We start from the raw sequence: 57,127 nt of genomic DNA, 5'->3' as shown, positions 1-57,127 counted from the left end.
TGCTCGGCCCCGGCGAACTCACCTACGTCGCCCAGCCCGTCACCCTCGCCGCGGCCGACGGCTACCGCATCGACCACTTCGGCAAGGACTGGAACCCGCCGCCGATGCGGGCGCCCACCGTGCTCCTGGTGATCATGACGTGTGTGGCGCTGCTGACGCCGGTGATGGTCTTCATCGGCACCTCCGTACGGTTCGGCAACGAGCGCCGGGAACGCCGGCTGGCCGCGATCCGGCTGGTCGGCGCCGATGTCCGCACCACCCGCCGGATCGCCGCCGGTGAGGTGCTGTTCGGTTCGCTGCTGGGGCTGGTGGCGGGCGGGGCGCTGTTCCTCGCCGGCCGGCAGCTCGCCCCGGTGGTCACGCTGTGGGACGTCAACGTCTTCCCCTCGGACGTGGCGCCCGGTCCGCTCGCCGCGGCGCTGATCGCCGTGCTGGTGCCGGCGGCGGCGGTCCTGGTGACGCTGTTCGCCCAGCGCGGCGTCACCGTCGAGCCGCTGGGCGTCGTCCGCCACCGCCCGCCGGTGCGCCGCCGGCTGTGGTGGCGGGTGGCGCTGCCGGCCGTGGGCGCCCTGGTGCTGGTGCCGCTGAGCCGGGAACGGCCGTGGACCGACACCCCGTTGCACACCCTCGGCCTCGCGACCGGGGCGATGCTGCTGTTGTTGGGGGTCACCACGCTGCTGCCCTGGCTGGTGCAGGCGGTGGTCGGCCGGCTGCACCGCGGCCCGGTCTCCTGGCAACTCGCCATCCGCCGCCTCCAGTTGAGCAGCGGCTCGGCCACCCGCGCGGTCAGCGGGATCACCGTCGCGGTGGCCGGCGCCATCGCGATCCACATGCTGATGACCGGGATGCAGGCCAGCTACACCCGGGCGTACGCGGAGTCCGGCAAGGAGCCGCGGATCAGCCTGTGGGCCAACTCTAAGGACTGGCCGCAGACCCAGCGGGCGCTCACCGCGCTGCGCGCCACCCCGGGGGTGACCGCGGCCCGCGGCACGGTCGACGCCCTGGTCGGCCCGCTGCCCCACCCGCCCGGGCGCCCGGAGGACGCCGCCCGCACGACGGTCACCGTCGGCAGCTGCGCCGAACTGCGCAGCCTGGCCCGTCTGGACTCCTGCCACGACGGCTCCGTGTTCGTCACCACCACCCGCCGCGAGGGCGCCGTCGCGCCCGGTGCGACCCTCGACCTGAACCCGCCGAGGGACGCGTACGAGGCGGTGCGGCCGCACCCCTGGACGGTCCCCCGCACCGCCCGCACGGTCCCGCTGCTCGCGCACCGGCCCAGCCCCGACCGTGTCGTCTACGACCTGCTGGTCACCCCGTCCGCGCTCGACGTGGGCAGGCTCAACGGCCCCACCACGGAGCTCAAGGTCGTCTTCGACCGCGGCACCCCGGACGCGGTGGAGCACATCCGCAACACCGCCGCCCGCATCGACCCGACGATGAACGAGGTCTCCGCGGTCGACAATCCGCATGACGCGCAGTACGCCAGCGTCCTCGACGGGCTGTTCGCGGGCGCCGTCGTGACGCTGCTGCTGATCGGCTCGGGCCTGATCATCTCCACCGTCGAGCAGCTCCACGAGCGCCGCCGGCTGCTGTCCACCCTCGATGCCCACGGCACCCGCCGGGCCACCCTGGGCTGGTCGGTGCTGTGGCAGACCGCCGTCCCGGTCGTCCTCGGGCTGGGCCTGGCGCTGGGCACCGGGCTGGCGCTGGGCGCGCTGGTGCTGACGATGATCGACAGCGCGGTGACGGTGAACTGGCCGGTGGTGGCCGCGATCACCGGCATCGGCGGCGCGGTGATCCTCTTCGTGACGGCGCTGAGCCTGCCACCGCTGTGGCGGATGATGCGCCCCGACGGGCTGCGGACGGAGTGAGCCCCGCGATGTCCGGCCGGTCCCGTCCGGCGCCCGACCGGGGCCACACCGCCCGCCGTTGGTGTGCCGACCTCGCCATGGGCGCCCGGTTCGCCGTCACCGGCGGCCGCGAGGGCTGGATCCGTACGGCCCTGACCGCGCTCGGCGTCGGCCTGGGCGTCGCCGTACTGCTGCTGGCGGCCTCCGTCCCGCACCTGCTGAACGGCGCGCAGGAGCGGCACCGGGCGCGGTCCGTCGTCCCCGCCGCGCAAGGGGCCGGCCCCTCGGACCGGTCGCTGCTGACCGCCCCGGCCGACACCGCCTTCCGCGATCGGCCGGTGCAGGGCCGGATCGTCATGGCCGAAGGACCGCATGCGCCGGTCCCGCCGGGCCTGTCGCGGCTGCCGGGCCCCGGTGAACTGGCCGTCTCCCCCGCCCTCGGGGACCTGCTCCGCTCGCCCGCGGGCAGGCTGCTCAAGGACCGCTTCCCGCATCTGCGGATCACCGCCACGATCCGCGACGAGGGCCTCACCCACCCCGGCGAACTCGTCTTCTACGAGGGCAGCGACGCCCTGCGGCGGCCCGACTTCGGGGTCGAGCGGATCACCGCGTTCGGCGACCGGGGGGAGCCGTTCCGGCCCGGTGCGCCGACGGTGCTGCTCCTGCTGGTGAGCTGTGTCGCGCTGCTCGTCCCCGTCGCCGTGTTCCTCGCGACCGCGGTGCGGTTCGGCGGGGAGCGCCGCGACCGGCGGCTGGCCGCGCTGCGGCTGGTGGGCGCCGACCGGGCCACGACCCGGCGGATCGCCGCGGGCGAGGCGCTGGCCGGTGCGCTGTTCGGGCTGCTCACCGGCGCCGCCGTCTTCCTGGCCGGCCGGGTCCCGCTCGCCGGGATCTCCCTCTTCGACCTCGGCGTCTTCCCCTCCGACGTGGTCCCCGACGCGCGGGTGACCGCCCTCGTGGTGCCGGCCGTGCTGCTGTGCGCGGTCGGCAGCGCGCTGTTCACCATGCGGCGGGTCACCGTGGAGCCGCTGGGCGTCACCCGCACCGCCCGCCCGCCGCGCCGCCGGCTGTGGTGGCGGCTGCTGCTGCCGGCCGCCGGGGTGGCGCTGCTGCTGCCGCGGGCGATCGGCGGGCCGGGCTCCGGCGATGCCGCGAGCGTCCGGTTGATCCTCGGCACGGCGCTGTTGCTGCTGGGGGTGGCGGCCGTGCTGCCCTGGCTGCTGGACGCCGTGGTGGCCCGGCCGGCCGCCACGGGAGGCGGCAGCCAGTCGTGGCATCTTGCGGTGCGGCGGCTCCAGTTGAGCAGCACCGCGGCCGCCCGCTCGGTCAGCGGGATCACCGTGGCGGTGGCCGGTGCGATCGCCGTGCAGATGCTGCTGACCGGCTCCTTGAGCCTGCCCGACGCGGGGCAGACCACCACCGCCGCCTGGACCGAGGTGGACGCCTACGACGGCGCGGTGCCCACCGCCCGTGCCGGGCAGATGTCCTCCCTGCTGCGCGCCGCCCCGGGCGTCCGTACGGCGCACGCACTGGTCGCCGGCCATGCCGCCCCCGCCCGCCGGCAACCGGCCCCCGACCCTGCGGCCGCCGGCGAGGGCGAGGCCCCCCAGCCGTACCCGGTGACCGTCGCCGACTGCGCCACCCTGCGCCAACTGGCCCCGGTCGGCGCCTGTTCCGCCGGGGACGTCTTCCTCGCCGCGGGCCCGGACGGCGCCGCCCCCCGCCCCGGCGAACGGCTGGTGCTCGACCCGGTCGGCAGCCGCGGCGACCACCGGGTGCCCGCCCGCTGGACCGTCCCGCGCACCGCCCGCCGCACCACGGCCTGGCCCGAGCGCCCGGTGCCCGGCCGCGACGGCCGCGGTCTGCTCGCCACCCCCGAGGCGCTGCCCCCCGCGCTGCTGGCACACGCCGACCTCACCTGCCTGCTGCGGCTCGATCCGCACACCCCCGACGCGATCGAATACGTCCGCAACACGGCCGCCCGGATCACCCCGCGGGCCGTCGTGTTCCGCTCCGGCCCGCCCGGCCCCGACGAGGCCGCCGGCCTGGTCAGCCGTGGCCTGACCGCCTGCGCCACCGCCGTGCTGCTGCTGATCGGCTGCGGGCTGCTGCTCACCGTCCTGGAGCAACTCCGCGAACGCGCCCGCCTGTTGTCCGCCCTGGACGCCCTCGGCACCCCGCGCGCCCTGCTGGCCCGCTCGGTGCTGTGGCAGACGGCCGTTCCGGTGGTCACGGGCCTGCCCCTGGCGGTCGGCTGGGGGCTGGCCCTCGGCACGCTACTGGTCCGCATCGCCGGCCGGCCGCCGCGGCCCGACTGGTGGAGCATCCTCGCCCTCACCGGCACCGCGGCCGCCGTCGTCCTGGGCGTCACCGCGCTCTGTCTGCCGTTGCTGTGGCGCCTGATGCGCCCGGATGGGCTGCGTACGGAGTGAAACTGCGAGATCATTTCGCCACCGCAGTGCCAACCAACTGCCCCAGGGGGACACTTCATGCGCAGGCTCGTCTACTGCATCGCGTCCACACTCGACGGCTTCATCGCCGGGCCCGACGGTGCGGACCCCACCGGCCCGGACGGCTTCTGGCAGGTCCCCGAGGACTACCTGGGGCACCTGGCCGCCGAGCTCCCGGAGATCCTGCCCGTCCACGCCCGGTCGGCGCTCGGCATCGCCGCGGACAACATCCGCTTCGACACCGTCCTGGAGGGCCGGCGCACCTATGAGATCGGCCTCAAGGCCGGCCTCACCGACGCCTACCCTCATCTGCGGCACCTCGTCTTCTCCCGGACCATGACGCAGAGCCCCGACCCGGCGGTGGAGCTGGTGGCCACCGACCCGGTGGCGACGGTCCGGGAACTCAAGGCCACGCCCGGCAAGGACATCTGGCTGCTGGGCGGCAGCGAACTCGCCGGTGCGCTCTACCCGGAGATCGACCAGCTGCTCCTCAAGCTGAGCCCGCTCACCCTGGGCCACGGCATCCCGCTCTTCTCCCCCGGCACCACCTTCGACCCGCGTACCTGGGAGCTGACCGAGCACACCCTCCTGCAGAGCGGCGCGGCCTTCCTGACGTACACCCGTCCCGCGGCGGCGTGAGGAGCGGGGCGCTCAGTCCCCGGCTATCCGCACCGGCAGGCCGCGCAGCGCGCCCCGCAGCGCGCCGGCGAACTCCTCGAACTCCTCCTGGCGTGCCGCGCCGGTCCGCATGGCCAGCGCGATGGTCCGCGACGGCGCCGGGTCCGCGAAGTACCCGGTGGTGAGCTGGTCGTTGCGGCCGGTCTCGACCCGGAGCGCGGTGCGCGGCAGCAGGGTCACCCCGAGGCCGCCGGCCACCAGCTGCACCAGGGTGGACAGGCCCGCCGCACTGGTCGTCACGGGGGTGTTCTCGTCCCGTCCGGCCTCCCGGCAGATGTCCAGGGCCTGATCGCGCAGACAGTGGCCCTCGTCGAGCAGCAGCAGATCCAGCTCCTGGAGGGCCTGGCGCGGGATGTCGCCGCGGCCGCCGAGCCAGTGCTCCTTGGGGGCCACCAGGACGAAGTCCTCGTCGAACAGGGGGAGTTCGGTGACCTGGGGCACCCCGAGGGGCACGGCGAGCAGCAGCAGGTCGAGCCGGCCCTGGGCCAGGCCCTCCAGGAGGGAGGCGGTCTGCTCCTCGTGCACCTGGAGGTCCAGCGCGGGATAGGTGTCATGGACCAGCCGCAGCACGGCCGGCAGCAGATACGGGGCGACGGTCGGGATGACGCCGAGCCGCAGCACCCCCGTGAACGGCGCGCGGGCCGCCTCCGCCTCCTCCAGCAGATCCCCGACGGCCTCCAGGACCGTACGGGCCCGCGCGGCCACCCGCTCCCCCGCGGGCGACAACAGCACCTTGCGCGTCGTACGCTCCAGCAGCTGCACGCCGAGGGTCTCCTCCAGCGCGGAGACCGCCCCGGACAGCGCGGGCTGGCTCATCCCGATCTCGGCCGCCGCCTCGCGGAAATGCAGATGCTCGGCCACCGCCGCGAACGCCCGCAGCTGGGCCAGGCTGGGCTGGCGGGGCCGGCCGCCCTGACTCGCCGGTGACGCCACTGATAACCACCTCCGATCAACATCAACCAGTCTAGCTATTTCACTGATCAATGCCTCCTGTGGCACTGTGAGACCCGTCCAAGCCTCAAGGAAAGCCCCCAAAAGGGACTTTCTGCGCAACAAGGAGAGTACGTGCTCACTGTCGGTGACAAGTTCCCCGAGTTCGACCTGACCGCCTGCGTCTCGCTGGAGAAGGGCCAGGAGTTCGAGCAGATCAACCACAAGACCTACGAGGGCAAGTGGAAGATCGTCTTTGCGTGGCCCAAGGACTTCACCTTCGTGTGCCCCACCGAGATCGCCGCGTTCGGCAAGCTGAACGACGAGTTCGCCGACCGTGACGCCCAGGTCCTCGGCTTCTCCGGCGACTCCGAGTTCGTGCACCACGCCTGGCGCAAGGACCACCCGGACCTGACCGACCTGCCCTTCCCGATGCTCGCCGACTCCAAGCACGAGCTCATGCGCGACCTGGGCATCGAGGGCGAGGACGGCTTCGCGCAGCGCGCCGTCTTCATCGTCGACCAGAACAACGAGATCCAGTTCACCATGGTGACCGCCGGCTCCGTGGGCCGTAACCCCAAGGAGGTCCTGCGGGTCCTCGACGCCCTGCAGACCGACGAGCTGTGCCCCTGCAACTGGTCCAAGGGCGAGGACACCCTCGACCCGGTCGCGCTGCTCTCGGGCGAGTGACTCTCCACCAGCGAACTGGAGGCTGATCTGACATGGCTCTCGACGAGCTGAAGTCCGCCGTACCGGACTACGCCAAGGACCTCAAGCTGAACCTCGGTTCGGTCATCGGCAACAGCGACCTGCCGCAGCAGCAGCTGTGGGGCACCGTCCTGGCCTGCGCGATCGCCTCGCGCTCGCCGAAGGTGCTGCGCGAGCTGGAGCCGGAGGCCAAGGCCAACCTCTCCGCCGAGGCGTACACCGCCGCCAAGTCGGCGGCCGCCATCATGGCGATGAACAACGTCTTCTACCGGACCCGGCACCTGCTGTCGGACCCGGAGTACGGCACCCTGCGGGCCGGGCTGCGGATGAACGTCATCGGCAACCCGGGCGTGGACAAGGTCGACTTCGAGCTGTGGTCGCTGGCCGTCTCGGCCATCAACGGCTGCGGCATGTGCCTGGACTCGCACGAGCAGGTGCTGCGCAAGGCCGGTGTGGACCGCGAGACGATCCAGGAGGCCGTGAAGATCGCGTCCGTCCTGCAGGCCGTCGGCGCCACCCTGGACGCCGAGGCCGCGCTCGCCGAGTAACTCCGCCGCGCGCGACACACGCAGCACAGAACCCCGCAGACGTCAGGTCTGCGGGGTTCTGTGCTGCGCGCGCGGCGGGCTACTCCCGCCCCTCCGGGGACGGTTGCGGCGCCGGGGGCGGGGTCGGTGCGAGGGCGAGCGCGGTGGCACCGCGCGGGGCCACCGACATCCGCAGCGCCTGCTCCCTGGAGTAGGAACGGAGGTAGCCGACCGCCGTATTGGTGACCGCCACCAGCGGGACGGCGACGACCGCACCGCCGATACCCGCGATCAGCCCGCCCGCGGCGACCGAGAGGATCACCGCGAGCGGATGGACCCGCACCGCCCGGCCCAGGATGAACGGCTGGAGGACATGGCCCTCGATCTGCTGCACGGCCAGCACGACCGCCAGCACCATCAGCGCCGTGAACACCCCGTTGGCCACCAGGGCGATCACACACGCCAGCGCCCCCGACACCACCGCACCGACCAGCGGGATGAAGGCGAACAGGAAGATGAAGACGGCGAGCGGAACGGCCAGCGGCACATTGAGGAAATACAGCCCGATGCCGATGAAAATGGCGTCGATCAGGGCGACCACGACCGTGCCGCGCACGTAGGCGGTCAGCGTCCGCCAGGCCCGCGGCCCGGCGCCCGCCACGCCCTCCCGTGCCGCGCTCGGGACCAGCTTGAGCAGCCAGTTCCAGATCCGGCGGCCGTCGTAGAGCAGGAAGAGCGTGGTGAACATCGCCAGCAGGATGCCGGTGAAGACCTCCAGGACGACGGTGACGCCCTCCAGGCCGACCGAGGTGATCGCCTCGGTGTTGGCGCCGATCGCGTCCTGGAGGTTCTTGGCGATGTGGTTGATCTGAGACTCGGTCACATGGAACGGGCTCTTCAGCAGCCAGCCCTTGAGCTCGGTGATGCCCTCCTGGATGCGGCTGGACACCGAGTCGATGTTGTCCTGGACCTGCCAGACCACGAACCATCCGACCAGGCCCATCACGACGAACCCGCCGATGAAGGTCAGCGCGGTGGCCGGCCCGCGCGGCAGCCCGCGCCGGCGCAGCCACCCCACCGTGGGCTGCAGCAGTGCGGTGATCAGCGTCGCCGCGATGAAGGCCAGCACGACCAGTTCGATGGTGGTGATGACCCGGGCGAGCACCCAGAGCGTGGCGGCCAGCACCAGCAGCCGCCAGCCCGCCTCGGCGGCGACCCGTACGCCCCACGGCACCGCGTCGACCGGATCGGGGCGCGCCGCGACGGCCGGGGCATAGGCGGGCGGCGGGGGAACCGTATCCGGCGGTGCGGGCCGGTCGGCGGACGGCGCGAGCTCGGCCGCGGGGTGCGGCACCCCGTCCGTCGCTTCCGGCAGCTGGGTACGGGGAACGGTGAGCGTGCCCAGCGCGCCCTCGCGCGCCGGACCTCCGTCTGCCGGACCGTCGGCCGCGGGGGCGTCCGCGTGCCCGGCACGCCTCAGCTCTTCCGGGTCGTCGGCCTCCCCCGAGGAGTCCGACAAGCTCCCTCCAGGGGGGACCCCCATCGCGGCTTCGGCGAGCCGGCGCTGCTGCTCCAGCCGCTGCGAGAGCCGCGTCAGACCGGCGCCGAGGCCACCGACCCACTGAGGCAATCTGGACATGTGCCTTCCTCTTCCCCTCCCGCACGCCACAACTTGACGGGCACGACGTTACCCGCGCCGGACGCACGAAACCCCCGACGCTGCCGCGTTCGGGGGTTTCGGAGGTGCGAAGGTAGGCCGGCCGGTCTAGTACCAGCTGTTGGCCTGCCAGAACGACCAGGCGCCACAGGGGCTGCCGTAGCGGTCGTTCATGTAGTTCAGGCCCCACTTGATCTGGGTGGCCGGGTTCGTCTGCCAGTCGGAGCCGGCCGACGACATCTTGGAGCCGGGCAGCGCCTGGACCAGACCGTAGGCGCCCGAGCCGGCGTTGGTGGCCTTGTAGTTCCAGCCGGACTCGTGGTCCACGATGTTGCTGAAGCACTGGAACTGGTCGCCGGCCATCATCTGGCGCGCGATGGCCTGCGTCTCGGCAATGGTGTACGAGCTCTTGCCGACCAGGTCGCCCAGGTCCCCGCGGGAGGAGGAGCGGGACGCGGCCAGCTCCTTCTTCTTGCGGGCGTCGGCGTCCTTCTTGGCCTTCGCCTCGTCCGCGGCGTCCTTCTTGCTCTTCGCGGTCTCAGCGGCTGCCTTGCGAGCCGACTCCTGCGCAGACTTGAGGGCTGCCGCATCCGCCTGGGTGGACTGGTCGTCCGCCTGCTGCGTCAGGGAAGCCGTCTGCACCTGTGCCTGAGCGCCTGCGGGGATGTCGGCGATCGTCGCGTCGGCAGCGGTCGCCTCGGTGTTGCCGACCGAGGGCGCCTCGTTGCCTGCAGCGACGCCGACCACGGCGCCGACGGTGGTGACCGCGGTGGCGGATGCCACGGCGAATCCCCGGACCGAGATCCGGCTCACACGTTTTCCTTCCAGCATCGCCCGCATAGGTGACCTCGCGGACGCAATCGTGCCCCTGGCGCTGGTCTCCCCTTGTTCCGGACCCGGTTGAGCGGGTGGGACCGGCTGGTCACGGGAGGCACTGGCCCGGTACGTCCCCCTCGGGGTCCGCGTGGTGCTCGGGCGGCATACGGCGACGCGCTATGAAGTTCGATCGTTCTACACCGCTGGGGGTGTTGGGTGCCGTATGCGGGGCCTGACAGGACCCAGACTCTGCCCGAACGGCACGCCGGGAATCAATTCCCCGCTGGGTGTGAAAGCTCACACCTCGTTTACCGTCAAGTATTTTCGGATAACCGCGCACAGCACGGCGCCGCCCGGCTAAGCTCCTTCGCTTTGCCGGGCGGCGCCGTGTCCACAACGGGTCAGATCCTGCCGTCCTCCAGCATTTCGGTCACCAGCGCCGCGATCGGCGAGCGCTCCGAGCGGTTCAGCGTGACGTGGGCGAACAGCGGATGCCCCTTCAGCTTCTCCACCACGGCCACCACGCCGTCGTACCGCCCGACCCGGAGGTTGTCGCGCTGGGCGACGTCATGGGTCAGCACCACCCGGGAGTTGGCGCCGATACGGGACAGAACCGTCAAAAGGACGTTCCGTTCCAGTGACTGGGCCTCGTCCACGATGACGAACGCGTCGTGCAGCGACCGCCCCCGGATGTGGGTCAGCGGCAGCACCTCCAACATGCCGCGCCCCACCACCTCTTCGATGACGTCCTTGGTGGTCACCGCGGACAGCGTGTCGAAGACGGCCTGGGCCCAGGGGCTCATCTTCTCCGCTTCGCTGCCCGGCAGATAGCCCAGCTCCTGCCCGCCGACGGCGTACAGCGGGCGGAACACCATCACCTTGCGGTGCTGCCGGCGCTCCAATACGGCCTCCAGGCCCGCACACAGCGCCAGCGCCGACTTGCCCGTACCGGCCCGCCCGCCCATCGAGACGATCCCGACGTCCGGGTCGAGCAGCAGGTCCAGCGCGATCCGCTGCTCGGCACTGCGGCCGTGGATGCCGAAGGCCTCCCGGTCGCCCCGCACCAGCCGGATCCCGCCGTCGGAGGTGACCCGCCCGAGCGCCTTGCCGCGCTCGGACTGCAGCACAAGTCCGGTATGCACCGGCAGTTCGGACACTTCCGGCACCTGGGCGGTCTCGGCGGCGAACAGCTCGTCGACCTGTTCCGCGGAGAGGGTCAGTTCGGCCATCCCCGTCCAGCCGGAGTCGGTGATCGCCAGCTCGGCGCGGTACTCCTCGGCCAGCAGCCCGACCGAGGACGCCTTGATGCGCAGCGGCAGATCCTTGGAGACGACCGTGACGTCGTACCCCTCGGCCTGGAGATTGCGCGCCACCGCGAGGATCCGCGAGTCGTTGTCGCCGAGCCGGAAGCCCGCGGGCAGGATCCCCGGGTCGGAGTGGTTCAGCTCGACCCGGAGCGTCCCGCCCAGGTCCCCGATGGGGATGGGCGCGTCCAGCCTCCCGAACTGCACCCGGTACTCGTCCAGCAGACGCAGCGCCTGCCGCGCGAAGTAGCCGAGCTCCGGATGGTGTCTCTTGGCTTCCAGTTCCGTGACAACGACGACCGGCAGCACGACCTCGTGCTCGTCGAAGCGGGACATGGCGCCTGGATCCGCCAGCAGGACACTGGTGTCGAGGACGTAGGTGCGCCGGTCGTTGTCACGGCGCTGTTTGCTGTTCACCACGGTGGGACGAACCCCCTCGGATGAGGTCGGGGTGCGACGGCGTCGCGGGGCGGTGTGCTCCTGGGGCGACCGCGCCGCCAGCTACCGCTGGGCGGCGTCCCCAGGACCCCCGGCCATCTCGTGACCGGACCGGGCTCGGACCACCTTGCGCGGGCCGAGCGCCGGCCCTCCGCGTCGACCGTGCGGTGCGCACGGACCTCCGTGATGTGCAAAGGGCCTCCCGGGCGGACGACTCCATGCCGTCCACTGAGATGCGGCGCCCGATGGCTTGTTCCGGACGCCGACCTGGAAGGGATATTCCCTCGAACGCCCGCAGCCATGCCACGGCATATGACGCACGGCCGGTGAACCTTTGGTGACACCTGCCCACCGGGGTGGCCGGCGCACGAATGCGGCCACGTCAGGGGAATGCCATGTCAGAAGGGGCCCCGCCGGGGGTTCGTGGGACCGGCGGGGCGGGGGACGTCCTACGGATATAGCGGGACGTAAGGGTCATACGGGACGAAAGTGAGAGAGGACTCGAACGGCCCAGTCCGCGCTCCCGTCAGCCAGGTACCGGAACGGCGCACCCAGGGCCTCCCGGCCCTGCCCCATCGGACCGGCCCTAGAAGCCGTAGCGCCGGTGCCGGGCCGCGTAGTCGCGCAGCGCGCGCAGGAAGTCGACCTTCCGGAACGCCGGCCAGAAGACTTCGCAGAAGTAGTACTCCGAATGGGCGCTCTGCCACAGCATGAAGCCCGACAGCCGCTGCTCACCGCTGGTGCGGATGACCAGGTCCGGGTCGGGCTGGCCGCGGGTGTAGAGGTGCTCGGAGATCAGGTCGATGTCGACGATCTCGGCGAGCTGCTCGAAGGAGGTACCGCGCGCGGCGTGTTCCAGCAGCAGTGAGCGCACCGCGTCGGCGATCTCCTGCCGGCCGCCGTAGCCGACCGCGACGTTCACCAGCACGCCCTTGTTGTCGGCGGTGGCCTGCTCGGACTCCTTGAGCACCCGCTGGGTGGCGGTGGGCAGCAGATCGCGGTTGCCGACGTGGTGCACCCGCCAGCGGCCGTCGGCGGCCAGCCCGCGGACGGTGTTCTCGATGATGCCCAGCAGCGGCTTCAGCTCGGCCTCGGGCCGGTCGAGATTGTCCGTCGACAGCAGCCAGAGCGTGACGACCTCGACATCGGTCTCCTCGCACCAGCCGAGCAGCTCACTGATCTTGTCCGCGCCCGCCTGGTGGCCCTGCTCGGTGGTCCGGCCGTCGGCCCGCGCCCAGCGCCGGTTGCCGTCCAGAATGACGCCGATGTGCTTGGGCACCTGGGTGTGATCCAGGCGACCCTCCACCCTGCGCGCATACAACCGATAGACCAGTTTGCGCAGTGCGGGCGGATAAGGGATGCGCATCCCGGAAGATCGCAGCATGTGTGGTCCAACCCCTCCGTACCAATGGCGGTCACCCCCGTCGCCTCAAGGGAGCAACTTTACTTCTCGGCTGTCTCGGCAGCCCAATCAGGTGGTCACAAGTACGTGATAGGGAGATGAGCATGACTGGCACCAACTATCACGCGGCGGAATCCCGCTACGACTCGATGAACTACCGTCGAACGGGTCGCAGCGGACTCAAACTCCCCGCTATCTCCCTTGGACTCTGGCACAACTTCGGTGACGACCGCACCCTGAGCTCCCAGCGCGCCATCCTGCGCCGCGCCTTCGACCTGGGCGTCACCCACTTCGATCTGGCCAACAACTACGGTCCGCCGCCCGGGTCCGCGGAGCTGAACTTCGGGAAGATCTTCGCGCAGGACTTCCGCCGCTACCGCGACGAGATGATTCTCTCGACGAAGGCCGGATATCTGATGCATCCGGGTCCCTACGGCGAATGGGGTTCGCGGAAATATCTCCTCTCGTCGCTGGATGCGTCGCTGCGGCGGATGGGCGTCGATTACGTCGATATCTTCTACTCGCACCGCTTCGATCCCGACACTCCGCTGGAAGAGACGATGGGTGCGCTGGCGTCCGCCGTCCAGCAGGGCAAGGCGCTCTATGCCGGTATCTCCTCGTACAACGCCGAGCAGACCCGTGAGGCGGCCGGAATCCTGCGCTCCATGGGCGTACCGCCGCTGATCCACCAGCCCTCGTACTCGATGATCAACCGCTGGACCGAGGACGACCTGCTGCTGGACACCCTCGAAGCCGAGGGCATGGGCTGCATCTCCTTTGCGCCACTGGCGCAGGGCCTGCTGACGGACACCTATCTGCACGGCATCCCCGAGGGCTCGCGCGCCTCCCAGGGCAAGTCCCTGGACCCGGGCCTGCTCTCCGACGACGTGGTCCGCCGGCTCCGCGGCCTGAACGACATCGCCGCCCGCCGCGGCCAGTCGCTGGCCCAGCTCGCCCTGGGCTGGGTGCTGCGCGACGAGCGGATGACCTCCGCGCTGATCGGTGCCAGCAGCGTCGCCCAGCTGGAGGCCAATATCGCGGCCCTGGACGCGCCGCGGATCACGGACGCCGAGCTGGCCGAGATCGACGAGTTCGCCAGGACGACGGACGGCGTGAACATCTGGGCCCGGCGCTAGCGCCCCCCCTCGGCCCGTGCACCACGGGCTCCGCGCGCCGCCTGTCGGCTGCGGCCTGCCCGGGCAACAAAAAGCGGGCCGGTCCGTGGGGGGGATACGGACCGGCCCGAGGGGGGGCTTCCACCATAACCCCGCGGGCGGGGTGCTGTGTGCACCGGCGCGCGCCGCGGCGTGGCTCGCGGGTGTGCGGGCGTACGGACCCGATCCTCCCGTGCGCGGGTGCCGGCGGCGCCCCGGCGCGGGTGCGGCGCGGTCAGGCGGCGGTCGCGGCGGCCCCCAGAAGCAGTCCGCAGAACGCCCCGAAGATCATGAAAGGTCCGAGCGGCATGGCCGTGTCCCGCGCGCCGCGCCGGAAGAGCAGCAGCCCGGCGCCGTAGAGCGCCCCGCTCAGCACCCCGGCCGCACCGCCGGCGACCAGGGTGCGCCAGCCGTACCACCCAAGGGCGACGCCCAGCCCGACCGCCAGCTTGACGTCCCCCAGCCCGATCCCCCGGGGATTGACGGCATAGAGCAGGAGGTAGCAGGCGCCGAGCAGCAGACCGCCCAGCAGCGCCCGCCGCCAGGCCCCGGTCTCTCCCGTGAGCCGGGCCGCGAGCCCCAGCGCCCCCGCGGCCACCACGGCCAGCGGCATTGTCAGCACGTCCGGGAGGCGCCGCACCCGCCGGTCGACGGCGGTCAGCAGCACCGCGAGCGGCGCCATCAGCAGCCAGGCGACGAGTTCCGGCCGTGGTCCGGTGGCCGCCGCCAGGGCCGCACACGCCAGCGCGGTGACCGTCGCCGTCGGCAGCACGCCCGGCCCGTACGCCCCGCAGTCCCGGCAGTGCCCGCGCCCCAGCCAGCCCCGGGCCGGCCCCGTGATCGCGTGCCCTTCGGGACAGACCGCCCGCCACTCCTCCTCGGGCTCGACGGCCATCCGGTGGGCCGGCCGCGGGAGGAGCAGCCCGGCCGCGGCCCCGTAGGCGGCGGCGAGAACGATCAACATCAGTGCCACGGGCCGACCTTAGATCTTTTCGGGCCGGGCCCCGGGGCGCAGGACCTGATAGAACGCTGTGCATGGCGCGCTGGAAGAACGGTCCGGGAATGCTGGTGGGCGCACAGGGGGGCATTCCGGTGGAGATCGCGGCCTCCTACCGCGCCCGTGCCCGCGGTCTGCTGGGCCGCGACGGCATCGAGGGGGCGCTGCTGCTGACCCCGGCGAGCGGGGTGCACACCTTCCGGATGCGGTTTGCGATCGATGTCGCCTATCTGAGCCGGGACTTCACCGTGCTGGCCGTCCGCACCATGCGCCCGGGCCGGCTGGGCCGCCCCCGGCTCCGTGCCCGGCACGTCCTGGAGGCGGAGGCCGGTGCGATGGCGCGCTGGGGCCTGCGGCCCGGACTCCGGCTCGGCGTCGAGCCCGCCGGCTGAGCGCACCGGCGCGGACACCGCCGCCGGCCGCCGCCGTGCACCGGCGGCCCGGAGCCCAGGGCTTGTCCGGCCCTGACCCATCGGGCCGGCCCCCGTCATGACGCGCGCGGGAAGCTGACCTCGACCCGGCGGTTCTTCTTGCGGCCTTCCTCGGTGGTGTTGTCGGCGATGGGGTACTGCTCGCCGTAGCCGCGGATCTGGAAGCCGACGGACGGGCCGAGGTCCTTGGCCAACTCCTCCTGCACCGCCGTGGCACGCCGCTTGGACAGCACCAGGCCGTGGCTCGCCGAGCCGAGATTGTCGGTGAAGCCGAACACCCGCAGGCTGGTGGCGTGTTGCTTCTTGATCTCCGCGGCGATGGTTTCGATCCGGGACACCGCGTCCGAGGACAGGTCGGCGCTGTCCTTGTCGAAGAGGACCTCGGCCTGCAGCGCGAAGGTCACGTTGTCGTTGGTGTCCTGGCGGCGCTCGGAGCCGTCGTCGCTCTCGACGATGGACTTGATGTTGAGGACCTTGGACGGGGCGAGCTTGGCGCCCTGGACCATCCGCAGATCGGGGTCGGTGGGGTCGATGTGCACGGGCGGGGCGGAGTCCTCGGTCACGCCCGGCGGGTCGGCCTGGGCGGCGGGCGCGGTCAGCGGCGTGACCAGCAGCAGCGCGACGGCGGCTGCGGTGACGGCGCCGCGCGGCGCTCGGCGGCGTCGGGGCATCTGGGTCGCGGTCATCGGTGCCCGCTCAGTCCGTGATCTGCACACTGGCGGGCGGCATGGTCGGCAGCTGGAAGTCGACCTCGGTGACCTTGGCGGGAGGCGCCGGGAACTGCGCGAAGATCGGGCGGCTGGCGCCCGGCATCAGACCGCTGAGGCCGGTGGTGCACAGGCATTCGCCATTGGTGTCGCGCAGCACCAGATACCGTTTCTTGCCCGCCTTGTCGACGAGGGTGGCCCCGGAGATCGAGGAGCGGGAGCGCAGCTCGGTCTCGTTGGAGCGCCAGTTGATGGCGTTGAAGGGGCGGTTGCCGTGATTGGCGACCGTGCCGTTGACGGTGACGAAGCCGCCGGAGTCCCGGACCACGGAGTGCAGCGTGACCACCACGCCGTCCGGCCCCTTCATCTCACCGATCACCTTGTCGGAGTCGGCGGCCGGGCTGCCGGGGCCGCCGTCCTTGGGGGCGGAGCTGCGGGCCGGCGGCTTGTCGCCGTCCGTCGCCTTCGCACCGCCGCCGTCGTCGCCACCACCGCAGCCGGCCACGACGAGAGCCAGGCCGACAGCGGCGGCCAAGACGACCGCTCCTCTGGCGGCCTTCGTGGTGCGCCGAATGCTCATGGATGCGATTCCTTTGATCGTCGTCTGGTCGTTTCGTGGCTCGGTGGTGACGTGCGGGTGCGGGCCGGTCAATGGGCGAGGCGTACGGAGAAGAGGTCGGCGGCTTCCGGGAGGTCCTTGAGGTGGTCGGGGTCGAGGGTCCAGCGCTTGCCGTCGCAGAGCAGCTCGACGGGGGCGTGCCCGGGGCCGCCCTTGCCCTTGCCGCCCTTGTCGTCCGTGCCCCCTTCGCCGTCCGTGCCGCCTCCGCCTCCCGGACCGCCGCCGTCGTCCGCGGGCGTGGCGAGGGTGCAGCGGGGGCCGACGACGGACGTCGCCTTGGACTCCGCATGGGTGCTGCGGGTCATCGGAATGACCGAATTCCCCACGGCCTTGCGGGTGGTGACCGTGACGGCGAACGAGGTGGGCCAGGAGTCCGGGACACAGCCGGGGCCGGAGAGATCGGCGCCGTTGCGTCCGGCGAACCAGTCCGCGCTGTCGCAGGCGGCCGGGGACGGGGCGCCGCGCCCGTTCAGCAGGTCCTTCCAGGCGGCCGGGTCGGTCGCGTAACTCCCGTCGCGGAGGCCGTCGAGCAGACTCTTGGTCAGCAGGTCACGGTATTTCTGACCGGCGGCGAGCGCGGCCGCGTCGGCGGCGGTCTGCGCACCGTTACGGCTGGCCGCCGCCTGTCCGACGGCGAAGAAGGCGAGCGCGAGAAAGAGCAGGCCCCCGACCACGACGATGTAGACGGGAAAGGCCTGCCCGGCGTCGCGCCGGCCGCGGCGGGTGAGGGGAGCCGTCACGGCGGTGGCGCCGGCGCGGCTTAAATGCCGACGACGTCGGAAATCTTGTTGGCGATGGCGTTCGCGATCTGGCTGCCGAAGTCCGTGGTCGACAGGACCAGGACGATCGCGACCACCACCGCGATGATGCCGAGGTACTCGATCGAGGTCTGTCCCCGGTCGTTCCCCAAAAACCGCTTCGCCATCGTGTTCCCCTCCATGGGCGGCCGGACCGCTCTGGTCCGGCTGGTCTGCCCCCGTGGTGCCGGCGCGTTCGGGCACGCGCGTGACACCAGAAAAGTACGCCGGAACCGCGTTCCCGGAACAGGGCTTCCGTACCCCGTCCTCGCTCGGGGATGCGGCGGGCGGATCCAACGGCACATTTTGGCCACTCGATTGCACCCCGTCCACCCCCGTTCCCCCTCCGGGACACCGCCCGTTGCCCTGCCCATGTGGGCTGCCCATGTGGACCGTACGGCCCGATCGCACCATAGTGCGCGCGCAACCGTAAGCCCACCCACTGTGACACAACTCGTTGCTGGTGCGAAGGAGTTGAGGAGAAGCGAGGCGGGAACCACACTCATCCGGCCGGGCGCGGGGCCGGGCGGCGGCCCAGCCGCCCCGGAGTGCGCCCCGGCGCAGCACGGCGCACACCAGCGGCGCGGCGAGTCGGGCGGCCGGCGCCGCCCACGCGGAGATGTGCATCCGCAAGGACGGCCCGATGGAGCGGCGGGCGCCGAAGGCCTCACGGCAGAGGAGGGCCGCGCCGAGGAGCGCCGACGGGGCCCGGGCCCCGGTCCGGCCCGCGGTCACTTCCCCACCAGTGAGCCGAAGTTGGTGCCCGAGCCCAGGAAGAAGCCCGCGATGAGCAGGATCATCGTGGCCGGGACCATGAAGGTGGTGACGACCATGGTGGCCTTGGGGACCGCGCGGGCGGCCCGGCGCCGGGCGTTCTGGGCGTCGGTGCGGCGCATGTCGTTGGCGATCTGGATCAGGGTGTCGACGATCGGCGAGCCCAGCTCCTCGCCCTGCTGGAGCGCGGTGACGAACTGGGCGACCTGTTCGGAGTCGTTGCGTTTGCGCAGTTCCTCGAAGGCCGCACGGCGGCTGACGCCCATGTCCATCTGGCGCAGCGTGATCCGGAGTTCATCGGCCCACGGGCCCTCGTAGCGCTCGGCGACCCGGTCCAGGGCCTGACGGAAGCTCAGGCCGGCGCTGACCACGACGGCCAGCACGTCCAGAAAGTCCGGAAGAGTGCGTTCGATGGTGTCCCGGCGCTGCCGGATCGCGGACCAGATGCCGACCTCGGTCCAGAAGAGACCGAAGAGCACCATCAGGATCCCCAGCAGCGGCTGACCGCGCAGGAACATCACCAGCGCGCCGAAGAAGCCGAGGGCCCCGTAGACGGCGCGGCGGGCCGCATAGCGGTCGACGGTCAGTCCGCCCGGATTGCCCGCCAGATCGATCCGGCGGCGGATCCGGGCGGTGCGCCGGTCGCCCATCAGCCGCAGCACCAGGGGGGCCCAGCGCATCCCGGCGCGGTCCACCGCCGACCCGACGACCGTGGTGCGGGTGGCGCCGACCTCCAGGGACAGCGCCAGGTCGGGCGGCAGCCGGGCCTCCCGGCGGTAGAGCGCGACACCGCAGCAGACACCCACGACGGAGAGGGCGAAGGCGAGGCCCAGCAGGATTCCGATTCCCATGGCGATACCTAGACGTCGATCTTGGAGAGGCGGCGGATGAAGAAGAAGCCGAGGCCGTAGAGGGCGAAGGCCACCACGACCGCGAGCTGGCCGACGAAGGAGGAGGTCATCCGGTCGATGGCACCGGGCGCGATCCGGTTCATCAGCAGCAGGGTGCCGATGCCGAGCAGCGGCACGACGTAGGCGGTGACCACGACCTGGGAGAGCTGGGTGCGGACCTCACGGCGGGTCTCCTTGCGCTCCTCCAGGGTCGTGGTGAGGTTGCGCAGCGAGCCGACGACGGTGCCGCCGGCCCGGTTGGAGAGCACCAGGGTGGTGACCAGGACGACGAGTTCGCGGGAGGGGAGGCGTTCGGCCAGCTCGCCGAGCGCCTCGTCGATGGAGTGGCCGACGGCGAGCTTGTCGGAGACCTTGGCCAGCTCCTCGCCGGCCGGCGCCTCCAGCTCCTCGGCGGCCATGCCCAGCGCCGTACGCAGCGCCAGCCCGGCCTGGGTGGCGTTGGCGAGGATCCGGGAGAGTTCGGGCAGCTGGTTGATGAACTTCTCGATGCGCTTCTGCCGCTGCCAGTTGAGGAAGGCGAAGGCCGCCCAGACGGCGACCAGGGCGGCGATCGGGCCGAAGAAGGGGGCGAGGGTGGCCTGCGCGACCGCCCAGAGGACGGCCACCGCGGCGAGCATGGCGACGAAGAACTCGCCGGGGGTGACGTCCAGGCCGGTGGCGGCCAGCCGCAGTTCGAGGCGGCGGCCGAAGCGGGTGGCGCGCAGGGTGCGGTCGACGGACGGGAAGCGGCGGCGGCGTCCGCCCGTCGGCAGCGCCCGCTCGTCGGCGAGCCGGTCGACGACGGCCTGCCGCTGGGCGCGCCCGGCCGCGTACGTCCGGACGCCGGCGATCGCCAGCAGCCCGCACAGCAGCGTGGCCCCGATGGCGAGCAGGGCGAGGGGGTTCATGGAGGCCGCGGTCGGCCCCCCGGCGGCAGTGGTCGGGGCCCAGCCGGTCATGAGGTGGCCTTCCGGGTGGCGAGTTGGTCGTCGGTGGCCGCCACGCCGAAGGCGGGCGGGGTGGGTTCGCTCGCCATGAAGAGGCGCTCGGCGACCCGGCGCGGAAGCGGGAAGTAGCGGAACCGGCCGTGCACGATGCGGTCCGCGCCCATCGGTTCGGCGTCGAAGCGGCAGACCGACGCGATGCGGTAGTCCTCGTGGCCGCGGGAGTCGAGCAGGGCGATCTCGCTGATCCGGCGGGAGCCGTCGGCGTGCCGGGAGAGCTGGACGATGCAGTCGACGGCGCTGTTGATCTGGTCCCGCAGCGCCTCGAAGGGGATCTTGACGTCCGACATGGAGGCCAGGGTCTGCAGCCGCATCAGGGCGTCCTCGGCGCTGTTGGCGTGGACGGTGGCGAGCGAGCCGTCGTGGCCGGTGGACATCGCCTGGAGCATGTCGAGGGTCTCGCCGCCGCGCACCTCGCCGACGATGATGCGGTCGGGGCGCATCCGCAGGGAGTTGCGGACCAGGTCGCGGATGGTGATCCGGCCCTTCCCCTCCACGTTGGGCGGCCGGGACTCCAGGCGGATCACATGCGACTGCTGGAGCTGGAGTTCGGCGGCGTCCTCGACGGTGATGATCCGCTCGCCGTCGGGGATCAGGCCGGAGAGGGCGTTGAGGAGCGTGGTCTTGCCCGCGCCCGTGGCCCCGGAGACCACCACGTTGAACTTGGCCCGCACCAGCCCCGCCAGCAGCATCAGCATCTGCTCGTCGAGGGTGCCCATACCGATGAGCTCGGCGAGGGTGTAGGCGCGGGGGAAGCGGCGGATGGTGAGGGTGGCGCCGTTCAGGGCGAGCGGCGGGATGATGACATTGACGCGTTCGCCGGACGGCAGCCGGGCGTCGACCATCGGATTCGACTCGTCGACCCGGCGGTTGACGGTGGAGACGATCCGCTCGATGGTCTGCATCAGCTGCTCGTGCGAGGCGAAGCGGACGGGCAGCAGCTCGACCCGGCCGGAGCGCTCGACGTAGACCTGGTCCGGGCCGTTGACCATGATCTCGGTGATCGAGGCGTCTTCGAGGAGCGGCTCCAGCACCCCGAGGCCGAGCGCCTCGTCGACCACCCGGCGGATGAGCTGGGCGCGTTCGGCGGTGGAGAGCACCGGGCCCTCGCGGCTGATGATGTGGCCCAGTACGCGCTCCAGCCGCGAGCGGCGCTCGGCCGCGGCCAGCGAGGACATCTCGGCGAGGTCGATCTCCTCCAGCAGCTTGGCGCGGTAGAGGGCCACCATATGGCTGTCCTCGCGCGCCTCACCGGCCGGTTCGGGTGCGACGATCCGGGCTTTCAGGCTCATCGCGGGGCTGCTCCTTCGTACGTGTCCGGGGCGGCCCGAAGGCCGAGGGCGCCGGGTTCCTGCGAACGGGGCATGGTGGCGCTGCGGCGGGCGGTGCCGAAGTCGTCGATGCCGGGGATGATCGAGGGGATGGTGACCCGCACCGTCGCGCGGACCGCGCCGCCGCCGTCGCCGCCCACGGTGATCCCCGCCTTGACCCAGTCGCTCATCGCGGCCCGGCCGGCGGCCCGCGGGTCGGCCGGGTGGTCGGCCTCGTCCATCGAGGCGGTACGGGCCGCGGCGCGGGCCCCCGTACCGGCCTGCTGGACGACGAACGCCGCCAGCCCGAGCTGGACCACGGCCAGCCCGACGACCAGCAGGATCGGCAGGAAGCCGAGGAATTCGAGGGAGACCTGGCCCCGGTCGCGGCCGGGACCGCGGAGCCGGGCGGGGCCACGGAGCCGGGCTGAGCCACGGAGCCGGGCGGGCAGACGTACGGCGCTCACCTGGGGACCTCCTGCGCGGCGCCGGCCGAGCCCTCGGCCGGCCACGGGAAGCTGCCCGCGCCGGGGAAGAGCACCGGGACCGTGACGTGGACCGTCGCCTTCCACACGCCTCCCGCGGCACCGCAGGAGATGGTGGCACCGCCCCGCCAGGAGCTGGGCAGTTCGTGCGCGGCGGCGGCACGGCAGGCGCCGGCGCCGCCGCCCTCGGTTGCGGTGCCGGCCCGCGCGCCCCGGTCGGCGGAGTGGGCGGCGAGCGTATACGCGTAGCCGACCAGCACCAGCTGCCACAGCAGCGCGAGGACCAGCAGGATCAGCGGGAGCATGCCGAGGAACTCCACGGAGACCTGCCCCCGGTCGTCGCCGCCCAGCGGGCGCCGCACCGCTCAGCCCTCCTCGTACGGACCGGCCGGGTCGAACGGCCCCGTACCGCCCGTCGCCGCGGGACCGCGGCGGCCGGCGAACCGGCCGCCGGACCCCGAGCCGGACCCCGAGGCCGGCCCTGATACCGGACCCGGAACGGTCCCGGGCCCGGAAGCCGCCCCCGCCGCTATGGCCTTGCGCTTGCGCCCGGTCAGCGTCGGACGCGCCCGGTGGCTGCCGCGGCCCTGCCGGGCGGCCGGCGACTCGACCAGCGCGAGTTCGGCCGCCAGGGCGCACAGCGCCTGCTTGACCGTCGACCGGTTGTCGAGGTCCTGCATCCGGCCCGCGTCCACACAGGGCTGGAGCTCCTTGAAGGCGGCCGGTACATGGGTCCTGGCGACCTGGGTGCCGGTGGCCTTGGCGACCAGCGGCGGCTGGATCTCGGTGTTGCGGGTGAGGCGGTTGACCACGGTCGTGGTGTCCTCCGCCTTGCGGATCTGCAGCCGGTCCCACAGCCGCACCTGGCGCTTGGCGGCCCGTACGGCCACCACGTCCGGGGTGGTCACCAGCAGCGCCGTCTCGGCGAGTTCGACGGCCGCGGCATTCGCGGACTGCATCTGGGAGCCGCAGTCGACCAGCACGACCTCGTAGCGGGAGCGCAGCGCGCCGAGGATCTGCCGGGCCGCCCGGTCGTCGACCTCCTCGCCGCGCTCGCCCTCCTCGGGCGCCAGCAGCAGTCCCAGACCGGTGTGGTGGTCGTGCACCGCGTCCTGGAGGACCCGTACGGAGATGTCCTGGATGCCGGCCAGGTCGACGATCGAGCGGCGGAACTGCACGTCCAGATAGGAGGCCACATCGCCGGACTGAAGGTCCAGGTCCACCAGCGCGACGCTGCGGCCCGCGGCCCGGGCGGCCAGCGCGAGGTGCACGGCGGTGACGGTGGTGCCGACCCCGCCCTTGGCCCCGGTCACGGTCACCAGCGTGCCGGCCGGCCCGGGCGCCGCCTCCGCGCCGCCCCCCAGGTGCACCCGTACGCCGGCCGCCCACTGGGCGGCGGCCTGCACCCGGGCGGCCAGCTCCTCGTAGCCGAGCGGCAGTCCGACGACGCCGCGGGCCCCGGCGTCCATCGCCGCGGAGAACAGCGCGGGTCCGGCGTCCGCGGTGATCAGCACCACGCCGACGGCGGGAAAGCGCAGCGCCACCTCCCGGATCAGCTCCAGGGCCGGCGCCGGGCCGATCCGCTCGTGGACGACCACGACCTCGGGGAGCGCCTCGACGGCGGACGGCCCGCCGGCGGACGGTGTCCCGTCCCCCTGGGCGGCGGCCCGGGCCAGCGCGTCGAGCAGCGCGGCGGAGTCGGCGACCGCGGGCGCCGGCTCGGCGTCCGGCAGCTGGTGGAGCAGCGAGGAGACCGCTCGTGCGGCGTCCGGGTCGCCGATGGCCGAAAGGATGCGGATGGTCACCAGGGGCTCCGGGTCACTTGTCGCCGTCGAGGGTGTACGTGCGCTGGCCGGGCGGGATGGCGGTCTCACTGCCGGGGGCGAGCAGGGCCAGCCGCACATGGGTGGCGAAGGACTCGGCGTAGGCGACCCGTTGGGCGTCCCGGGTGTCGAGCGCGAAGGTGATCGGGACGGCCTCGCCGGCCTGCCGGCCCGCGGTGGTGTCGCCCGGGTCCTTGCTCTCCAGGGGCGTCAGCTTGCCGACGTCGATGACCTGGGCGCCGGCCACGATGACCTTGGAGACCGGCTTGTCCTCGGGGCGCTTGCCCTCGAAGGTGGCGTAGATGTTCACCCGCGCCCCCGGGTTGATCTTGCCGGCCACTCCGGTCGCGGCGTCGATCATGATGGCGATCTCCTGCTGCCCGGCCTGCAGCGCGGGCCGCTCGACGATCATGTCGTCCTGCAGCAGCGACCCCTTCTTCAGCGGGGTCACGGCAATCTTGCCGCTGACCTTGTCCAGGTCGGTCACGGCGGTGGGCGGCAGCCATCGCTGCGGCATCGTCACCTTTTCGAACTGCCCAGGATCCAGCGCTTTATAGGCGGCGACATCCGTCTTCAGCCGGTACGCCGTCTTCTCGGGACCGACCTTGGACTCGACGTTCTTGATCACCGACAGCACGCCGATGAACGCGCCGATCGCACAGAGAACCGACAGGAGCAGCAGGATCGCTCCGCGGCGCTGGCGTGAGTTCATGGGGGAGGAACCTCGATCGGGGACGGGGAGCAGGGGCGGGCGGCCGGCGCGTGCCGGACCGGCCGGGGCGGGGCGGGGCGGGGCCGCGGTCGGCCCGGTCGGGCTCAGCGCACGCGGGCCACCGTCCGCGGGGTACCGGGGGCGCCCGGCCGGCCGGACAGGTCCGGGTGGCCGGCGAAGGAGGCCTGGCCCGGCAGATCCCAGCGACCGGGAGCGCACGGGCCGTCGGTCGCATAGGGGTTGCCGGGTACGGGCGGACCGGACCCGTACGGGTTGCCGGGCACCGCCGGGCCACCACCCGGCGCACGCTCCGGGCCGCGGACGGCGGGGTGTTCGGGTGTGCCGGGACCGGCCGGGTGTTCCGGCGTGCCGGGGCCTGCCGGGTGTTCGGGGCCGCGGACAGGCGGGTGTTGCGGGGTGCCGGGGCCGACCGGGTGTTCCGGTGCGCCGGAGACGGCAGCCGGGCCGGCCCCCCGGGCAGCGGCCACGTCCGGGAGGGCGTGCACCTCCGGGGCGTCAGGGACGGCCGACGGCACGCCCGGGACGGCCGACGGACCCTCAGGGGTGGCCGACGGCGTGTCAGGGGTGGCCGATGGCGCCTCCGGCGCGACCTGCGGCCCGGGGCGGGACCCCGGCGCGAGGGCGGCGGCCGCGGGCGCGGCTATGGCCGCCGGCCCCTGCGCCGGGCCGCCACCTCCTGCCGCCCGTGCCCTCGACAGCGGCGCCGCGCAGAACGCACAGCGGTCACCGAGGAGTTCCCGGCCGCACCAGCCGCACTGCTCGCGCCGTACGGAGCTGACCAGCTGATGGAGGACCGACGGGTCCGGTATGGCCGCGGCGAATTCGATCAGCTTCCGGGTGCCCCACCAGTGGGCGGACTCGTCAGGCAGCCGGGCCTCGTACACCCCCTGCACCTGCCAGGCGGGGGCGAGCGTCGTGGTCACCCAGTCGCCGGTGAACTGGCCGCGGGCGAGCGCGAGCTGGGTGGGGAAGCCGGGTGCCGGCAGCCCGGGCCCGCTGCCGTGCCGGTCCAGTTGCAGCAGCCGCGGCTCGGGGTGGGCGAGCACCGCGAAGTGCACGCCGGGCAGCCAGGACTTCACATGGGAGCGCAGGTCGACCTCGATGTGGTCCAGGCCGCTGACGCTGCCGAGCAGGGCGCCGGCGTGGATGTAGTGGGTCAGCAGCCGAGCCGCGCTGGCGAGGACGCCGGGGCTGAAGTCGCCCAGCGACAGCTGCCGCAGCTGACGGGCCAGCACGGCCACCCCGAGCGGCGGGAGGCACACCGGCACGATGGCGATCCGGTCGCTCTCCAGGACGGCCCGCAGGGTGTGCAGCCGGCGGACGTGCGCGGACGGGCAGGCGGAGGAGTAGAGGGCGATGAGATGGCCGTGGTGTTCCAGCACCGCGCTGGTCTCCGTCAATGCCTCGTCCAGCGGCAGGAGATGCGGGGCCTGGAGGACGACGGCGGCGGGGGTCTGCCGGTCGGCCGCAGGCAGCGCGAGGTCAGGGCTGGTGACTGCAATCGCGGTCGGCACGTCGCTCCCCCACTCCCTCCGGCCGCCGGGGGCCCCGGGACCGCGGATCGGCACAGCTCTGCGCCATCGGCGCCATACGCTGAGCACCTTATCCACAGAGATACGTCCCAGAGAACACGTTCTGGGCTACTCGTCATGACCATCGCCATGACCGCCGCCCCACGAGGAATTCGCGCAAACCGGCTCAGTGGCAATCACGGTATCCCCCGCTCCCGACCAGCGCCTTGACAGCCGTAATGGTCTGGACCACGCCGACATCGGTCGCAGGAGCCCCTCCCCGCACTTCCGCCCCGGCAGCCTCATCTTCCCGCCGCCCGGGGGCAGTCACAGGGGGCGCACGACCGCACCGCAACCGACACACCCAGGACGAGGTCCCGGGCACCAGGGCGCCCGGGACCTCGCGTACCGCTCTCACGTACTACTGGCGTCGGCCTTCGCGGCTACCTCACCCGCGGGTGGCGGCCGGCTTCGGCAGGGCGCAGCCGGCCGCGTTCAGGTCGAGCTTGTTGCCGGCGCCGAAGCACTTCGGTATCCCGTAGGTCTCCTGCGCGTAGTTGGTGCCCTTGTGCACCGTGACATTGCCGTTCTCGTCCACCTCGCACGGGTTGTTCTCGGTGCACCTCTCGCCGTCCTCGTTGCCCGTGTTGTTGATGGCCGTGACCTTGCCCGTGGCGGTGTCGACCACCGGCGATCCGGAGGTGCCGCCGATGGTCTGGCACTGCGGGGTGTAGCGGACCGAGTCCTTCCAGGTCCAGTCGCCCTCCTTGAGGGTGGGCACGAACCCGTCGATGTTGCAGGTGTAGATCTTTTTCCAGTATCCGGAGACGACACTGATCCCGGCGCCCTTGGACGGGTGGTCGGTGGCCAGCTCCAGCGGCTTTATCCCGTACTTCTGCTCGATCTGGGCGTAGGTCGAGCCGGTCCGGTAGAGCGAGACGTCGGTGTCGGTCATCGTGGCGTACACGACCCGGTTGGCCCGGATCGTGCCGGCCCGGCCGCCCGACTTGTTCAGCAGGGTGAAGCCGCGGCTGGACGCCTGGTCGACGATGACCTCGCCCGCGCCCGGCATACCGCTTTCCAGACAGTGTCCGTTGGACATCACCAGCGCCGGGTCGTTCGGCTGTGAGCCGGGCATCCGCACGACCGAGCCGGAGCAGTTGCTCAGCGCGACGGTGCCGGCGAAGTCCACCGCCTTGGTCTTGTGTGTCGACGGAAGCGCCCGGTGCTGCGGCGCCGCCTGGGCCGTTCCGACGGTGCCCACCAGGGCTGCGGCGCCCAGCACGGCCGTGGCCAGGGTGCCGACGAGAGGTCGATTCATGTGGGGGTCCTCTCAGCTTTTGTCACCGAAGCCCGTTCAGTGGCCTCGGATTTGTCGTGCGCATTGTTGGCGCCACCGCCCCAGGTGGCAATCGATTTCCCCGGATCGATGGGAAGTTGCCGGGTTGGCGGGGGGGACGAGGACGGCGGCCCGGCCCCCACATCTGGCCGTCGCATCTGACCGCGCATCTGGCCGCCGCACACCTTGACCCGGCCATGTCAGCGCCCCACACTCACGTCGTCGCTTCGCTCACACCCCACAGGAGACCGCATGCGACCACGTATCCCCGGCGGACGCAGCACCGTCCTCGCCGCACTCCTCTCCCTCGCCCTCGCCGCCCCCGTCGCCGCCGCCCAGGCAACCGGCGCCCCGGCCGACGCACCCGCCGCCGGCACCGCGGCCCGCACCGAACTCCCGCACCAGTACGAGGTGTCCGGCCCCGCCTCGCCCGCCCAGCGCACCGCGCTCACCACGACCGGCGCCACCGTCGACGAGGTCCACGCCCGCGCCGTCGTCATCACCGCCGACCGCGCCCAGGCCGCGGCCGTCCACCAACTGGGCTATACACTCCGCCGGTTGCCCGACCCCCCGGCCACCCGGCCGGTCTCCCCCGGCACCCGGGTCAGGGACTTCCCCGCCGGGTACACGAAGTACCACACGTACGACGAGGCCACGAAGGAGATCGACGCCCTCGTCGCCAAGTACCCGGCCCTCGTCAGCAAGAAGGTCATCGGCACCTCCCAGGAGGGCCGCAACATCCTCGCCCTCAAGGTCAGCCGGAACGTCACCAAGGACGAGGCGGAGCCCGAGGTCCTCTTCACCGCGCACCAGCACGCCAGGGAACACCTCACCGTCGAGATGGCCCTGTACCTCCTGGGCGAGTTCACCTCGAAGTACGGGAGTGACCCCCGCATCACCAAGCTGCTGGACTCCCGCGAGATCTGGATCGTCCCCGACCTGAACCCGGACGGCGGCGCCTACGACATCGCCTCCGGCTCGTTCCGCAGCTGGCGCAAGAACCGCCAGCCCAACGCCGGTTCCCGCAACGTCGGCACCGACCTCAACCGCAACTGGGACTTCAAGTGGGGCTGCTGCGGCGGCTCGTCGTCCAGCACCTCCTCCGAGGTCTACCGCGGCCCGTCGGCCGCCTCCGCCCCCGAGGTGAAGGTCGTCTCCTCCTTCGTCCGCAGCCGCATCGTCGGCGGAAAGCAGCAGATCAAGGCCGCCATCGACTTCCACACCTACAGCGAACTGGTCCTGTGGCCCTTCGGCTACACCGACGACGACACCGGCCCCGGGATGACGCAGGACGACCACGACGCCTTCGCCGCCATCGGCAAGAGCATGGCCGCGAGCAACGGCTACACCCCCGAGCAGTCCAGCGACCTCTACATCACCGACGGCTCCATCGACGACTGGCTGTGGGGCGACCAGAAGATCTTTGCCTACACCTTCGAGATGTACCCGTCCTCGTTCGGCTCCGGTGGCTTCTACCCGAAGGACACGGTGATCCCCAAGGAGACCTCCCGCAACCGCGAGGCGGTCCTCAAGCTGCTGGACCTCGCCGACTGCCCGTACCGCGCGATCGGCAAGGAAGGGCAGTACTGCAAGGGGAAGTGACGCACCACTGCCGGGCCCCGGCGGGCCCTGTGGTCACAGACACCGTGGTGCCGGGTTTCAGCCCGGCACCACAGCTGTCAGGTGTCAGGTGTCAGCCGGCACGCGAGCCGCCGCCTCCCGGACAGGGAAGGCGGCGGCTTGCGGATGCTCAAGGCGTTGGACGGCGTCCCCAGGCCGAGATCAGCGGCGCGAGTGTCAGGTCGAGTGTGCCCGCGTGGATGGCGGCCAGGTGCGCGTCGATCTCGGCGTCGTCGGCCAGGCCGGCCGCGAGCAGCTCGCCGCGCACGTGCCGGATGGTCGCCGCCTCCAGCCGGTCGCAGGCCGGCCCGCCGACCGGGAAGGAGCCCGCCGCGGCAACATCCACCAAGCCGGCCTCCCGCAATGCCCGCGGCAGTGTCCGGCCGTAGCGCAGGTCCGCGCCGCGGCGCGCCAGCAGCTCCCGGACCGCGTCGCGCAGCCGGTTGGCCCGCCGCTGCGCAGGGCCGCTGTCGTCCAGGCATGCCAGTGGCTGCAGAGCGGTATCGGCGTCCTCGACCAGCAGCCAGCCGCCGGGCCGTAGCGCTGCCGCCATCGTGGCCAACGCGCGGGCCCGGTCGGGTACATGGACCAGCACGAGCCGGGCGTGCACCAGATCGAACGTCCCCGGCTCCGGGGGCGGATCGGCGGCGACGTCGTGCCGGCGCACCTCGTACCCGTCGCCTGTCTTCAGCCACGACGGGTCGATGTCCGTGACCAGCACGTGCCCGGTCGGACCGACGGCCGCCGCGAGCGCCTCCGGGATACTGGGGCCACCGGCCCCCACTTCCCAGCAGCGGGCACCGGCCCTGACCCCCAGTCGATCGAAGTGCCCGCGCGTCACACCGTCGAACAGCTCGGCCAGCCACACGAATCGCTCGCCCGCCTCGGCGCGCGCGTTGTCCAGCAGGTACCCGCTGGCGGGAGCGGACTCTCCCCCGGGCGCGGTGGTCCCGCCTGTCGGATCCGGTCGGCCACCGACGTGCGGCGGGCGGGGCGAGGAGGTCATGACTACATGGTCGACCTTCCCAGCCACCAGCGCCACGACGACGGGAGAGGGATGCCTCACACAGCCCGGCGAACCCCGCACGTCCAGCACCGTTCTGCACCGTGCTACAGCACGGTTCTGCACCGTGACGCGCCGGAAGGGGGCGTCACGGGCGAGGCCGTTCACTGCCAGCCAGTCGATGAGTCGCTGCGGCACGGGAATGCCCTCCACAGCGTCGCCATGACGCTCCGTCAGGGTCGCCGGAAGCTGGTCGCCAGCACCTTACCGAGGCGGAAGTCAGGGAACCCAGCACACATGGAACCACCTTAGCTGGTTGCGCCGCGGCATGAAGGCGCGGTAGAACCGCCTTAGCCGGTTCGCAGTAGTGCGCGGCCGGCTCACCGACGGCCAGGAGGTCCCATGCCCCGTCCGACCAGCGACGTGCAAGCCTTTGAAGCCCGCGCAACCGACGCCGACCTCGACGATCTGCGCGCGCGACTGGCCGCGGCGCGGCTACCGGAGGCCGAGACGGTCCCTCGCGCCGCGCCCGGCCCTCGCCGATGGGAACAGGGCGTTCCTCTCGCCGACCTCGTCGGTGTCGTGAACTACTGGCGCAACGAGTACAACTGGCGGTCGTTCGAAGACCGCCTTCACCGGATCGGCCAGTTCCGCACGATCATTGACGATCTGGGAATCCACTTCCTGCACCGCCGATCCGCGCGCGCAGACGCCACTCCTCTCATCTTGACGCACGGGTGGCCGGGCAGCATTGCCGAGTTCATCGATGTAGTGGACGAGCTGGCAGATCCGAAAGACGCAGACGCGCCGGCATTCCACGTCGTAATTCCATCACTACCGGGCTTTGGTTACAGCGACAGGCCGGCCACCACCGGGTGGGGAACCGAAAAGATCGCGGCCGCATGGGTGGAACTGATGGGAAGGCTCGGCTACAGCAAGTTCGTAGCCCACGGCGGCGACTGGGGAGGCAATATCACCACGGTCCTCGGCGGCAGGTTCCCGGCGCACGTGCTCGGCATCCACACCACGTTCGCGGAGGCGCCGCCCGGGTTGACAACAGACGGGCTGACGGCGATCGAGCGCAAGTGGACCGAGGAAACCCGCCATTTCTGGCGCCATCGCGCGGCGTACGCGAAGCAGCAGGCGACCCGACCGCAGACCATCGGCTACTCGCTCGTCGACTCACCGGTCGGGCTTCTTGCCTGGATCCTCGACAAGTTCGCCGAGTGGTCGGACACCGAAGACAGCCCGTTCGAGACGATTTCCAGAGACAGAATTCTTGACGACGTCACCCTGTATTGGCTGACGCGGACCGGCGCATCGGCGGCCCGCATTTACTACGAAAGCCACAACTCGCTCGATCCCGAACTTCGGGTCGACGTCCCGTCGGCAATCAGTATGTACCCCCGCGACATCGAGAAGTGTCCGCGCCCCTGGGCACAGGAGCGATACCGACAGATCGTCCGATGGAACTCCCCCGAAAACGGGGGACATTTCCCGTCGCTGGAGGTTCCCGAGTATTTCGTCAAAGATCTACAAGCGGGCCTCGCGGCAGTGCTGGCCGCTCAGCGGTGAACGCGCCCGGGTGGGGGTACTAGAGCAGATGGTCCGCCTTACCCGCCTTTATCTCGCGGATGAGGGTGCGGAGAGCTTCGCGGCTGTCGGTTATGTAGGTGTCCTCGGCGCCGGCTACGGCGATGTAGGCGTTGCCGTCTTCGTCGGTGCCGAGGCGGAAGCAGTTGTTTCCTTCGCCGCAGAACGGCTCTTCCCAGTTGATGTCTCGCATGGTGACCTTCCTAGAGTGAGCGCTCGATGTTGCGGATGACGTCTCGCGAAGTCGGGGCCGAGAGCGCCGCGTTGTCCATCCAGTCCAGGTGGGCGCGGTACTTCGCGAGCTGGGCTTCGGCGTGCGTGAATTCCGGGCCATGGGCAGAGTCCAGTTGCACCGTGTCGAGCTGAGCCACGACGCCTTCCGCGTACAGGAGAGCATGTCCAGCCCCTGGGAACGCCCCCACGTCCACCGGAAGTACCCGTACGTCGATTCCCTCGCGTTCCGACGCATGGCACAGGTGCTTGAGCTGGTGACGCATGACTTCGGCACCGCCGAACCTCATACGCAGCGCCGCTTCGTGGACGTAGGCGACATAGGTGGGTGGCTCGGACCGCTCGAAGACCTGCTGGCGCTCCATCCGGTGGGCGACTCGCAATTCGACTTCGAGTCGCGTCGGAGGCGGCAAGACAGCGGTGAAGACTGCTCGGGCGTAGTCCTCGGTCTGGAACAGCCCCGGAACGTGGACTGTCTGCGTCGTGCTGATACGCGCGGCATGCCATTCCAGCTCCGCGATGTCCAGCAGCCCGGCGGCGAGCGTGCCCCGGTACCGCTCCCACCAGCCGCGCTCCCGGATCGCGGCCATGTCGACGAGAGCTTCGACGTACGACGCGTCCGGACAGGCGTAGTTGCAGGCCAAGGTCCGCACGCGGTCAGGGGAGACCGGCCTGACGCCGCTCTCCATGTTGGAAACCCGCGTGCGATCGATGCCCAACAACCCGGCGGCGTACTCGGTCGTAGCACCTGCGGCGAGACGCATCTTGCGTAGCTCGGCGCCAAGCCGCCTTTGCCGCACGGTTGGCGTGGTCCTGGTCGACATGCAGCCCCTTCTGCCGTGGTCGGGGACAGTCTGCCGCTGATGCGCCCTACGAGTCCACGAAGAGAGGGGTATTTACCCCCTACTTCGTGGACACGTTACCCCCGACTCCCCTACAGTCAGTAACGCAACGCTTACGCTCAACGCAGTCGGAAGCGCATCGCGCGAGCCTGCCCGCATTCTCCTGCCCTGGGAGGGGACGGTCGCGCCAGGGAGACAGGCCACCGGCTGCCGTGTCATCAACCAACCCTCTGCATCAGGGAGTTGCCATGTCCGCAGCCGTGAACATCTGCCCGCACGCCGTTGACACGCGCCCACCTCGCGTCCCGGAATCCCTGGCCTACAGCCTCACCCTTCCGGCCGCACTCGCCAGTCCGGCCGTGGCACGCTCGGCTGCCCGTACGATCCTGGAGGCGCACGGACTGCACGACGTGACCGCCGCCGCAATCCAGGTGATCGGTGAACTGGCCGCCTGTGCCTGTCTGTTCACGCCGTCCGACAGCGTCTACCTGTCACTGCGCTATCGCGACGAAGCGCTGCGCATCAGCCTGTACGACGGGCACCCGCGACATGCCCACCGCCGTCTCGCGGCGGCCTGCGACGGCAGGCGGCGATCCGTGCTCCTGCTGCTGGCCTGTGTGATGCATGCCTGTGACGGTGAGTGGGGCTTCGGGGAGTCGTCTGAACCCGACGACGGGACGCGGTTGTGGGCCGTACTGCCGCGCGCGGGAGCTCGGGCGTACGGGCAGGCGGCGTGAGCCGAGGAGTCGCCCGGCGCGGTGTCGGGCGACCCGTCCAGCTACAGCAGCTACACGAAGACCCCGACCACCGCCGCCACCGCGAACCCCGCGACCGACAGCACCGATTCCAGCACCGTCCAGGACTTCAGCGTGTCCCGCTCCGTGATCCCGAAGTACTTGCTCACCATCCAGAAGCCCCCGTCGTTCACGTGCGAGGCGAAGATCGAGCCGGCCGAGATCGCCATGATGATCAGCGCCAGGTGGGGCTGTGACAGGCCCTGACCCTCGACGAGGGGGACGACGATGCCGGCCGTGGTGACGATGGCGACCGTGGCCGAGCCCTGGGCGACGCGCAGGATGAGGGAGAGGAGGTAGGCGAGGACGAGGACGGGGAGGCCGATGTCGTGGAAGGTGTCGGAGAGGGCGGTGGCCACGCCGCTGCCCTTGAGGACGGCGCCGAAGACGCCGCCGGCGCCGACGACCAGGATGATGTTGCCCACCGGCTTCAACGACGCGGTGGAGACCCGCTCCAGGGAGGTGCGGGACCAGCCGCGGCGGATGCCCAGCAGGTAGTACGACATCAGCAGGGCGATGGTCAGGGCGACGAAGGGGTGGCCGAAGAACTCGATCACGGACCGGCCGGTCGAGGGGGTCAGGGCGATGGAGGAGAAGGTCGCCAGGAGGATGAGGAGCAGCGGGGTGCCGATGAGGGTGAGGACGGCGGCCAGGGAGACCGGCGTCTCGTGCGGCCGTACGCCCGTCGCGGCCTTCTCCGCGGTGACCGCGGCCTTCGCCTCCTCGGCTGCCTCGACCATGTCCTGCGGGACGGGGACGAAGAGGCGCTTGCCGATCCAGGCCGCGTAGCCCCAGGCGGCGAGGACGGCGGGGAGGCCGCAGACCAGGCCCATGAGGATGATCCAGCCCAGGTCGACCTTGAAGAGGCCGGCGGCGGCGACCGGGCCGGGGTGCGGCGGCAGGAAGGCGTGGGTCATGGACAGGCCCGCCAGGAGCGGCATGCAGAAGAGCAGGATCGACTTGCCCGACCTCTTCGCCGCCGCGTAGACGAGGGGGGCGAGGACGAAGATGCCGACGTCGAAGAAGACGGGTATGCCGAAGATCAGGCCGGTCAGGCCCATGGCGAGGGGTTCGCGCCGCGCGCCGAAGAGGCCGAGCAGGCGGGCGCTCAACACCTCGGCGCCGCCGGAGACTTCGAGGATCGCGCCGAGCATGGTGCCCAGGCCGATGATGATGGCGACGTGCCCGAGGATGCCGCCCATGCCGGACTCGATCAGCGAGACGGCGTCGGACTTCTGCACCGTGCCGAAGAGTTCGGTGACGGAGAGCCCGGCGGCCAGGCCCACCGCGAGGGAGACCGTCAGCAGGGCCACGAACGGCTGCAGCCGGACCTTGATGATCAGGACGAGGAGCAGGGCGATGCCCAGGGCGGCGACCGTCAGCAGCCCCGCGGTGCCGGGTATCAGGGCGAGCAGTCCGCCGGTGTGCGGGGACGGTGGCGCGGGGGCGGTCGTGGCGGCGAGGAACATGGGCGACTCCGTTGTCAGGCAGGGGCCCACGGGTCCCTGACGGCAGCTCCGGGCAGGGTGGTCCGCGGCACGGCGACCCGTCGGTGCGGGGCGCCGTGCCGTACGGCGAACGGTGTGCGCCGAGTGGCGCTAACGGCAGGCGGGACAAGGGAGTCGGCGCCTCAGCTCAGCACCGCGAGGGCGTCGATCTCGATGAGCAGGCCGGGCGGCAGACCGACGTAGACGGTGGTGCGGGCGGCGGGGGCCTGCTTCAGGCCCTGCTCCTGGAAGTAGGCGTCGTAGATCTCGTTCAGCTCGGCGAAGTGCGCCACGTCGGTGAGGTAGACGCGGATCATCATCGCGTCGTCCCAGCTGGCGCCTCCTTCTTCGAGGACGGCTTTGACGTTGGCGAGGGTCTGGAGGGTCTGTTCGCGCAGGGTGGGTCCGGCCGGGGTGGGGGCCTGGCCCTCGGCGGCGGGGAGGAAGCCGACCTGGCCGGCGACCTGGAGGAGGTTGCCCTTCTTGACGCCGTGGGAGAACTTCGCGGGCGGGGTGGTGTGGGTGGCCGGGGTGAGCGCGGTCTTGTCGGTCATGGTGGTCAGGCTTCCTGTACGGGGCCGGCGGAGGACGGGGGTTGGGCGGTTCCGGAGTACTCCTGGCTGATGGCGTCGGCGGTGCGGCGTACCAGGGGGAGCAGGGTGAGGAGTTCCTCGGCGGTGACGACGACGTTCGGCGCGGAGACCGACATGGCGGCGACCACGCGCCCGTCCGTGCCGCGGACGGGCGCACCGACGCAGTTGATGGACTCCTCGTGGCCACCGAGGTCGGTGGCCCAGCCCTGTTCGCGGACCGTGGCCAGTTCGGCGAGGAAGGCCGTGGCGTCGGGCGTCGAACGGGGTGTGTAGCGGGGGTAGTCGAGCCTCGAAGCGAGGGCGCGGCGCTCGGGTTCGGGCAGGTCGGCGAGGAGCAGCTTGGCGACCGCGGCGACGGTGATCGCGACGGGCTTGCCGATCCGGGAGTACATCCGGACCGGGTAGCGGCTCTCGACCTTGTCGATGTAGAGGACCTCGTTCTCCTCCAGGACCGCGAGGTGGACGGTGTGTCCGCAGGTCTCGTTGAGGGCGACGAGGTGGGGGTGGGCGATCTCCCGTACGTCGAGGTTCTCGGCGGCCTGCTGGGCGAGCGCGAAGAGCCGGGCGCCGAGGCGGTAGCGCTGGTCGGCCTGGCGGTAGACCATGCCGTGCTCGTGCAGGGTGCGCAGCAGGCGCAGGGCGGTGGATTTGTGCACGCCGAGCCGGACCGCGACCTGTTCGAGGGTGGCCGGGCCCTCCGCGAGCAGCGGGAGGATGCTCAGTGCGCGGTCGACGGTCTGGCTCATGTGCGTACCTCACTGTCGGCGCAGCGGCCGGGGGCGTGCCGTTCGGCGGTCTGGCTCATGTGCGTACCTCACTGTCCCGGCAACGGCAGGGTGCGTGCCGTTGGGCGGTGCTCGGACGGCCGGTGGCCGGCGGGTTCGGCGTTCTCGGGTCGTGCACGGTGCCCTTGCCGCCGCCCGTGCCGCCGCTCGTGCGGTGCCCCCCGTCGGCCGTCCAGCCGGGGGCGAGGCGCAGGGCGGCCCAGTCGGCGGGGGCGAGGGCGGCGAGGCGGTCGGCGAGGGCGCGGCCGGGCGGGGTGCCGAGGTCGCCGGGGACGGTGAGGGAGGCGGCGGCCATCAGATGGCCGAGCCGGAGGCGGGTGACGACGGGCAGCGCGCGCAGGGTGCCGGAGAGGAAGCCGGCGGCGAAGGCGTCACCGGCGCCGACCGGTGCGACGACCTCGACCCGGAGCCCGGGGACGAAGGTGACGGCGTCGGTGCCGTCGGCCTGCCGGTCGAAGGCGGTCGCGCCGGCCGCGCCGTGCTTGACGACGAGGGTGGCGGGCTCGGGCAGGGCGGCGCGTACGGCGCCGGGACCGTGCAGGTCCCAGGCGGCCGCGGCCTCGTCCTCGCCGACGAAGACCAGGTCGCAGCCGCGGGCGAGGCCGAGGAGGAGCCCGGGGCCCTGGGCGGGGTCGCGCCACAGGCCCGCGCGGTAGTTGACGTCGAAGGAGACCAGCGGGCGGTGCGGGGTGCGGCGGGTGAGGGTGCGCAGGACGCCGAGGCAGCCGTCGGACAGGGCGGCGGTGATGCCGGTGAGGTGGAGGATGCGGGCGCGGTGCAGCGCCGCGGGGTCGAGGAGGCCGGGGGTCATGGCGGAGGCGGCGGAGCCGGCGCGGTAATAGAGGACCTCGCCGCGGTCGGCGGTCTCGCCGTCGAGACCGGTGGCGCGCTCGCCGGCGGTACGGAAGTAGATGCCGGTGGGGCGCAGCGGGTCGCGCTGGACGTGGGAGGTGTCGACGCCGCAGCCGGCGACGGCGGCCAGGAGGTGGTCGCCGAAGCCGTCGGTGCCGACCCGGGAGACCCAGCGGGCGGTGTGTCCGGTGCGGGCGAGGGTGCAGGCGACATTGGATTCGGCGCCGCCGATCGCGCGGTCGAAGGCGGGGACCTCGGCGAGCCGGCCGGGGGCGCGGGGCAGGAAGGTGACCATCGACTCGCCGAGGCAGACGACCTCGGCGTCCCGGGCGGGGACGCCGGCCGGGGCGGGGGCGGTGCCGGAGTTCGGGGGCCTGGTCACGATGGCTCGCGCTCCTTCGCTGGGGTGCGTGCCCGGACGGCGTGCCGCGCGGTGTTCCACGGCCCTTCCGCACCGCGTTTTGTCACCATTGACCGGGCGCTGGCCCGGATGTTAGACAGCTGCCAGCGATATGCGCAATGAGCGTTGCAGAGGGTGCAACACAATTTTCGAGGAGGCCGCATGTCGGGCGAACGGCTCACGCAGGGACTGACGGAACTCGCGCAGGAGCGGGTCGACCACCGCTTCAAGGCGCTCCCGCCGGACGCCGAAGGCCTGACCGTCGGTGAGCTGGCCGCCGAGCGCCGCAACCTCTTCGACGGCGGCTTCACCACCCCCGTACTCGCCCTCTCCGCCGAGGCGGTCGAGCACAACCTCGCCCTGATGGAGACCTACGCCGAGCGGCACGGCCTCGCCTTCGCCCCGCACGGCAAGACCTGCATGGCCCCGCAGCTCTTCGCCCGCCAGCTGGAGTACGGCGCCTGGGGCATCACCGCGGCCGTCCCCCACCAGGTCCGCGTCTACCGCGCCTACGGCATCCAGAAGATCTTCCTCGCCAATCAGGTCGTGGACCCGGTCGCGCTGCGCTGGCTCGCCGCCGAACTCGCCGCCGACCCCGACTTCCACCTGATCTGCTACGTCGACTCGCTGCGCGGCATCGAGCTGATGGACCGCGCGCTGCGGGAGGCCGGCGCCACCCGCCCGGTGGACGTGGTCATCGAGCTGGGCGCCGGAGAGGGCGCGCGTACCGGCGTCCGTACCGACGCCGAGTGCCTGGAACTCGCCGACGCCCTCGCGGGAGCGGACACGCTGCGTCTGGTCGGCATGGCCGGCTACGAGGCCGAGGTGCCCGACGCCACCGGGGAGCTGGTGACCGCCTGGCTGCGCCGACTGGTCGCGCTGACCGTGGAGTTCGACAAGGCGGGCCGGTTCGCCGACCTCGGCCAGATCGTCGTCAGCGCCGGTGGCAGCGCCTGGTTCGACGCGGTCGCCGAGGTGTTCGCGGAGATCCCCGAGCTGTCGGCGCCGGTCCTCAAGCTGCTGCGCTCGGGCGCCTACGTCTCGCACGACGACGCCCACTACCGCCGCCTCACCCCCTTCAACCGCATCCCGGAGGAGGGCGCCCTGCACCCCGCCTTCCGGTTGTGGGCACAGGTTGTCTCCCGCCCCTCGTCCGAGCAGGCCTTCCTCAACGCGGGCAAGCGCGACGCGGCGTACGACCTGGGTCTGCCGCAGCCCCAGGTCGTACGGTCCGGCCGGGACGGCAGCGAGCGCCCGGCGGACGGCCTCGGCCTCACCAAGCTGTCCGACCAGCACGCCTGGGTGACCACCGAGCGCGCCGGCGATCTGGAGGTCGGCGACTGGGTGGCGCTCGGGCTCTCGCACCCCTGCACCATCTTCGAGAAGTGGCAGCTGATCCCCCTCGTCGAGCAGGACGGCACGGTCACGGACTTCGTCCGCACCTTCTTCTAGCCGTCCTTCTCCTCCAGCCCGCGGCCCGGAACCGGAAAGGCGGCCCGCCATGGACACCGTGTTCCGCGACGTCCGCGTCGTCGACGGGTCCGGCGGCCCGTCCTACCGCGCCGATGTCGCCCTGGCCGGCGGCCGGATCGCGGAGATCCACCGCGAGACGGACGGCGGACGGCGCCCGGGCGGCGCCCGCCTGGTGGACGGCCGGGGCCTCGCCCTGGCCCCCGGCTTCATCGACATGCACGCCCACAGCGACCTCGCGCTGCTGCGGGACCCCGCGCACGAGGCGAAGGCCGCCCAGGGCGTCACCCTCGAAGTCCTCGGCCAGGACGGCCTGTCGTACGCACCGGTCGACGACCGCACGCTCGCCGAGGTCCGCGTCCAGATCACCGGCTGGAACGGCGGGGGGCCCGGGGACGTCTCCGTCGACTTCGACTGGCGCACGGTCGGCGAGTACCTCGACCGCCTCGACCACGGCTTCGGCGGCGAGGGCATCGCGCTCAACGCCGCGTACCTCGTCCCGCAGGGCACCGTACGGATGCTCGCGGTCGGCTGGGACGACCGGGAGGCCACCGCCGGTGAGCTGGCGCGGATGAAACAGCTGGTCGCCGAGGGGCTCGAACAGGGTGCGGCCGGGATGTCCTCGGGGCTGACCTACACCCCCGGCATGTACGCGCGGGACGCGGAACTCACCGAGCTGTGCCGGGTGGTGGCCCGCTACGGCGGCTACTACTGCCCGCACCACCGCTCGTACGGCGCCGGCGCGCTGGCCGCGTACGCGGAGATGGTCGCCCTGACCCGCGAGGCCGGCTGTGCGCTGCATCTCGCCCACGCCACCATGAACTTCGGCGTCAACGAGGGCCGCGCGCCCGAACTGCTCGCGCTGCTGGACGACGCGCTGGACTCCGGCGCGGACATCTCCCTCGACAGCTACCCGTACACCCCCGGCTGTACGACGCTGGCCGCGATGCTGCCGAGCTGGGCGGGCGAGGGCGGCCCCGAGGCGGTCCTGGCCCGTCTGCGGGACGAGGCGACGGCCGCCCGCATCCGCCATGTCATGGAGGTGGCGGGCGCGGACGGCTGTCACGGCGTCCCCATCTCCTGGGACACCATCGAGATCTCCGGGGTGTGCGACCCGGCGCTGTCCGGCTACATCGGCAAGACCGTCGCCCGCAGCGCGGCGGAGCGCGGCGAGGAGCCCTGGGCCACCGCCCGGCGGCTGCTGATCGACGACCGGCTGGGCCCGACGATCCTCCAGCACGTCGGCCACGAGGACAACGTCCGCCGGATCATGCGCCACCGGGTGCACACCGGCGGCAGCGACGGCATCCTCCAGGGCCGTAAGCCGCATCCGCGCGCGTACGGCACCTTCCCCCGCTACCTCGGCACCTACGTCCGGGAGTTGGGGGTGCTCTCGCTGGAGGAGTGCGTCGCCCATCTGACGGGCCGCCCGGCCGCCCGGCTACGGCTCGCCGACCGCGGCCTGATCCGCCCGGGCCACCGCGCCGACCTGGTCCTCTTCGACCCCGCGACGGTCGCCGCCGGGGCCACCTTCGACGCCCCGCGCACCCTGCCCCGCGGCATCCCGCACGTCCTGATCGACGGCCGGTTCGTGATCGAGGACGGCCGGCGGACGCAGGTGCTGGCGGGGCGGTCGGTGCGGCGGACGGCGCCGGGGCGGGGGTGAGGGCCGGCCGGACTTCGGGGGCCGAGGGTCGGCCGGGCCGGGGCAGGGAGTCGGCCGAACCGGAGGCCGAGGGTCAGCCGAACCGCGGATCCGGCCCGGTCAACTGCAGGACCAGCCGTTCGACCTCGGCACTGCTGTTGGTCAGATGGGCCCCCAACTCCTGTGCCACGGAGCGGCGTTCCGGGGTGATCCGTCCGGTGAAGAAGATGACCGGCCCGGTGTAGCGGCCCTCGCGCCGCAGTCGCCCGATATGCTCCAGGCCCTCGCGCGCGTTGGTGCCCCGGCCGATGTCGGAGATGATCAGTGTCGGCCGCTCGACGGCGAGGGCGGCGTCCGCGGCGGCCGAGTCCTCGGCGATCCGCACCACCGCGCCCGCCGCCCGCAGCGGCCCGACCAGCGACTCGTTGTTGCCCGGGAAGTCGTCCACCCACAGGATGTTCATCCCCCGCAGCAGCGCACCGGGCGCCACGGTCCGCGCCGCCGACCGCGCGCCGTATCCGGGCGGCGGCACGGGGGCCGCGGCCGTGACCGCCCCATACGGGGCGGGCTCCGGCTCCACGGCGGCCGGGAGCGCCGCCCCCTCGCGTAATCGCCGCAGCAGCTCCGCGGACCGGTCCAGCGCCACCAGACCGTCGAGCAGCGAGGTGAACTCCTGGTCGGTGACCATCTCCGGGAAGCCGCTGGGCAGTTGGCGCTCCAGCCGGCTCAGGGTCTCCTCCCGCGGGTCCACGTCCAGTTCGGACAGGTCGTGCTCGCGCAGGAAGCGGGTCACCGCGGGCAGCTCCGCCTCCGGGAGCGGATCCGGCGTCCGCAGCAGCCGGCGCACCTCCCGGTACGTGCGGAACTCGGCGATCACATCGCCCGTACCGGCGCACGGGGCACCGGCCACCATCCGGTAGAAGTCGGGGTAGAAGTACTGCAGCAGCAGCGTTCTGACCACCGCCTCGGGCGGGAAGTCGTCCCACATCGGGTTGAGCGTCGCCTCCAGCACGAAGCCGTTCACCAGCCGCTTGATACGGCGCGGGTTACGGGCCGAGCGCTCCGCGAGCAGCGTGGTCAGCCGCTCGTCCAGGAGCTGATCGATACCGGCCCGCCGGGCGCACCGCCCGATGTACTCCCGTACGCCCTGCTGGTCGGCCACCGGAATGCGGTAGCTCGTCTGGAAGATCTTCTCCATGAACGCCGAGGCGGCGGGCGACAGATCGCGCAACAGCCCGTTCGGGGCGAGCGCCGACCGGTCGCAGCCGATGACGAACGCCAGCCCCGGGACGTCCAGCGAGACCTTCACCGCCTCGCAGACCTTGAGCACCACGTCCTCGTGGCAGCGGTCGAGGTCGTCGATGAAGACGACCAGGAGCCGGCGCGGCCGCAGCTCCCCGGTCTGCGACCACTCCTGCACCAGGTCGCCGATCGCCCCGCGCATCTCGTTGCGGGCCTGGGGGCCGACGGACAGGCTCTTCCACAGCTCGTCGACCAGACCGGCCACCCCGAGCGGCCCGGCGGCGACCGTCGTCAGGGCCCGGGCGGCCCGCAGCAGCGCGCGCCGCTCGGAGAGGCGCTGGAGTCCGCGCCGCAGCACCCGCCGGTCGAACCGCATCAGGACGGACTTGATCAGCCCTTCCAGTGCGTCGGTGGCGGTCGAGGTCCAGGCGTTGAACCAGACGGTGTGCACCTCGGGGGCCTGCGCCAGTTCGGCGTCGACCAGCCGCATCAGGGTGCTCTTGCCCATGCCCCAGCCGGCGTCGACGGCGAGCGTGAACGGGGTGGAGTCACGGGAGGCCACCAGCAGCCCGGCGAGCTGGCGCGCGGCCCGTCCGGTGCCCAGCAGATCCGCCGCGGAGTCGGTGACGGGTTCGTCGTTGAGCAGCGCAAAACGGGTGGGAGCCGGGCTGCCGGGCGGGGCGGGAGCGGTGGGGCCCGGCCGGGCGGGGGCCGTGGTGCCGGGCGGGGCGGAAGCGGTGGTGCCGGATCCGGTGGAAGTGCTCGCCATCCTTGGGCCCCCGGTGTCAGCTCGTCGGCGTGCTCGGTGCGCGGTGACCGGCGCGGGCGCACCGGCGGTGCAACGGCCCGGAGCGTACCGCCGGGCGGCCCCCGCCCGTGGCCGTCCACGGAAATCGCCGGCGCCCACCGCATCGGCACTCCCACGGAAATCAGCACTCCCCACGAAAACCGGCCCTCCACGGAAACCGTCGCCCCCCACTCCGCCCCGCCGGCGTCACGGAGCGTGTGCCGAGCCCCCCGCCCTGTGGGTCAACGTGGGGAAAAACACCGAGCGGCCGCGGATACGCGCCCGTAAGGTGGCGGTCATGCAGGTGATCCAGTCAACGAAGCTCGCCAACGTCTGCTACGAGATCCGTGGCCCGGTGCTTGAGGAGGCCATGCGGCTGGAGGCGGCGGGTCACCGCATCCTCAAGCTCAACACCGGCAACCCCGCGGCGTTCGGCTTCGAGTGCCCGCCCGAGATCCTGGAGGACATCCTCCGCACGGTCGGCAGCGCCCACGGCTACGGCGACGCGAAGGGCCTGCTGTCCGCCCGCCGCGCGGTGATGCAGCACTACCAGACCAAGGGCATCGAGCTCTCCGTCGACGACATCTACCTTGGCAACGGCGTCTCCGAGCTGATCCAGATGTCGATGCAGGCGCTGCTGGACGACGGCGACGAGGTACTGGTCCCGGCCCCGGACTACCCGCTGTGGACGGCCTCGGTCTCGCTCTCCGGCGGCACGGCCGTGCACTACCGCTGTGACGAGCAGGCGGACTGGATGCCGGACCTCGCCGACATCGAGCGCAAGGTCACCGACCGCACCAAGGCGATCGTCGTCATCAACCCCAACAACCCCACGGGCGCCGTCTACGACGACGAGCTGCTCCGGGGCATCGCGGAGATCGCCCGCCGGCACAACCTGATCGTCTGCGCCGACGAGATCTACGACAAGATCCTCTACGACGGCGTCACCCACACCCCGTTCGCCGCCCTCGCCCCCGATCTGCTGACCCTGACCTTCAACGGGCTGTCGAAGTCCTACCGGGTGGCGGGCTACCGCAGCGGCTGGATGGCGGTCTGCGGCCCGAAGGCGCACGCCGCCTCGTACATCGAGGGGCTGACGATCCTGGCCAATATGCGGCTGTGCGCCAACATGCCGGCCCAGCACGCGGTGGCCACCGCGCTCGGCGGCCGCCAGTCGATCAACGAGCTGGTGCTGCCCGGCGGCCGGCTGCTGGAGCAGCGCGACACGGCGTACGAGCTGCTCACCCAGATCCCCGGCGTCAGCTGCGTCAAGCCGAAGGGCGCGCTGTACGCCTTCCCGCGGCTGGACCCCAAGGTCTACAAGGTCAAGGACGACCGGCAGATGGTGCTCGATCTGCTCCGCGCCGAGAAGATCATGATCGTCCACGGCACCGGCTTCAACTGGCCCGAGCCGGATCACTTCCGCCTGGTCACCCTGCCCGGCAAGGACGAGCTGACGGATGCCGTCACCCGGATCGGCTCCTTCCTCGACGGTTACGGACAGTACTGACCTACCGCGATTTCTGTACGGACCTCAACTTTAGACAGAGTCCAAGCTAGGATGGCCTCCTGACGCTTTCAGGAGGCCGTCCCATGTACGAACCGATCCGCACCAAGTCGGTCCACACCATGGCCGCCGCCCCGGAGATCCCGCACCGCTCCCGCGAGGAGGAACTGGACATCCGGCTCGCCGGCCAGCTGACCGCGCTGCTCACCGTCACCGATGAGCTCCATGCGCTGGCGACGCGGGCGGACGGCGGCGCGGCGGACGCTCCCGCGCCGGACGGCGCCGCGCTGGCCGCCGCCGCCGAGCTCATCGCCGAGCAGGTCGCGCGGCTGAGCGGCGGCCACTATCCGCTGCGCGCCGAGCCCACCGACGGCACCGCCGCGACCCGGACCGGCGCCCTCCACCAGCGCGCCCACACCCTCGCCGGGAACGCCCTCGCGGTCGCCACGACCCGGAACGACACCGCGGTGATGGCCCTGGCGGCGGACCGGCTGGCGGCGCACGCCGCCCCCCTCCGGGATCTCGCCACGGCCTGAACCCCGCGCCGTACGAACCGGCCGGCGCCCCGCCTCACTCCAGCGGCCCCACCGGTCCCACTGGCTCCACCGGCGGGCGGCCCGATGCCGCCCGGGCCGACGCCTCACCCGAACCGGGGCCCCACACCCACAGGTGCGGGGCCCCGGCCGGACGGTGAGCGGTGTGGGCGGCGTGCCTAGCCCAGCCGCTGGACCAGCGCGCGGTACTCGTCCCACAGCTCCTTCGGCGTGTGGTCACCGAAGGTGTTGAGGTGCTCGGGGATCAGCGCCGCCTCCTCGCGCCACACGTCCTTGTCGACGGTCAGCAGGAAGTCGAGGTCGGCGTCGTCGAGGTCGAGGCCCGTGGTGTCCAGCGCCTCCTTGGTGGGCAGCACGCCGATGGGCGTCTCGACACCCTCGGCCGTGCCCTCCAGCCGCTCGACGATCCACTTGAGCACCCGGCCGTTCTCGCCGAAGCCCGGCCACACGAAGCGGCCCTTGTCGTCCTTGCGGAACCAGTTGACGTAGTAGATCTTCGGCAGCTTGGACTGGCGTCCCTCCCGCGCGGCGTCGCTGCCGACCTTGACCCAATGCCCCATGTAGTCGCCCATGTTGTAGCCGCAGAACGGCAGCATGGCGAACGGGTCGCGGCGCAGCTCGCCGACCTTGCCCTCGGCCGCGGCGGTCTTCTCGCTGGCGACGTTGGCGCCGAGGAAGACGCCGTGCTGCCAGGTCAGCGACTCGGTCACCAGCGGCACGGCACTGGCGCGACGGCCGCCGAAGAGGATGGCCGAGATCGGCACGCCCTTGGGGTCCTCCCACTCGGGCGCGATGATCGGGCACTGGCCGGCCGGGACGGTGAAGCGGGCGTTGGGGTGGGCGGCGGGCGTCTCGGACGCCGGCGTCCAGTCGTTGCCCTTCCAGTCGGTCAGATGGGCGGGCTTCTCCTCCGTCATGCCCTCCCACCACACGTCGCCGTCATCGGTCAGCGCGACGTTGGTGAAGACGGAGTTGCCCCACATCGTCTTCATGGCGTTGGCGTTGGTGTGCTCGCCGGTGCCGGGCGCGACACCGAAGAAGCCGGCCTCGGGGTTGATCGCGTAGAGGCGGCCGTCCTCGCCGAAGCGCATCCAGGCGATGTCGTCGCCGATGGTCTCGACCGTCCAGCCGGAGATCGTGGGCTCCAGCATCGCGAGGTTGGTCTTGCCGCAGGCGCTCGGGAAGGCGGCGGCGACGTACTTGGCCTCGCCCTGCGGCGGCGTGAGCTTGAGGATCAGCATGTGCTCGGCGAGCCAGCCCTCGTCGCGTGCCATGACGGAGGCGATGCGCAGCGCGTAACACTTCTTGCCGAGCAGGGCGTTGCCGCCGTAGCCCGAGCCGTAGGACCAGATCTCGCGGTCCTCGGGGAAGTGCGAGATGTACTTGGTGGAGTTGCACGGCCACGGAACGTCGGCCTCACCCTCGGCCAGCGGGGCGCCGAGCGTGTGCACCGCCTTGACGAAGAAACCGTCCTCGCCGAGCTCGTCGAGCACCGGCCGGCCCATGCGCGTCATGGTGCGCATGGAGACCGCGACGTAGGCGGAGTCGGTGATCTCCACGCCGAGCGCGGAGAGCGGGGAGCCGAGCGGGCCCATGCAGAACGGGACGACGTACATCGTCCGGCCCTTCATCGAGCCGCGGAAGATGCCCTTCTCACCCGTGAAGATCTCCCGCATCTCGGCGGGGGCCTTCCAGTGGTTGGTCGGGCCGGCGTCCGCCTCCTTCTCGGAGCAGATGAAGGTGCGGTCCTCGACGCGCGCCACGTCAGACGGGTCGGAGGCGGCGTAGTACGAGTTGGGGCGCTTGATCGGGTCGAGCTTGGTGAACGTTCCCTTGTCGACGAGCTCCTCGCAGAGCCGCTCGTACTCCGCCTCGGAGCCGTCACACCAGACGACCCGGTCGGGCTGGGTGATCGCTGCGATCTCGTCGACCCAGGCGATGAGTCCCTGGTGACGGGTCGGAATGGTGGGAGCCGCGTTGTCGCGCGCCACGATCGCTCCTAGATGAGGGTCTGGACGGATGTCTACCCGATTTGCCGGGAACATCCGCTTCTTTTGGTTGTTTGCCCCTTGGGGGCTGCGACCCGGATGCTTCGTGACCGCTCATCCGGTGCCGACCGCACTCATTTGATCATCCGACCCCGATAGAGTTCTGTCCAGAGGGCGCCTTGGTGACCGTCACCACTCCGGTACGAATCCGTAACTTACGGTTGCGTAGGTAGCATTACGCCATGAATTCCGCGCCCGACGCCGCCGAGAGCCGACCCCCCTCCGCGCCGCCCGCCATCGCGGCCGTCACCGACGCAGCCACCCCCCTCAAACCCAAACTGCGCGGCTGGCTGCACGCCGGAATGTTCCCCGCCGTCCTGCTCTCCGGCATCGTCCTCACCGCCCTCGCCGACAGCCCCCGCGGCCGCCTGGCCTGCGGCATCTACACGATGTCCGCCTGCCTGCTGTTCGGCGTCAGCGCCCTTTACCACCGCGGCAATTGGGGCCCACGCGCCGACGGCATACTCCGCCGCCTGGATCACGCCAATATCTTCCTGATCATCGCGGGCACCTATACGCCGCTGACGATGCTGCTCGTGCCGGGATCCCGCGGCGAGACCCTGCTCTGGGCGGTCTGGGCGGCCGCCCTGGCCGGCATCCTCTTCCGGGTCTTCTGGGTCGGCGCCCCCCGCTGGCTGTACACCCCCTGCTACATCGCCATGGGCTGGGCCGCCGTCTTCTTCCTGCCCGACTTCCTGCGCACCGGCGGCGTCGCCGTCCTCGTACTCGTCGTCGTCGGCGGCCTGCTCTACAGCGCGGGCGGCGTCATCTACGGCATCAAGCGCCCCAACCCCTCACCCCAGTGGTTCGGCTTCCACGAGGTCTTCCACTCCCTCACCCTGGCGGCCTTCGTCGTGCACTACGTCGGCATCTCACTGGTGGCCTACACCCACGCCTGAAGCCCCACCCTCGAACATCTCGCCACCACCTTTCTCACTGAGAGTAATCACCTTCGCGCCACAGCGTGACACACCCCACTGACAATGGGCAGCGCTCCCCCGGCCCACCGCGGCATGCGCGCGGTGCACGCACCGCCACGGCCGTCGTTCCGGGACCCGGGGATGCCCGACAATGCTGCGCATGGTCTCCGCACGCACCTCTGCCAGCTCACCGCCCGCGACGCCGAAGCTCGGGCTGCGGGAGCGGAAGAAGCTCCAGACCCGGCAGGCGATCCGGCGGGCCGCCTACCGGCTCTTCGCGGAGCAGGGCTACGACGCGACGCCGGTCGACCGGATCGCCGAGGCCGCCGACGTCTCACCGAGCACGGTCTTCCGCTACTTCCCCACCAAGGAAGACATCGTGCTCTCCGTCGAGTACGACGCCGTGCCGGCGGCCGGGCTGCGGGCCCGTCCCGCGGACGAGCCGATGGTCGAGTCGATGCGTCAGGTCACCGTCGAGGCGCTGCGCGGGCTCACCGCGGAGGAGCGCGGCGAACTCGTCCAGCGGGTCCGGCTGATCCGTGAAGTGCCCGCGATCCGGGGCCGTACGGCGGAGAACGCCGCGCGGGACGCCGCGATGCTCGCCGCCGTACTGGCGGAACGCTCCGGCCGTCCGGACGGTGACCTGGAGCTGCGGGTGATCGGTGCGGCGATCCTGGCCGCGCTCCAGGAGGCGATGCTGGCCTGGGTCGAGGGCGGCCAGGACGCCGACCTGGAGGCGCTGATCCACCGGACGATGGACGTACTGGCGCGGGGCCTCACGGTGTAGGGGTGCGGGGCGCGTGGCGGACGGGTCGATCCACAGGTCGGGCCGCGTCCGGCGCGATCTGCTCGAAGTCGTCCATCACCGGCACCTCGTGGGCGGCGTAACCGGCGGCCCCCTGCCGTCACCTCACAACTCCACGACCACGGCGCCCAGATGGCGCCCCTCGGTCAGCTCGCGCAGTGCCCGCGGTGCCTGCTCGATGCCCCGCAGCCGGGCGTGCGGGAAGGTGAGGGAGCCGTCGCGCAGCCCCTCGCCGAACCGCTGGTTCCACTCGGGGATCAGGTCCAGGTGCTCGTACAGGGCGATGCCGCGCAGGGTGATGCTGCGGGCGAGCAGCGAGAGGGTGTCGAGTTCGATGGTGGTCGCGCCCCCGGGGGAGAGCTGGGCGGACAAGGCTCCCACGAGGGCGACCCGGGCGCCCCGGTTGGCGACGGCGAGAGCGGCCCGGAGTTGTTCGCCGCCGACATTGTCGAAGACCGCGTCGAGGCCCTCCGGGGCGGCCGTGCGCAGTTGGTCCTCGATGGGGCCCGCGCCACGGATCACCACCGCGTCATAGCCGAATTCCTTGATCAGCCGGTCCGCCTTCTCCGGCGATCCCGTACTGCCGATGATCCGGGCCGCACCGCGCAGCCGGGCGATCTGGCCCGCCAGGGAGCCCACGCCGCCCGCCGCTCCGGTGATGAACACCGTGTCCCCGGGGCGTACTTCGGCGCCGCGCACCACGCCCATCCAGGCGGTGGGGCCCTGCGAGAGGTGGGCGGCCGGGTCTGGCAGCAGACCGGGGTCGAGCCGGTGCGCCCGGTCGGCGTCCAGCAGGGCGTACTCGCGCCAGCCGGAGTGGTGTGCCACCAGGTCGCCGGGGGTGAAGTCGGTCCCCGGGGCGGCCACCACCTCGCCGACGGCGGCCCCGTACAGCGGCTCGCCGATCTGGTAGGAGGGCATCGGCACCACGCCGGCCTCCTCCATCAGCGTGCGCATCACGGCGGCCACACCCATGACGGTGTTGCGTACCAGCACCTGGCCGGGCCCGGGTTCCGGGACCGGCACCTCCACGATCTCGAAGAGGTCCTCGGTGAGCGGCCCCCGGGGCCGGCCGGCCAGGTGAACTTCACGGTGTGTGCGCTGTGTCATGACCCGAGGCTAGATGCGCCGACCCGAGAGGCTGGTGACGCGCGCGCCAGGGTCGTACCCCGCGCCTACCCCTGAAGCCCTGCCGTCAGCTCCGCCGGGTCCGTGGTCGGCCGTTCGCAGGTGAAGTGGCGGCAGACGTACGCGGCGGGTCGGCCGTCGACCAGGGGGCGGTCCTGGAGGAGCGGCACCTCGTCCGCCCCGGGGGCGCCCGTGGCTACGACCGCCCCCGGGGCGGTAGCGAGCAGCGCGGCGTGGTGCAGTGCGGCGGTGGCCGGATCGTCCGGCGGGCCGACGACCGCGACCTCGCGCGGCCCGTCCAGCGCGGCCTCGGCGACCGCGAGGCCCCAGCCGATGAAGCGCGGGGCCCGGCCGGCGAGCGCGGTGACGATGCCCAGCGCGCGCTCCGCGGCGTCCCGGTGACGGCTGCTGCCGGTCAGCGCCGCGTACGACAGCAGGGCGCCGGCCGCCGCCGTCCACCCGGAGGGCGTCGCGTTGTCGGTCGGGTCCTGGGGGCGGCGGATCAGCGCCTCGGCGTCGGCCGCGGTGTCGTAGAGCGCGCCGTCCTCGGTGGTGAACTGGTGCAGCACGGTGTCCAGGAGGAGGCCCGCGAACTCCACCCAGACGCCCTCCCCGGTGACCGAGGCGAGGGTGAGGAAGCCCTCCGCGACGTCGGCGTAGTCCTCCAGGACACCGGAGTTGGCGCCGGGTGTGCCGTCGCGGGAGGTGCGGTGCAGCCGGGCCTGCCCGTCCATGTGGACGCGGACGAGCAGGTCGGCGGCGTCGGTGGCGGCCTGGATGAGGTCCGGGCGGTCGAAATAGGCGCCGGTCTCGGCGAGCGCGGCGATGGCCAGCCCGTTCCAGCAGGCGACGACCTTGTCGTCCCGGCCGGGGCGCGGCCGCTCCTCGCGCGCCGCGAGGAGCCGCTGCCTGAGGGAAGCCACCCGTTCGGCGTCCACCAGGCCCTCGGTGTCGGGGAGTTGCAGGACCGAGGCGCCCTCCTCGAAGGTGCCTTCCTCGGTGACGCCGAAGTGGGCGGCGGCGAACTCCGCGTCCTCCTCGCCCAGTACGGACCGCAGCTGCCCGGGCGTCCACACGTAGTAGGCACCCTCGGTGTGCCGGCCGGTGCCGTCGTCGCTGTCCGCGTCCAGTGCGGAGGCGAAACCGCCCTGGTCGGTGCGGAGTTCACGGACCATGAAGTCGGCGGTCTCGACGGCGGTCCGGCGGGCCGCCTCCGAGCCGGTGGACCGCCACAGGTGGGCGTAGGTCCGGCACAGCAGGGCGTTGTCGTAGAGCATCTTCTCGAAGTGCGGAACGGTCCAAGTGGCGTCCACCGCGTAGCGCGCGAAGCCCCCGCCGAGCTGGTCGTAGATCCCGCCGCGGGCCATCGCCGCGCACGTCGCCTGCACCATCTCCAGGGCCCCGGCGGAAGCAGTGCGCGCATGGTGGCGGAGCAGGAACTCCAGCACCATGGGCGGCGGGAACTTCGGCGCGCCGCCGAATCCGCCGTGCGCCGCGTCGAATTCGCGGGTCAGGCCCATCAGGGCGGTGTGCAGCTCCTCGGCGCGCGGCGGGCGCCGGTCGGCGGGCAGCGAAGCGCTCAGCGAGCGGCCGGCCAGGTCGGCGACGATCCGGCCGGCGACCTCGCCGACCTCGTCGCGCCGGTCGGCCCAGGCGCTGCGCACCCCCTCCAGGATCTGCCCGAAGGACGGCATGCCGTGGCGGGGCTCGGGCGGGAAGTACGTCCCGAAGTAGAACGGCTCGGCGTCGGGGGTGAGAAAGACGGTCATGGGCCAGCCGCCCTGACCGGTGGCGGCCTGCACGGCCTCCATGTAGACGGCGTCGACGTCCGGGCGCTCCTCCCGGTCGACCTTGACGGCCACGAAGTGGTCGTTGAGCAGCGCGGCGGTGTCCGGGTCCTCGAAGCTTTCGTGCGCCATCACGTGGCACCAGTGGCACGAGCTGTAGCCGACGCTGAGCAGCACGGGCACCCCGCGCCGCCGGGCTTCCTCGAACGCGTCGGCGGACCACGGCCACCAGTCGACGGGGTTGTCGGCGTGCTGGAGCAGATACGGGGAAGTCTCATGGGCCAGGCGGTTCGGCATGGGTCCATCCTCTCCCAACGAGGCACGGTGAGCGGGGAGCGGAGGGAGTTGTCCACAGCCCTGCCGGAAATCGCGCGGACGCGGAACACTGTGCGTACGGCGACGATCACCGCTGGACACTGCAGGAACGCTGGAGGGGGATGAGCATGCCGGGGTCACTGGCCGCGCTGCGCGAGGACCATCGTGCGGAAGCGGAAGCGCTGTTGACCAGGGCCGTCGAGGAGGAGGTACGGCGCTCGGGCGGCCGGCTCGACGGCGGCGCGCTGCTCGGCAGGGCACGGTCCGCGCTGGAGGAGCTGGCCGGCAGCGCCGCCGAGGAGTACACCGCCTACGTCCGGGCGCTGGACGAGGCGGCCGCCGGCCGGCCGTCACTGCCCCGCAAGGAGCTGGGCACCCCGGCGGTGGCGACGGCCGTGGCGGCGGTGGCGGCGTTCGGCACGGACCTCGCGTACGGCACGGGCACGGGGCCGGCGCTGGCCGTGGGGGCCTCCGTGGTGCTGGCGGGCGCGACGGCCACGGTCCTGAAGCTGACCGCGGCCCACCTGCCGGCGGCCAACCGGGAGGCCGGGAAGCGCGGCCGGCCCGGCGGCGCCCAGCAGCTGCGGCTGCAGTGGCTGACGGCGCTGGAAGTGCGCGGCGTCCGGCCGTTCCTGGACCAGCAGCGGATGCTGACGGCGGCGGCCCGCGGCAGCTCGGCGGCCAAGACCGGGGGCGGGCAGAGCGGCCGGGGGCCGCAGTTGCGCGGTGCGGACCGCAGCGCGGCGGCCCGGCAGCGGTCCGTACTGGAGCATTCGTTCTCCCAGCTCCCCAGCCCGGAAGGCGTGTTCGCCGGGCGGCGGGCGGAGCTGACGCAGATCGCGCAGTGGGTGCAGGCGGCCCGTGCGAGCACGGAGACCAAGCCGACGGTGGTGGTGCTGCACGGCGAGCCGGGCTCGGGGCGTACGGCGCTCGCGGTGCGGGCCACCCATCAGCTGCGCGATCAGTTCCGTGGCGCATGTGTGGTGGATCTGCGCAGTGACACCCCCGGCGAGGTGCCGCTGCCGACCCGCGACGCACTGCTGCATCTGCTCAACCGCCTGGGCGCGCCGCGCGAGCAGCTGCTGTTCCGCGAGCGGCCGTCCCAGGAGCAGCACGTCAAACGGCTCACCGAGCTGTACCACCAGCATCTGACGGGCCTTCCGGTGACGGTCCTGCTGGACGACGCCGCGGATCCGGAGCAGGTGCGCACGCTGGTGCCGGAGCGGTCCGACAGCCTGGTGCTGGTCACCTCCCGCGCTCCACTGGACCTGCCCGAGGACCTCCAGGCGTGGGTGCACCAGCTGCCGGTGGGGCCGCTGGACGCGGCGGGCACCGAGGAGTTGCTGCGCGCCACCGCCGCGGCCGGCAACGAGGCCCCGGACGCCTCGGGTCCCTACGACGCACGGGCCCTCGACGAGATCCTTCAACTGTGCGCCGGCCTCCCGCTGGCGCTGCGGGTGGCCGGCTCCTCGCTCGGCCCGCGCACCGCCACCACGCTGGCCGCGGACCTGGCGGCGTACGGGCCGCTGCCGCCGGTCGAGCGCGCCCTGTCGCTGCGCTACTTCGACCAGCCCGAGGCGGCCCGGCGGCTGCTGCGCCGGCTGGCGCTGGTGGGCCGGGCGAGCCTGGGGACGGCGGCCGCGGCCGCCCTGCTGGGGGTGGCGAACGCGGAGGCGGAGCGGCAGCTGACGACGCTGGTCCGGGCGGGGCTGATCGAGCATGTGCGCGGTGAGCGCTACCGCCTGCACGCCCTGGTGCACAGCTTTGCGCACTCCCGGCTGGAGGACGAGGAGGACGCACAGGAGCGCGGCGCGGCCCAGGAGCGGCTGATCCGCGGCTATGCGGAACTGGCCGACTCGGTCATCCGGCTGGTCGACGGCCGCACGTCCACCCGCGCCGACCGCTTCGGCTCCCACGGCTTCACGTCCCTGGACGCGGCCCTCCAGTGGCTGGACGACGAGACCAGCTTCATCACGGCCGCGCTGCGCCATGCCGACCAGGGCGTGGACCAGGCGACGGTCTCGCATCTGCTGGGCGCCCTGGCCGACTACTGCCTGCTGCGCGGAGACCTCTACCGCCTGGGCGAGCTGAGCGAACTGACCCGGGCGGTCGGCCAGGGGCTGCTCTCCCGCTCGGTGCAGTGGCGTACGGGTATCGCGGCCCGGCAACTCGGTGAGCTGGACAAGGCGCGCACGACCCTGGCGTCGGTGGTCGACCTCTACTTCGAGGCCCAGCATCCGGTGGGCGCGGCCCGTGCGCTGCGCGATCTGGGCATCACGCTCCAGCAGCAGGGCAGTCTCGCCGAGGCCTCGGCGAAGCTCCGTGAGGCGCTGGAGCTGCAGTCCGGCCCGGACATGCACGGCGACCGGGCCTGGACACTGCACGCCTTGGCGGCAGTGGAGCGGGACCGGTCGCAGCTCGCCGAGGCCCTCGCCATGCTGCACGAGGCGCTGGAGCTCCATGAGGAGAGCGAGAGCGTGCACGGCCAGGCGTGGGCACACTTCCAGCTCGGCCAGGTGCATCTGCGCCTGGGCGAGGTGCCGGCGGCGGAGCGCGCGCTGCAGGCGGCGATGGAGCTCTACGGCCGGACGCACGACGAGCGCGGCGAGGCCTGGGCGCTGACCCAGCTGGCCCGGGCCCGGCTGGTGGACGGTGATCCGGGGCTCGCGGTGGACCAGCTGCGGCAGGCGCTACCGCTCCACCATCAGCACGAGGACGCCCGCGGTGAGGCCTGGACGATGTACTACCTGGGCCAGGCCCTGGAGGAACGCGGCGAGCCCGATGCGGCGCTGCGCCAGCTGGAGCGGTCGCGGACGATGTTCAGCCGGATGCAGGACGCCTACGGTCTGGCCTGCACCCGGCACGATTCGGGGCGGGTCACCCGTGATCTGCGGGCGGAGCAGACCGGCTCGCTGCGCAACAGCGGCTTCGCCCGGCAACTGCTCCAGGACGCCCGCAAGGACTTCCAGCGGATAGGAGTGCCGCACGGCGAGGCCTGGTCCTGCCTGGAGCTGCTGATCGTCGACGCCGGCAACGGCCGGGCGGCGCAGGCACTGGAGCTGGCCGACGAGGCGGCCCGGCTGTTCGCCGGCTACGGCGACCGGCGCGGCGAGGACTGGGCCCGGTTCCTGCGCTGCACCCTGCTGCCGCTCGCCTCGCCGGGCGGTTCGGTGGTGGGCGCGGCCGTGGCCCAGGAGGAGCTGGCGCAGCTGGTTCGGGAGAAGCACCCGGCCCGCGACGCCAAGCTGGAGGACTGCGCGGAGACGTTCGCACTGCTGCTGGACCGCGGGGTGGAGCCGGAGACGGGGTGGCAGGCATGGCGGCTCGGCATGGTGCCCGGCCGCCACGCGCGCGAGGTCATGGGAGTGAGCGTCACGCCGCCCGGTGACGAGTGACGGCGGCTCCGGCCTGCGCGGTCGACACGGGCCGGCCACCCAGGCGCCCCGAGCCCACCGCTCAGGCACCCGGGCCCGCCGCTCGGGCCCGGCTCGCCCGCGACTCGGGCCCGGCTCGCCGACCACTCGGATCGGCGAGCCGCCGGGCCGGTCAGCCGGCCGTGTCCATCGGCCGGCCGTCGACCGCCACCCGGTCTTCACGGACCACCCGGCCCCGCGGGCCCGGCGGTCCGGCGTTCGGGGCGGGTGGCCCCGCCGTCAGCCGGTCTTCGGCTCGGGCGCCTGCGCGGCAGAGGCCGTGCCGCCGGCCTCGCCGCCCTGGGGCTGCTCCTCGAAGTCCACCTTCTTCATGTGCTTGGTCATGGACTTCATCAGCAGCCACACGGCGCCGCCGATGACCGCGAAGACGATGAAGCCGAGGACGCCGGGCGTCACCTTGTCCTTGTCGAAGCTGTCGGCAAGGGTGACGAAGTGCGTCAGGGCGAGGGTGCTGGTCGCGCTCATCATGGGCTCAATTGTTGCGGATGCCCGCGAAGAGGTCGTCCTCGGGGAGGGAAGTGTCCACGAGCGACTTCGCGAGCTCGTACTCCTCCGTCGGCCAGACCTCGCGCTGGATGTCCATCGGCACCCGGAACCACCCGCCGTCGGGGTCGATCTGGGTGGCGTGGGCGATCAGCGCCTTGTCACGGATCTCGAAGAAGTCGTCGCACGGGATGTACGTGGTCAGCGTGCGCTCGCGCTGCTCGAACTGCTTCCAGCGCTCCAGCCACTCGCCGTACGGCGAGTCCATGCCGCGCGCCAGCAGCGCTTCGTGCAGCGCGATGGTGCGCGGCTTGTTGAAGCCCTGGTTGTAGTAGAGCTTCTGGGGCTGCCAGGGCTCGCCGGCGTCCGGATACTTCTCCGGGTCACCGGCCGCCTCGAAGGCCACCATCGTGATCTTGTGGGTCATGATGTGGTCCGGGTGCGGATAGCCGCCGTTCTCGTCGTACGTCGTGATGACCTGCGGCTTGAACGTCCGGATCAGCCGGACCAGGGGCTCCGCGGCCGTTTCGACGGGCTGCAGCGCGAAGCAGCCCTCGGGCAGCGCCGGCAGCGGGTCGCCCTCGGGCAGCCCGGAGTCGACGAAGCCGAGCCACTCCTGCTTGACGCCCAGGATCTCCCGGGCCTCGTCCATCTCCTTCTTCCGTACCTCGTGGATGTTCTCCTCGATGTACGGATCGCCCTGGAGTTTGGGGTTGAGGATGGAGCCTCGCTCACCGCCTGTGCAGGTGGCGACCAGCACGTCCACCCCCTCGGACACGTACTTGGCCATGGTGGCCGCACCCTTGCTCGACTCGTCGTCGGGGTGGGCATGGACCGCCATCAATCGCAACTGCTCAGTCAAGACTCGATCCTCAGTGAAGAGCTGGAGAAGATGCCTCCTATAGTGACCGAAGCGGGGGGCGCTGTATTCCCTGGGGCGGGGACCCCCCGGGGGTTGTGGGTTCCGGTCCCCCGAGCAGGAGAATTGATCATGACCGCGGTGCGTGAACGGCTCCCCGAAGGACGCTACGGCCGCTCCGCGGACGCGCGCGCGGACCGCAAGCTCAAGATCATCGGCAGTGTGCTCGGCGTCGCGCTGCTGGGGGTGATCGCCTGGTGCGGCATCTCGTACATCTCCGGTCAGGACCTCAGCGGCCGGGTGATCACCTGGGACGCGGTCTCCGATCACGCCGTCAAGGTCCATCTGGAAGTCGTCAAGGACGCGGACGCCAAGGGTGTGTGCACGCTGCGCTCACAGGCCGAGGACGGCAGCGAGGTCGGCCGCAAGGACGTCACCGTCGATCAGCGCGCGGGCCAGGTGGACACCGAGGTCACGCTGCGTACGACGAAGCGTGCGACCAACGCCGTACTCGTCGGCTGCACGGCCTCCGGCAAGGGCTGACCCTCCCCCGACCGCCGGCACCCGGCTCACCCGCCGCCACCGCACCCCCGGCCGACAGCCCCACCC

At 72.1% G+C, this 57,127-nt stretch carries 50 protein-coding genes (1 of these 50 cut by a window edge); 18 read left to right on the top strand and 32 right to left on the bottom strand.

All coding sequences use genetic code 11. The annotated features are described in order from the left end of the window. The 3 genes in view from EST54_RS01745 to EST54_RS01735 are tightly spaced (at most 57 nt apart) and all read left to right on the top strand, a layout consistent with a single transcriptional unit that may run on beyond the window. Positions 1-1,871, top strand: the 3' portion of a protein-coding gene (locus tag EST54_RS01745; protein WP_129244233.1) for an FtsX-like permease family protein. The gene continues 550 nt to the left of window position 1, outside the view; the window shows 1,871 of its 2,421 coding nt (coding positions 551-2,421); its start codon lies beyond the left edge, outside the window; the stop codon is at positions 1,869-1,871. A gap of 8 nt (positions 1,872-1,879) precedes the next feature. Then, complete coding sequence (locus tag EST54_RS01740) at positions 1,880-4,282, top strand: FtsX-like permease family protein (RefSeq protein WP_129244231.1); 2,403 nt, start codon at positions 1,880-1,882, stop codon at positions 4,280-4,282. A 57-nt stretch (positions 4,283-4,339) separates the two neighbouring features. After that, positions 4,340-4,939, top strand: a complete 600-nt coding sequence (locus EST54_RS01735) for a dihydrofolate reductase family protein (protein WP_129244229.1) — start codon at positions 4,340-4,342, stop codon at positions 4,937-4,939. 12 nt (positions 4,940-4,951) lie between these two features. On the opposite strand, the gene EST54_RS01730 is transcribed toward EST54_RS01735, so the two are convergent. Beyond that, positions 4,952-5,911, bottom strand: a complete 960-nt coding sequence (locus EST54_RS01730; RefSeq protein ID WP_129244227.1) for a hydrogen peroxide-inducible genes activator — start codon at positions 5,909-5,911, stop codon at positions 4,952-4,954. A 132-nt stretch (positions 5,912-6,043) separates the two neighbouring features. Here EST54_RS01730 and EST54_RS01725 point away from each other — a divergent pair, with 132 nt between their 5' ends. Both EST54_RS01725 and EST54_RS01720 read left to right on the top strand, forming a co-directional pair. Beyond that, the gene (locus EST54_RS01725; protein WP_006603399.1) at positions 6,044-6,598 is read left to right on the top strand and encodes a peroxiredoxin; all 555 of its coding nucleotides are present in this window, start codon (positions 6,044-6,046) and stop codon (positions 6,596-6,598) included. A 32-nt stretch (positions 6,599-6,630) separates the two neighbouring features. Next, positions 6,631-7,164, top strand: coding sequence for an alkyl hydroperoxide reductase (locus EST54_RS01720; RefSeq protein WP_129244225.1), 534 nt, complete (start codon positions 6,631-6,633; stop codon positions 7,162-7,164). A 79-nt stretch (positions 7,165-7,243) separates the two neighbouring features. On the opposite strand, the gene EST54_RS01715 is transcribed toward EST54_RS01720, so the two are convergent. The 4 genes from EST54_RS01715 to EST54_RS01700 form a co-directional block, all read right to left on the bottom strand. After that, complete coding sequence (locus tag EST54_RS01715; protein ID WP_239012749.1) at positions 7,244-8,782, bottom strand: AI-2E family transporter; 1,539 nt, start codon at positions 8,780-8,782, stop codon at positions 7,244-7,246. 126 nt (positions 8,783-8,908) lie between these two features. Next, entirely contained in the window at positions 8,909-9,613 is a 705-nt protein-coding gene (locus EST54_RS01710) for an aggregation-promoting factor C-terminal-like domain-containing protein (protein ID WP_129244223.1), read from the bottom strand. A gap of 404 nt (positions 9,614-10,017) precedes the next feature. Beyond that, positions 10,018-11,340 carry a PhoH family protein gene (locus EST54_RS01705; RefSeq protein WP_129244221.1) on the bottom strand — a complete coding sequence of 441 codons (1,323 nt, stop codon included), beginning with the start codon at positions 11,338-11,340 and terminating at the stop codon, positions 10,018-10,020. Positions 11,341-11,944: 604 nt separating this feature from the next. Further along, entirely contained in the window at positions 11,945-12,724 is a 780-nt protein-coding gene (locus tag EST54_RS01700; RefSeq protein ID WP_129244364.1) for an isoprenyl transferase, read from the bottom strand. Positions 12,725-12,864: 140 nt separating this feature from the next. Here EST54_RS01700 and mgrA point away from each other — a divergent pair, with 140 nt between their 5' ends. Continuing rightward, positions 12,865-13,896: an L-glyceraldehyde 3-phosphate reductase gene (mgrA, locus tag EST54_RS01695; protein WP_129244219.1), complete on the top strand. Its 1,032-nt coding sequence runs from the start codon at positions 12,865-12,867 to the stop codon at positions 13,894-13,896. A gap of 253 nt (positions 13,897-14,149) precedes the next feature. On the opposite strand, the gene EST54_RS01690 is transcribed toward mgrA, so the two are convergent. Further along, the gene (locus EST54_RS01690; RefSeq protein ID WP_239013085.1) at positions 14,150-14,878 is read right to left on the bottom strand and encodes a prepilin peptidase; all 729 of its coding nucleotides are present in this window, start codon (positions 14,876-14,878) and stop codon (positions 14,150-14,152) included. Between the two features lie 71 nt (positions 14,879-14,949). Here EST54_RS01690 and EST54_RS01685 point away from each other — a divergent pair, with 71 nt between their 5' ends. Then, entirely contained in the window at positions 14,950-15,303 is a 354-nt protein-coding gene (locus tag EST54_RS01685; protein WP_129244216.1) for a DUF192 domain-containing protein, read from the top strand. A gap of 95 nt (positions 15,304-15,398) precedes the next feature. On the opposite strand, the gene EST54_RS01680 is transcribed toward EST54_RS01685, so the two are convergent. From EST54_RS01680 to EST54_RS01625, 13 genes are all read right to left on the bottom strand, one after another. After that, positions 15,399-16,028: an OmpA family protein gene (locus EST54_RS01680; protein WP_129244214.1), complete on the bottom strand. Its 630-nt coding sequence runs from the start codon at positions 16,026-16,028 to the stop codon at positions 15,399-15,401. A gap of 10 nt (positions 16,029-16,038) precedes the next feature. Further along, complete coding sequence (locus EST54_RS01675; RefSeq protein ID WP_129244212.1) at positions 16,039-16,629, bottom strand: hypothetical protein; 591 nt, start codon at positions 16,627-16,629, stop codon at positions 16,039-16,041. A 68-nt stretch (positions 16,630-16,697) separates the two neighbouring features. After that, positions 16,698-17,408 carry a pilus assembly protein TadG-related protein gene (locus EST54_RS01670; protein ID WP_129244210.1) on the bottom strand — a complete coding sequence of 237 codons (711 nt, stop codon included), beginning with the start codon at positions 17,406-17,408 and terminating at the stop codon, positions 16,698-16,700. Between the two features lie 20 nt (positions 17,409-17,428). Continuing rightward, positions 17,429-17,593: a hypothetical protein gene (locus EST54_RS34505; protein WP_006603411.1), complete on the bottom strand. Its 165-nt coding sequence runs from the start codon at positions 17,591-17,593 to the stop codon at positions 17,429-17,431. A gap of 603 nt (positions 17,594-18,196) precedes the next feature. Next, positions 18,197-19,090, bottom strand: coding sequence for a DUF5936 domain-containing protein (locus EST54_RS01665; protein WP_129244208.1), 894 nt, complete (start codon positions 19,088-19,090; stop codon positions 18,197-18,199). An 8-nt stretch (positions 19,091-19,098) separates the two neighbouring features. Further along, positions 19,099-20,037, bottom strand: a complete 939-nt coding sequence (locus EST54_RS01660; protein WP_129244206.1) for a type II secretion system F family protein — start codon at positions 20,035-20,037, stop codon at positions 19,099-19,101. Between the two features lie 47 nt (positions 20,038-20,084). After that, positions 20,085-21,425 (bottom strand): CpaF family protein, encoded by a 1,341-nt coding sequence (locus EST54_RS01655; protein ID WP_129244204.1) that lies wholly within the window; start codon positions 21,423-21,425, stop codon positions 20,085-20,087. After that, positions 21,422-21,910, bottom strand: coding sequence for a TadE/TadG family type IV pilus assembly protein (locus EST54_RS01650; RefSeq protein WP_129244201.1), 489 nt, complete (start codon positions 21,908-21,910; stop codon positions 21,422-21,424). The genes EST54_RS01655 and EST54_RS01650 overlap by 4 nt, the downstream gene beginning before the upstream one ends. Further along, on the bottom strand, positions 21,907-22,290 hold the full coding sequence (locus tag EST54_RS01645) for a TadE/TadG family type IV pilus assembly protein (protein WP_129244199.1): 384 nt from the start codon (positions 22,288-22,290) through the stop codon (positions 21,907-21,909). Before EST54_RS01645 ends, EST54_RS01650 begins: the two co-directional genes overlap by 4 nt. 3 nt (positions 22,291-22,293) lie before the next feature. Continuing rightward, the gene (locus EST54_RS01640; protein ID WP_129244197.1) at positions 22,294-23,733 is read right to left on the bottom strand and encodes an AAA family ATPase; all 1,440 of its coding nucleotides are present in this window, start codon (positions 23,731-23,733) and stop codon (positions 22,294-22,296) included. A gap of 13 nt (positions 23,734-23,746) precedes the next feature. Next, positions 23,747-24,463 carry a Flp pilus assembly protein CpaB gene (gene cpaB / locus EST54_RS01635; RefSeq protein WP_129244194.1) on the bottom strand — a complete coding sequence of 239 codons (717 nt, stop codon included), beginning with the start codon at positions 24,461-24,463 and terminating at the stop codon, positions 23,747-23,749. Between the two features lie 104 nt (positions 24,464-24,567). After that, the gene (locus tag EST54_RS01630) at positions 24,568-25,998 is read right to left on the bottom strand and encodes a hypothetical protein (protein ID WP_129244191.1); all 1,431 of its coding nucleotides are present in this window, start codon (positions 25,996-25,998) and stop codon (positions 24,568-24,570) included. A 445-nt stretch (positions 25,999-26,443) separates the two neighbouring features. Next, complete coding sequence (locus EST54_RS01625; protein ID WP_129244188.1) at positions 26,444-27,316, bottom strand: S1 family peptidase; 873 nt, start codon at positions 27,314-27,316, stop codon at positions 26,444-26,446. Between the two features lie 270 nt (positions 27,317-27,586). Here EST54_RS01625 and EST54_RS01620 point away from each other — a divergent pair, with 270 nt between their 5' ends. Next, complete coding sequence (locus EST54_RS01620) at positions 27,587-28,936, top strand: M14 family metallopeptidase (protein ID WP_174857372.1); 1,350 nt, start codon at positions 27,587-27,589, stop codon at positions 28,934-28,936. 148 nt (positions 28,937-29,084) lie between these two features. On the opposite strand, the gene EST54_RS01615 is transcribed toward EST54_RS01620, so the two are convergent. Further along, positions 29,085-29,960, bottom strand: a complete 876-nt coding sequence (locus EST54_RS01615; protein ID WP_129244362.1) for a methyltransferase domain-containing protein — start codon at positions 29,958-29,960, stop codon at positions 29,085-29,087. Between the two features lie 399 nt (positions 29,961-30,359). Between EST54_RS01615 and EST54_RS01610 the strand changes: the two genes are divergently transcribed. Next, positions 30,360-31,532: an epoxide hydrolase family protein gene (locus EST54_RS01610; RefSeq protein WP_129244182.1), complete on the top strand. Its 1,173-nt coding sequence runs from the start codon at positions 30,360-30,362 to the stop codon at positions 31,530-31,532. A 19-nt stretch (positions 31,533-31,551) separates the two neighbouring features. Here EST54_RS01610 and EST54_RS01605 read toward each other — a convergent pair whose 3' ends face one another. Both EST54_RS01605 and EST54_RS01600 read right to left on the bottom strand, forming a co-directional pair. Beyond that, positions 31,552-31,743 (bottom strand): hypothetical protein, encoded by a 192-nt coding sequence (locus EST54_RS01605; RefSeq protein ID WP_129244178.1) that lies wholly within the window; start codon positions 31,741-31,743, stop codon positions 31,552-31,554. A gap of 10 nt (positions 31,744-31,753) precedes the next feature. Continuing rightward, positions 31,754-32,605 (bottom strand): helix-turn-helix domain-containing protein, encoded by an 852-nt coding sequence (locus tag EST54_RS01600; RefSeq protein WP_129244176.1) that lies wholly within the window; start codon positions 32,603-32,605, stop codon positions 31,754-31,756. A 266-nt stretch (positions 32,606-32,871) separates the two neighbouring features. Between EST54_RS01600 and EST54_RS01595 the strand changes: the two genes are divergently transcribed. Continuing rightward, positions 32,872-33,360 (top strand): ATP-binding protein, encoded by a 489-nt coding sequence (locus EST54_RS01595; protein ID WP_129244173.1) that lies wholly within the window; start codon positions 32,872-32,874, stop codon positions 33,358-33,360. Between the two features lie 50 nt (positions 33,361-33,410). Here EST54_RS01595 and EST54_RS01590 read toward each other — a convergent pair whose 3' ends face one another. The 4 genes from EST54_RS01590 to EST54_RS01575 form a co-directional block, all read right to left on the bottom strand. Next, entirely contained in the window at positions 33,411-34,886 is a 1,476-nt protein-coding gene (locus EST54_RS01590; protein WP_129244170.1) for a GntP family permease, read from the bottom strand. A gap of 161 nt (positions 34,887-35,047) precedes the next feature. After that, on the bottom strand, positions 35,048-35,458 hold the full coding sequence (locus tag EST54_RS01585) for a RidA family protein (RefSeq protein WP_129244167.1): 411 nt from the start codon (positions 35,456-35,458) through the stop codon (positions 35,048-35,050). 5 nt (positions 35,459-35,463) lie between these two features. Then, a complete protein-coding gene (locus EST54_RS01580; RefSeq protein WP_129244164.1) occupies positions 35,464-36,243 on the bottom strand; it encodes an IclR family transcriptional regulator in 780 nt (259 codons plus the stop codon). A 55-nt stretch (positions 36,244-36,298) separates the two neighbouring features. Next, positions 36,299-37,516, bottom strand: a complete 1,218-nt coding sequence (locus EST54_RS01575) for a sugar kinase (protein ID WP_129244161.1) — start codon at positions 37,514-37,516, stop codon at positions 36,299-36,301. Between the two features lie 180 nt (positions 37,517-37,696). On the opposite strand from EST54_RS01575, the gene EST54_RS01570 reads away from it, so the two are divergent. Continuing rightward, the gene (locus tag EST54_RS01570; RefSeq protein WP_129244158.1) at positions 37,697-38,986 is read left to right on the top strand and encodes an amino acid deaminase; all 1,290 of its coding nucleotides are present in this window, start codon (positions 37,697-37,699) and stop codon (positions 38,984-38,986) included. Between the two features lie 49 nt (positions 38,987-39,035). Further along, a complete protein-coding gene (locus EST54_RS01565; RefSeq protein WP_129244155.1) occupies positions 39,036-40,670 on the top strand; it encodes an N-acyl-D-amino-acid deacylase family protein in 1,635 nt (544 codons plus the stop codon). 73 nt (positions 40,671-40,743) lie between these two features. Here the strand turns inward: EST54_RS01565 and EST54_RS01560 are convergent, their stop codons facing one another. Beyond that, positions 40,744-42,660, bottom strand: a complete 1,917-nt coding sequence (locus tag EST54_RS01560) for a P-loop NTPase fold protein (RefSeq protein ID WP_129244152.1) — start codon at positions 42,658-42,660, stop codon at positions 40,744-40,746. Between the two features lie 316 nt (positions 42,661-42,976). On the opposite strand from EST54_RS01560, the gene EST54_RS01555 reads away from it, so the two are divergent. Both EST54_RS01555 and EST54_RS01550 read left to right on the top strand, forming a co-directional pair. Beyond that, positions 42,977-44,188: a pyridoxal phosphate-dependent aminotransferase gene (locus EST54_RS01555; RefSeq protein ID WP_093484886.1), complete on the top strand. Its 1,212-nt coding sequence runs from the start codon at positions 42,977-42,979 to the stop codon at positions 44,186-44,188. Positions 44,189-44,271: 83 nt separating this feature from the next. Next, positions 44,272-44,721 carry an SCO4983 family protein gene (locus EST54_RS01550; protein WP_129244149.1) on the top strand — a complete coding sequence of 150 codons (450 nt, stop codon included), beginning with the start codon at positions 44,272-44,274 and terminating at the stop codon, positions 44,719-44,721. 176 nt (positions 44,722-44,897) lie between these two features. Here the strand turns inward: EST54_RS01550 and EST54_RS01545 are convergent, their stop codons facing one another. Beyond that, positions 44,898-46,730, bottom strand: coding sequence for a phosphoenolpyruvate carboxykinase (GTP) (locus EST54_RS01545; protein WP_129244146.1), 1,833 nt, complete (start codon positions 46,728-46,730; stop codon positions 44,898-44,900). A 239-nt stretch (positions 46,731-46,969) separates the two neighbouring features. On the opposite strand from EST54_RS01545, the gene trhA reads away from it, so the two are divergent. Then, positions 46,970-47,686: a PAQR family membrane homeostasis protein TrhA gene (gene trhA / locus EST54_RS01540; RefSeq protein WP_129244143.1), complete on the top strand. Its 717-nt coding sequence runs from the start codon at positions 46,970-46,972 to the stop codon at positions 47,684-47,686. A gap of 181 nt (positions 47,687-47,867) precedes the next feature. Next, positions 47,868-48,494: a TetR/AcrR family transcriptional regulator gene (locus EST54_RS01535; RefSeq protein ID WP_372448200.1), complete on the top strand. Its 627-nt coding sequence runs from the start codon at positions 47,868-47,870 to the stop codon at positions 48,492-48,494. 123 nt (positions 48,495-48,617) lie between these two features. Here the strand turns inward: EST54_RS01535 and EST54_RS01530 are convergent, their stop codons facing one another. Further along, positions 48,618-49,622, bottom strand: coding sequence for an MDR family NADP-dependent oxidoreductase (locus tag EST54_RS01530; RefSeq protein ID WP_129244137.1), 1,005 nt, complete (start codon positions 49,620-49,622; stop codon positions 48,618-48,620). 65 nt (positions 49,623-49,687) lie between these two features. Continuing rightward, entirely contained in the window at positions 49,688-51,724 is a 2,037-nt protein-coding gene (locus EST54_RS01525) for a thioredoxin domain-containing protein (RefSeq protein WP_129244134.1), read from the bottom strand. Between the two features lie 146 nt (positions 51,725-51,870). Here EST54_RS01525 and EST54_RS01520 point away from each other — a divergent pair, with 146 nt between their 5' ends. Further along, positions 51,871-55,137 carry a tetratricopeptide repeat protein gene (locus EST54_RS01520; RefSeq protein ID WP_129244131.1) on the top strand — a complete coding sequence of 1,089 codons (3,267 nt, stop codon included), beginning with the start codon at positions 51,871-51,873 and terminating at the stop codon, positions 55,135-55,137. A gap of 258 nt (positions 55,138-55,395) precedes the next feature. On the opposite strand, the gene EST54_RS01515 is transcribed toward EST54_RS01520, so the two are convergent. Both EST54_RS01515 and mca read right to left on the bottom strand, forming a co-directional pair. Further along, complete coding sequence (locus EST54_RS01515) at positions 55,396-55,644, bottom strand: RAMP4 family protein (RefSeq protein WP_129244128.1); 249 nt, start codon at positions 55,642-55,644, stop codon at positions 55,396-55,398. A 4-nt stretch (positions 55,645-55,648) separates the two neighbouring features. After that, positions 55,649-56,521 carry a mycothiol conjugate amidase Mca gene (gene mca / locus EST54_RS01510; RefSeq protein WP_129244125.1) on the bottom strand — a complete coding sequence of 291 codons (873 nt, stop codon included), beginning with the start codon at positions 56,519-56,521 and terminating at the stop codon, positions 55,649-55,651. A gap of 129 nt (positions 56,522-56,650) precedes the next feature. Here mca and EST54_RS01505 point away from each other — a divergent pair, with 129 nt between their 5' ends. Continuing rightward, a complete protein-coding gene (locus tag EST54_RS01505) occupies positions 56,651-57,061 on the top strand; it encodes a DUF4307 domain-containing protein (protein ID WP_129244121.1) in 411 nt (136 codons plus the stop codon). Positions 57,062-57,127: the final 66 nt, after the last annotated feature.

Source organism: Streptomyces sioyaensis (genome assembly GCF_004122735.1).
In the GTDB taxonomy this organism is placed as follows: Bacteria; Actinomycetota; Actinomycetes; order Streptomycetales; family Streptomycetaceae; genus Streptomyces; species Streptomyces sioyaensis.
The sequence above is the reverse complement of the archived record's forward strand: the minus strand, read 5'-3'. Positions and strand labels throughout refer to the sequence as shown.

Coding starts and splice junctions, on each gene's coding strand:
- EST54_RS01740 (WP_129244231.1), top strand. CDS start 1,880: ATGTCCGGCCGGTCCCGTCCGGCGCCCGACCGGGGCCACACCGCCCGC.
- EST54_RS01735 (WP_129244229.1), top strand. CDS start 4,340: ATGCGCAGGCTCGTCTACTGCATCGCGTCCACACTCGACGGCTTCATC.
- EST54_RS01620 (WP_174857372.1), top strand. CDS start 27,587: ATGCGACCACGTATCCCCGGCGGACGCAGCACCGTCCTCGCCGCACTC.
- EST54_RS01595 (WP_129244173.1), top strand. CDS start 32,872: ATGTCCGCAGCCGTGAACATCTGCCCGCACGCCGTTGACACGCGCCCA.
- EST54_RS01715 (WP_239012749.1), bottom strand. CDS start 8,782: ATGTCCAGATTGCCTCAGTGGGTCGGTGGCCTCGGCGCCGGTCTGACG.
- EST54_RS01655 (WP_129244204.1), bottom strand. CDS start 21,425: ATGAGCCTGAAAGCCCGGATCGTCGCACCCGAACCGGCCGGTGAGGCG.
- EST54_RS01690 (WP_239013085.1), bottom strand. CDS start 14,878: ATGTTGATCGTTCTCGCCGCCGCCTACGGGGCCGCGGCCGGGCTGCTC.
- EST54_RS01615 (WP_129244362.1), bottom strand. CDS start 29,960: ATGACCTCCTCGCCCCGCCCGCCGCACGTCGGTGGCCGACCGGATCCG.
- EST54_RS34505 (WP_006603411.1), bottom strand. CDS start 17,593: ATGGCGAAGCGGTTTTTGGGGAACGACCGGGGACAGACCTCGATCGAG.
- EST54_RS01685 (WP_129244216.1), top strand. CDS start 14,950: ATGGCGCGCTGGAAGAACGGTCCGGGAATGCTGGTGGGCGCACAGGGG.
- EST54_RS01520 (WP_129244131.1), top strand. CDS start 51,871: ATGCCGGGGTCACTGGCCGCGCTGCGCGAGGACCATCGTGCGGAAGCG.
- EST54_RS01565 (WP_129244155.1), top strand. CDS start 39,036: ATGGACACCGTGTTCCGCGACGTCCGCGTCGTCGACGGGTCCGGCGGC.
- EST54_RS01600 (WP_129244176.1), bottom strand. CDS start 32,605: ATGTCGACCAGGACCACGCCAACCGTGCGGCAAAGGCGGCTTGGCGCC.
- trhA (WP_129244143.1), top strand. CDS start 46,970: ATGAATTCCGCGCCCGACGCCGCCGAGAGCCGACCCCCCTCCGCGCCG.
- EST54_RS01665 (WP_129244208.1), bottom strand. CDS start 19,090: ATGGGAATCGGAATCCTGCTGGGCCTCGCCTTCGCCCTCTCCGTCGTG.
- EST54_RS01720 (WP_129244225.1), top strand. CDS start 6,631: ATGGCTCTCGACGAGCTGAAGTCCGCCGTACCGGACTACGCCAAGGAC.
- EST54_RS01590 (WP_129244170.1), bottom strand. CDS start 34,886: ATGTTCCTCGCCGCCACGACCGCCCCCGCGCCACCGTCCCCGCACACC.
- EST54_RS01610 (WP_129244182.1), top strand. CDS start 30,360: ATGCCCCGTCCGACCAGCGACGTGCAAGCCTTTGAAGCCCGCGCAACC.
- EST54_RS01585 (WP_129244167.1), bottom strand. CDS start 35,458: ATGACCGACAAGACCGCGCTCACCCCGGCCACCCACACCACCCCGCCC.
- EST54_RS01700 (WP_129244364.1), bottom strand. CDS start 12,724: ATGCGCATCCCTTATCCGCCCGCACTGCGCAAACTGGTCTATCGGTTG.
- EST54_RS01680 (WP_129244214.1), bottom strand. CDS start 16,028: ATGACCGCGACCCAGATGCCCCGACGCCGCCGAGCGCCGCGCGGCGCC.
- EST54_RS01555 (WP_093484886.1), top strand. CDS start 42,977: ATGCAGGTGATCCAGTCAACGAAGCTCGCCAACGTCTGCTACGAGATC.
- EST54_RS01535 (WP_372448200.1), top strand. CDS start 47,868: ATGGTCTCCGCACGCACCTCTGCCAGCTCACCGCCCGCGACGCCGAAG.
- EST54_RS01550 (WP_129244149.1), top strand. CDS start 44,272: ATGTACGAACCGATCCGCACCAAGTCGGTCCACACCATGGCCGCCGCC.
- EST54_RS01580 (WP_129244164.1), bottom strand. CDS start 36,243: ATGAGCCAGACCGTCGACCGCGCACTGAGCATCCTCCCGCTGCTCGCG.
- EST54_RS01625 (WP_129244188.1), bottom strand. CDS start 27,316: ATGAATCGACCTCTCGTCGGCACCCTGGCCACGGCCGTGCTGGGCGCC.
- mgrA (WP_129244219.1), top strand. CDS start 12,865: ATGACTGGCACCAACTATCACGCGGCGGAATCCCGCTACGACTCGATG.
- EST54_RS01525 (WP_129244134.1), bottom strand. CDS start 51,724: ATGCCGAACCGCCTGGCCCATGAGACTTCCCCGTATCTGCTCCAGCAC.
- cpaB (WP_129244194.1), bottom strand. CDS start 24,463: ATGAACTCACGCCAGCGCCGCGGAGCGATCCTGCTGCTCCTGTCGGTT.
- EST54_RS01660 (WP_129244206.1), bottom strand. CDS start 20,037: ATGAACCCCCTCGCCCTGCTCGCCATCGGGGCCACGCTGCTGTGCGGG.
- EST54_RS01515 (WP_129244128.1), bottom strand. CDS start 55,644: ATGATGAGCGCGACCAGCACCCTCGCCCTGACGCACTTCGTCACCCTT.
- EST54_RS01505 (WP_129244121.1), top strand. CDS start 56,651: ATGACCGCGGTGCGTGAACGGCTCCCCGAAGGACGCTACGGCCGCTCC.
- EST54_RS01530 (WP_129244137.1), bottom strand. CDS start 49,622: ATGACACAGCGCACACACCGTGAAGTTCACCTGGCCGGCCGGCCCCGG.
- EST54_RS01570 (WP_129244158.1), top strand. CDS start 37,697: ATGTCGGGCGAACGGCTCACGCAGGGACTGACGGAACTCGCGCAGGAG.
- EST54_RS01605 (WP_129244178.1), bottom strand. CDS start 31,743: ATGCGAGACATCAACTGGGAAGAGCCGTTCTGCGGCGAAGGAAACAAC.
- EST54_RS01560 (WP_129244152.1), bottom strand. CDS start 42,660: ATGGCGAGCACTTCCACCGGATCCGGCACCACCGCTTCCGCCCCGCCC.
- EST54_RS01675 (WP_129244212.1), bottom strand. CDS start 16,629: ATGAGCATTCGGCGCACCACGAAGGCCGCCAGAGGAGCGGTCGTCTTG.